We start from the raw sequence: 43729 nt of genomic DNA, 5'->3' as shown, positions 1-43729 counted from the left end.
CGCGCGCCCGCGGGGGGGGCTGGGGGGGGGGGGGGGGGGGGGGGTGTGTTTTTGGGGGGGGGGGGGGGGGGGGGGGGCCGGGGCCCCCCCGCACCCCTCTCGTCTGTTCCGGGACCGCCGAGGGGACGCGAGCCATGACCGACCAGGACTTCCACCCGGGGCTCACCCCCGGCCACCTGGGTGCGCCGGTGCTGGAGCCGCAGGGCCGTCCGCCGGGTGCGCGCCGCCCGCGCTCCGATGCACCGGATCCCCACCGGCGGCGCAACGGACTCGCCTGTGCGCTCACCGCGCTCGCCCTGGTCGCGGTGTTCGGCGGGGCCGGACTGGCCGGCTACAGCTGGCTCCAGGGACAGCGCAAGCCCCCGGCCGCCGCGGACTTCGCGGGGGAGGGTGCCGGCAGCGTCCAGGTCTCGGTGCCCGAGGGCGCCGGGCTCTCCCAGATCGCGTCCGCGCTGGTGCGCAACGGGGTGGTGGCCAGCTCGACCGCCTTCACCCGGGCGGCCAAGGGCAGCGCCGCGGCCGCCGGGCGGATCCAGCCCGGCACGTACACCCTGAAGCAGAAGATGTCGGCCGCGGCCGCGCTCGCCATCCTGATCGACCCGGCCAACGCCAACGGGCTGACCATTCCCGAGGGCTGGCGCGGCTACCAGATCTACGCGGCCATCGACAAGAAGCTCAACCTGCCCGAGGGCACCACCCAGCGCACCGCCAAGGACCAGGGCGCCGAGCTGGGCCTGCCGGACTTCGCCAACGGCAGCCCCGAGGGCTACCTCTTCCCCGCGACGTACAGCGTCACCGACGGCACCACCGCGGTCGACCTGCTGAAGCAGATGGTCGAACGGGCCGGCAAGGAGTTCAGCCGGGACGACGCGGACGTCGTCGCGCAGACCCTCGGACAGAGCCTCTACGGGCTGGTCACCGTGGCCAGCATGGTCCAGGGCGAGGCCGACAACACCGAGGACATGGGCAAGGTGGCCCGGGTGATCTACAACCGGCTGGCCAAGGGCATGCCGCTGCAGCTGGACTCCACGATCAACTACGCGCTCGGCCGCTCCACCCTGAACACCACGGTCACCGACACCCGCCTGGACTCCCCGTACAACACCTACCTGCACCCCGGACTGCCGCCCACCCCCATCTCCAACCCGGGGCGGCAGGCGATCATGGCCGCGCTGGACCCGGCGCAGGGCGACTGGCTCTACTTCGTGACCGTGAAGCCGGGCGACACCCGCTTCACCGACAGCTTCGACGTGCAGCAGCGCAACGTCGCGGAGTTCAACGCCTACCGCGCGACGGCGAAACCGAGCGCCTCGGCCACGTCCCCGGGCGGCCCGTCGGGCGCCGCCTCCGGCCCGGCGGCGGCCACGCCGGGCGGTGCGCCGGGAAGCGCGCCGGCGGGCGAGGTCGGGCACTGACGCCACGTCCGCCCTGCCGGGGGCGCGTCTGCGGTACGGTAACGTCTCCTCCCAGGCGCTGCGCTAGCACGCCGGTTCGAGAATCATCCGGGACGGCGTCCCGGACGGCCGGTCCGATCCTCCGGCCGTCTTCGTCGGTTAAGGGGATCAATGACCGATCTGGGTCGGGGCTACGGCCCCCAGGGCTCCGAGCCGTGGCACCCCGGTGATCCCGGGTACGGCGGTCAGCAGCCGGTCCCCGGCCAGCAGGACGGCCAGTGGCAGCAGTACCCGCAGGGCCAGCAGGCCTACGGGGACGCGCAGCAGGGGTACCAGCAGCAGCCGATGGACCAGCAGCATCCGGGCCAGCAGGGATACCCGCAGGGGTACCAGCAGCAGATGGGGCAGCAGGGGTACCCGCAGCAGCAGATGCCGCAGCAGGGCTACGGCCAGCAGCAGACGGGGCAGCAGGGCTACCCGCAGCAGCAGATGCCGCAGCAGGGCTACGGCCAGCAGCAGTACCCGCAGCAGCAGATGGGGCAGCAGGGGTACCAGCAGCAGCAGATGCCGCCGCAGATGCAGCAGCCGATGGGCCAGCAGCAGATGTCGCAGCAGCAGATGTCGCAGCAGGGGTACGCCCAGCAGCCGGGCATGCCGCAGCAGGCCGACATGCAGCAGCAGGGCGTGCAGCAGCCCGGCATGCCGCAGCAGGGCGCCCAGCCCGGGCAGCCGGGCCAGCCGCAGGGCCGGCGCCGGGCACCCCAGCCGGCCGCCCCCGCCCCGGCCTCCGGGCCCGGTCCGGACGGCATCGACTGGGAGGCCGAGGCCGCCGCGCTGGAGGCGGGCGCCGCCCCGGCCGGGCCCGAACCGGAGACCGACGAGTGGGACGGCCACGAGGACGGCCACCACGAGGACGGCGCGTACGCGGAGGAGGAGGCCGAGGCCGGGCAGTCCGGCTTCCTCGGCGACGAGGACAACTCCCGCGACGCGCAGAAGAAGCGCAAGGAGAAGGGCAAGAAGTCCGGGCGCCGCAACGGCGGGGCCTGCCTGCTGGTCGCGCTGGTGCTGCTCGGCGCCATGGGCGGCGCCGGCTGGTGGGGCTACGGCTTCTACCAGGACCACTTCGGTCCGCCGCCGGACTTCACCGGCGAGGGCACCGGCTCCGTCCAGGTCGAGGTCAAGTCGGGCGCCGTCGGCGGGCAGATCGGCCTGGTGCTGAAGAACGCCGGTGTGGTGAAGAGCGTCGACGCCTTCAGCGCGGCGTGCAACGCCGAACCCAAGTGCGGCACCGTCCAGCCCGGCTTCTACGGGCTGAAGAAGGAGATGCCGGCCGCCGACGCGCTCAAGGAACTGCTCGCGCAGGCGGGCGGCGCGGCGATCGTGATCCCCGAGGGCAAGAACTCCAGCGAGATCTACGCCATGATCGACACCAAGCTGAAGCTCGCCAAGGGCACCACCGCGGGCGTCGCCACGGCCCAGGTCAACGACCTCGGCCTGCCCGCGAACGCCCAGGGCAAGGTCGAGGGCTTCCTCTGGCCGACCCGCTACAACATCGCCGACGGCATGAAGCCCGAGGACCTGCTCAAGGCGATGGTGAAGAACGCCACCGACAAGTACGCGAACCTGGACGCCCAGGCCGCCTCGGTGGGCCTCAAGAACGGCTACGAGGTGCTCATCGAGGCGAGCATCCTGCAGCGCGAGGGCAACAACACCGCCGACTTCGCCAAGATGGCCAAGACCATCCAGAACCGGCTGGCCAACGAGCCCGAGACCCACCACCGCCTCGGCATGGACACCACGCTGCAGTACTCGCTGGGCCGCAAGGAGCTCACCAAGAAGGACATGGACGACGCGTCCAACAAGTACAACACCTACATCAACCAGGGCCTCCCGCCGACGCCGATCTCCAACCCCGGCGACGACGCGATCAACGCGGTGCTGCACCCGGCCGACGGCAAGTGGCTGTACTTCATCGCGATGTCCCCGACCGAGACCCGCTTCGCCGAGACGAGTAAGGAGCACTACGCCAACGTCAAGGAGTACTGCCAGGCGGCCGGGCAGGGCTTCGACGAGGCGCGCGGCCACTGCACCGCGAAGTAGCCCGGGCCGGACGACAGTTCACGGAGACGAAGCGTTGACCAGCAAGCACCGGGCCGCGGTACTCGGTTCCCCGATCGCCCACTCGCTCTCGCCGGACCTGCACCGGGCCGCCTTCGCGGCGCTCGGTCTGGACGGCTGGCGCTACGACCGCTTCGAGGTGGACGAGGCCGGCCTGCCCGGCTTCCTCGCCGGACTGGACGAGGCCGAGTGGGCCGGGCTGTCGCTGACCATGCCGCTGAAGCGGGCGGTCATCCCGCTGCTCGACGAGGTCAGCGCCGCGGCCCGCGCGGTGGACGCGGTGAACACCGTGGTGTTCACCGCGGACGGCCGGCGCACCGGGGACAACACCGACGTCCCCGGCCTCGTCAACGCGCTGCGCGAGCGCGGCATCACCTCGGTGCCGGAGGCGGCCGTGCTGGGCGCCGGGGCCACCGCCTCCTCGGCGCTGGCGGCGCTCGCCCAGGTCTGCACCGGCGAGGTGACCGTCTACGTGCGCAGCCCGGAGCGCGCCCGCGAGATGGCCGAGCTGGGCGAACGGCTCGGCGTGGCCGTGCGCACCGCGGACTGGGAGCGCGGCGCCGAGGCGCTGGCCAGGCCGCTGACCGTCTCCACCACGCCGGCCGGCGCGACCGACGGCTTCGCCGCGGAGCTGCCGGCCGGGCCGGGGGCGCTGTTCGACGTGCTCTACCACCCGTGGCCGACCGCGCTGGCCGCCGCGTGCGCGGCGCGCGGGGCGACCGTCCTCGGCGGGCTGGACCTCCTGGTGCACCAGGCGGTGCTGCAGAGCGAGGCCTTCACCGGGCGCGGCCCGGGTCCGCTGGCCGCGATGCGGGCGGCGGGCGAGCGGGCCCTCGCCGGGCGCTGACGCCGCGGCTGCCCGGTGCCGACGCGGTGCGGGCCGGGTGCCGACGCGGTGCTGCAGGGCGGTGAACCGGTGCGAGCCGGGAGCGGCCGGAGCCCGCTCCTGGCCGGAACCCGTCGTGTACCGTCCCGTCGGTTGGCCGGTTGCCGTCCGGCACGCGGACTGTGCCCACGGGTGCTGCCGGGGCATGAAAGGATTCAGGCACAAGGCACGCCCGGGCGGGCCCCGGCGGTGCCGTGGCCGGTCCGCTGATGAAGGAGCTCCGTTGGGTACGTTGCGCTGGCTGACGGCGGGGGAGTCGCACGGCCCCGCACTCGTCGCGACGCTGGAGGGCCTGCCCGCCGGTGTACCGGTCACCACCGCGGTGGTGGCCGACGCGCTGGCGCGCCGCCGGCTCGGTTACGGTCGCGGCGCACGGATGAAGTTCGAGCAGGACGAGGTGACCTTCCTCGGCGGCGTCCGGCACGGCGAGACCATGGGCAGCCCCGTCGCGATCATGGTCGGCAACACCGAGTGGCCCAAGTGGGACCAGGTCATGTCGGCCGACCCGGTCGACCCGGAGGTGCTGGCCGGACTGGCCCGCAACGAGGCGCTCACCCGCCCCCGGCCCGGCCACGCCGACCTCGCCGGCATGCAGAAGTACTCGATCGACGAGGCCCGCCCGATCCTCGAGCGCGCCAGCGCCCGCGAGACGGCCGCCCGGGTCGCGCTCGGTGCCGTCGCCCGCGCATACCTGAAGGAGACCTGCGGGATCGAGATCGTCAGCCACGTGGTCGAGCTGGCCGCCGCCAAGGCCCCGGCCGGCGTCGTCCCGCAGCCCGCCGACGAGGCCCGGCTGGACGCCGACCCGGTCCGCTGCCTGGACGAGGACGCCTCGAAGGCGATGGTCGCCGAGATCGACCAGGCCCACAAGGACGGCGACACCCTCGGCGGCGTCGTCGAGGTGCTCGCCTACGGCGTGCCGGTGGGCCTCGGCTCGCACGTCCACTGGGACCGCCGGCTGGACGCGCGGCTGGCCGCCGCGCTGATGGGCATCCAGGCGATCAAGGGCGTCGAGGTCGGCGACGGCTTCGAGCTGGCCCGGGTGCCCGGCTCCCAGGCGCACGACGAGATCGTCCCCACCCCCGAGGGCGTCCGGCGCACCTCCGGCCGCTCCGGCGGCACCGAGGGCGGCCTGTCCACCGGCGAGGTCCTGCGGGTGCGCGCCGCGATGAAGCCGATCGCCACCGTGCCGCGCGCCCTGCAGACCCTGGACGTGCGCACCGGCGAGCCGGCCAAGGCGCACCACCAGCGCTCGGACGTCTGCGCCGTGCCGGCCGCCGGCATCGTCGCCGAGGCGATGGTCGCGCTGGTGCTGGCCGACGCGGTCAACGAGAAGTTCGGCGGCGACCACGTCACCGAGACCCGCCGCAACGTGCAGAACTACCTCGACCACCTGATCGTCCGGTAATGGGCACCCCGATCGTGGTGCTGGTCGGCCCGCCCGGCAGTGGCAAGTCCACCGTCGGGCGGGCCCTGGCCGACCGCCTCGGCGTCGCCCTCCGGGACACCGACGCCGACATCGAGGCGCTGGCCGGCAAGCCGATCCCGGAGATCTTCATCGACGAGGGCGAGCCGCACTTCCGCGAGCTGGAGGTCCGGGCCGTGCGCGCCGGCGCCGAGGAGCACGACGGCGTCCTCGCGCTCGGCGGCGGTGCGGTGCTGGCCGAGGCCACCCGCGCCCTGCTGCGCGAACTGCCGGTGGTCTTCCTGGAGGTCCCGCTGGCGGACGCGGTCAAGCGGGTCGGCCTGGACGCGCCGCGCCCGCTGCTGGCCGTCAACCCGCGGGCCCGCTGGCGCGAGCTGATGGAGGCCCGCCGCCCCCTCTACCTGGAGGTGGCCACCGCCGTCGTCGACACCGCCGGCCGCACCCCCGAGCAGGTCGCGGACGCCGTACTGGAAGCACTGGAGCTGAAGACCCCCCATGACTGACCCCATCGTCAGGATTCACGTCGGCGGCAGCGCCGGCCACGACCCGTACGACGTGCTGATCGGGCACCAGCTGCTCGGCGAGCTGGCGCCGCTCATCGGCACCCGCGCCAAGCGGGTCGCGCTCATCCACCCCGAGGCGCTGGCCGCCACCGCCGACGCCATCCGCGAGGACCTGCTCGGCGAGGGCTACGAGGCCATCGCGCTGCAGGTGCCCAACGCGGAGGACGCCAAGAGCGCCGAGGTCGCCGCGTACTGCTGGTCGGTGCTCGGCCAGACCGGCTTCACCCGCAGCGACGTCGTCGTCGGCCTCGGTGGCGGCGCCACCACCGACCTGGCCGGCTTCGTCGCCGCCACCTGGCTGCGCGGCGTCCGCTGGATCTCCATGCCCACCACGCTGCTCGGCATGGTCGACGCGGCCGTCGGCGGCAAGACCGGCATCAACATCGCCGAGGGCAAGAACATGGTCGGCGCCTTCCACCCGCCGGTGGGCGTGCTCGCCGACCTCGACACCCTGGCCACCGTGCCCCGGCACGACTACGTGTCCGGCCTCGCCGAGGTCATCAAGTGCGGCTTCATCGCCGACCCGGCCATCCTCGACCTGATCGAGGCCGACCCGGAGGGCGCCAAGACCCCGGACGGCCCGCACACCGTCGAACTGATCCGCCGCGCCATCCAGGTCAAGGCCGACGTCGTCTCCGGGGACCTCAAGGAGTCCGGCCGCCGCGAGATCCTCAACTACGGCCACACCCTCGGCCACGCCATCGAGCGCAACGAGCGCTACAAGTGGCGGCACGGCGCCGCGATCTCCATCGGCATGGTCTTCGCCGCCGAACTCGGCCGCCTGGCCGGCCGGCTGGACGACGAGACCGCCGACCGGCACCGCACCGTGCTGGCCTCCGTCGGCCTGCCGCTGACCTACCAGGCCGCGGCCTGGCCGAAGCTGCTGGACGCCATGAAGATCGACAAGAAGTCGCGCGGCGACCTGATCCGCTTCATCGTCCTGGACGGCCTCGGCAAGACCTCCGTCCTGGAGGGCCCCGACCCGTCCCTGCTGGTCGCCGCCTACGCGGAGGTCTCGGCGTGACCCGGGTCATGGTGCTCAACGGCCCCAACCTCGGCCGGCTCGGCAGCCGCGAGCCCGACGTCTACGGGGCCACCTCCTACGCCGGGCTGGTCGAGCGCTGCACGGCGCTCGGCGGGGAGCTCGGCTTCGAGGTCGAGGTGCACGAGACCAACTCCGAGCAGCAGATGGTCGAGTGGCTGCACGAGGCGGCCGACGGCAAGGTGCCGGTGGTGATCAACCCGGGCGCGTTCACGCACTACTCGTACGCGATGCGGGACGCCGCCGCCCAGCGCACCGCGCCGCTGATCGAGGTGCACATCTCCAACCCGTACGCCCGGGAGACCTTCCGGCACACCTCGGTGATCGCCGCCGTCGCCTCCGGCACCATCGCCGGATTCGGGCTCGGCTCCTACGAGCTGGCCCTGCGGGCGCTGGCCGAACGGCTCACCACGCGCTGACACCCCGTTGACGGCCGGTCAGCGGCCCGGCGGCGGACTGTGCCCGCCGCCGGGCCGACGTGTATCGTCCCCGCTGAGAGGTGTCGGAGGTGACCGTGACGCAGTACGCCGGGAGTGGGCAGGTCCCGCCGCGACCCGTCGCTCCGCCGGTGCCGCCGGGGCCCGCCGGGCCCGGGGCCGGGCCGTCGCTCCCACCGGGAGCGCAGCCGGCGGGGACGGGCCCGATGAGCCCGACGAACCCCGTGGGTCCGATCGGTCCGACGAGCCCCGCAGGTGCGGCCGGACCGCCGCCGATGCCCCCGGCACCCGTGCCGACGCCCGCGCCGGCCCCGCCGGTGTCCGTACCCGGCGCGCCCCCCGTGGCGAGCGCACCGAGCGCGCCCGTCCCCGCCGGGGCGACCGGCCACTTCGTGCTGCCCTCCGGCATGCCCGTCCAGCTGCCCGCCCACCCGCCGCAGCGGCACGCGCCCACCGGGCCGATCGCCGTCCTGCTGATCGGCCCGGCCGGCGCCGGAAAGACCACCGTCGCCCGGTACTGGGCCGAGCGGCGGCCCACCCCGACCGCGCACATCAGCCTGGACGACGTCCGCGAATGGGTGCAGTCCGGCTTCGCCAACCCGCAGTCCGGCTGGAACAACGCCTCCGAGGCGCAGTACCGGCTCGCCCGCCGCACCTGCGGCTTCGCCTGCCGCAACTACCTCGCCAACGGCATCTCCTGCATCATCGACGACGCCGTCTTCCCGGACCGCCCGGCCATCGGACTCGGCGGCTGGAAGCGCCACATCGGACCGGGCATGATCCCCGTCGTGCTGCTGCCCAGCCTCGACTCCGTGCTGCGCCGCAACGCCCGGCGCAACGGCAACCGGCGGCTCGGCGACGAGGAAGTGGCCCGGATCCACGGCCGGATGGCCGGCTGGTACAACTCCGGGCTGCCGATCATCGACAACTCCTACCTGGACGTGGCCGGCACCGCCGCCGAACTGGACCGGGTGATCCTCGCCCGGCTGATGGGCATGCCGGTCCGCTGACCTCCCCGGCCGGGCCCGGCCGTCGGTGGCGGCTGCGATGATGGACCGGTCCCGTCGGAGTACCGGGCCGCCGGCCCGCCGGAGTCCCGGCCCACCGGGGCCCACCAGCCTGTCGAACCACCCGGGGGAGCTGACGCCCGTGCCCGAAGGCCACATCATCCACCGCCTCGCCGCCGAGAACCTGCGCGCCTTCGGCGGCCGACCGGTCGAGGTCTCCAGCCCGCAGGGCCGGTTCGCCGACGAGGCCAAGAGCATCGACGGGCAGCTGCTCACCGCGGCCGAGGCGACGGGCAAGCACCTCTTCCTCGGCTTCGAGGAGGGCGCCTGGGTGCACGTCCACCTCGGCCTCTACGGCGGCTTCACCTTCGCCACCGGCCCCGCCCCCGAACCCGTCGGCCTGGTGAGGCTCCGGCTGGCCAACGACGAGGGCTACGCCGACCTGCGCGGCCCCAACACCTGCGCCCTGGTCACCGGCGCCGAGAAGGCCGGCGTCGCCGCCCGCCTCGGCCCCGACCCGCTGCGCGCCGACGCCGACCCGGAGGCCGCCTGGCGCCGGGTGTCGGCCAGCCGGACGACCGTCGCCGCCCTGTTGATGGACCAGAAGGTGCTGGCCGGGGTCGGCAACGTCTACCGGGCCGAGGTGCTGTTCCGCCACGGCATCAACCCCCACCGGGCCGGCCGCGACCTCACCCGCGCCGAATGGGACGCCGTCTGGGCCGACCTGGTCGCCCTGATGCGCGAGGGCGTCGGCGCCGGCCGGATCGACACCGTCCGCCCCGAGCACACCCCCGAGGCGATGGGCCGCCCGCCGCGCGTCGACGACCACGGCGGCGAGGTCTACGTGTACCGCCGTGCCGCGATGCCCTGCCTGGTCTGCGGCACCGACGTCCGCACCGAGCAGCACGCCTCCCGCAACCTCTTCTGGTGCCCCACCTGCCAGACGACCTGACCGGCCGATCACGCCCCGGCCGGGAGCCCAGCCCGTAGGCTGGGGCCGACCGGCCGGAGGGAGCAGGCGGATGGAGCGGCGGGAGGTGGCCAACACCGTCTCGGGGACGGTGGGGGGCCACGTGGTGCAGGCCCAGAGCATCGGGGCGGTGCACCTGCACCAGGGCCCGCCGCCGCCCGGTACGCCCCGTCAGGTCCGCAGACCGCGGCCCACCTTCGTCAACCGGGAGGGTGAACTCGCCGCCCTGGTCCGGGCGCTCGGCCGGCTCGACGAGAACGGTCCGGCGGTGGTGGCGTTCACCGGCCTCGGCGGCGTGGGGAAGACGGAACTGATCTCCCAGTTCGTCGCGGCGCACCGCGCGCACCTCCCGGACGGCGACCTCTACGCGGACCTCGCGGCCTACCGCCACCTCGGCGGGGTCGACCTCGGTGAGGTGCTGGCCGGGTTCCTGCGCGCCTTCGGGGCCGCGGTGCCGGCCACCCTGGCCGAGCGGGCCGCGGCGTACCGGACGGTGACGACCGGCAAGCGCGTCCTGGTGTTCCTGGACAACGTCGAGCAGGCGGGGGAGGTCCGCACGCTGCTGCCGTCCGACGGGCTCGTCGTGGTCGCGGGGCGGCGACGCCTGCCCGGTCTGGTCCTCGACGGCGCCGAGGTGCGGCGGCTGGACCCGCTGAGCACCCCGGCCGGTGCGGAGCTGGTGCGCCGCTGGCTCGGGCCCGACCGGGGCACCGACCGGGAGCTGGACGAGCTGGTCGGACTCTGCGGCGGACTGCCGCTGGCACTGAACGCCGTGGGCTTCCAGCTGGTCGACCACGACGAGCTCGACGTCGACCAGGTGGTGGCCGAACTCGCGGACTCGGAGCGGAGGTTGGCGTCGCTGAGCAACGAGGAGGGCGGGGTCGACCGGATGCTCGACCAGGTGTACGGGCGGCTCTCCGGGCCGGCCCGGGCGCTGTACCGGCTGGTCGGTACCGCCCCCGGGCCGTTCGTCTCCGCCGAGCTGGCGGAGGCGGCCGGCGTCGAGCGCGTCCGGGACGGGCTGAGCGAACTGCGCGCGGCCCACCTGCTGGACGAGGTGGTGGACCCGGGGCCGGGGCAGCGGTTCCGCGCACACGACCTGGTGCGCCTGCACGCCCGCCGCACGGCCGGTGAACTCCCCGACCGCACCGGCCTGCTGGCCCGCGCGGTCGCCTACTACCGGGCCCGGGCCGCCGCGGCCGACGCGCTGGTGCTCGGGGAGCGGTTCCGGCTCCAGGAGCCCCCCGACGCCCCGGGGCGCGAGTTCGCCTCCAAGGCGGAGGCGCTGGAGTGGCTCCGGGCCGAACGGGCCGACCTCCGGGAGGCGGTGCGGGCGGCGGCCGAACAGGGCTGGCACGGTGAGGTGTGGCGGCTGTGCGAATCGCTCTGGGCGCTCTACCACAGCGGCAAGAACTACGGGGACTGGATCGAGACGCACCGGCTCGGCGTCGAGTCGGCGCAGTGGGACAACCGCCCGGACGCGGTGATCCGGATGCGCAACCAGCTGGCCCGCGCCCACTACGAGCTCGGGGACTTCCCCCGCGCGGCCGAGCAGCTGGCGCTGGCCTCGGAGCAGCTGCCGCTGGTCGGGGAGCCGCAGCTGAGCGGTGTGCTGCACGAGACGCACGGGCTGCTCTGCCTGGCCGACGGGCGCCCGGAGCAGGCGGTGGAGCTGTTCCGGCTGGCCTTGGAGGACAACCGCACCGATCCGCACGGCGTGGTGGTGCAGAGCTACAACGTCGCCCAGGCGCTGGTCGCGGCCGGGCGCGCGGCGGAGGCGCTGGACGTCCTGGACGAGGCGACGGCGCGGGCGGAGGAGACCGGCGACCCGATGCTGATGCGGCTGCCGCTGGTCCGGGCCCGGGCCCAGCGCGCGCTGGGGCGGCTTGACCTCGCCGCCCGGGCCGCCGAGGACTGCGCGCGGCGGGCTCGCGAACTCGGCCAGCGGGCCAAGGAGGCCGAGGCCTTCACCCTGCTCGCCGCGCTCGCGGAGGAGCTGGGCGACGCGGCACTCGCCGAGCGGGCGCGGGGCCGGCTGGAGGAGCTGAAGGGCTGAAACCGTCACCGTGCCGGGGGAAAAGGCCTCAGGGCGGCGGGGTGAAGGCCACCCGGGTGCGGTGGCGGCCGGTGCGGATGGTGAGGCCGTGGTCGGGCAGGGTGCCGGGGGCGCCGCCCTCGGCGAGCCAGAGCGCGACGGCCGCGCCGAGCAGCAGCGGGTCGAGCCGGGGCTCGGCGCCGGCCCACGGGGCCTCGGCGCGTGCCTCCAGGAGCTCGCCGGTGCGCAGCCGGAGCGCGCAGCGGTCCCGGGCGAGGGCGGCCACCGTCACGGCGAGGCCGGGGATCCCGTCGGCGGCCTCGACGATCCAGCGCCCGGCCGGCTCCTCGGCGTCGACCTCCGTCCTGGCCAGGACCTCGGCCACGGAGCGCAGTTCCACCGTGGTCTCGGCGGCGTCCAGGGCGAAGAAGCCCCGGGGGTGGCCCTGCGGGTCGATCGGGTACCGGCGTACCGAGACCTCGCCGTCCGCGCACTCGCCCTCGACGTCGTAGGCGGTCGGCCGCTCCGCCGGGAGCGGTACCGGGGCCGGGTAGGGCGGCAGGGCGGTGGGGGTGGTGAGGTCGTCGACCTTGTCCGCCAGGAAGCCGAACAGGACGGGGGCCAGGGCCGGGACGGCCCGGTCGCGCTGGCCGAGGGAGCGGTCGGTGACGGGGCGCAGCAGCTCCGGGTCGTACGTCGCGACGGCCGCTTCGAGCTGGGCGTGCAGGTCGCCGTCCGGGTCGAGCGCGGGCGCCGCCTGGCCGAAGGCGTAGGTGGGGGACCCCGGGTCGAGTTCGGCGGCGCCGGTGGCCACCAGCAGGGTGGGGCGGTCCAGTGCCGCGCCGTAGAAGGAGACCGATCCGTGGTCGCCGATCAGCAGGTCGGCGGCGACCAGGGCGGTCTGCCAGCCCTGGTGCGGGGGGATCAGCCTGAGGCCGGAGCCCCGGGCCGTGGCCAGCAGCAGTTCGGGGTCGTGCCGGTCCCAGACGTTGGGGTGCAGGACCACGGCCACGGCGTACTCGTCGGCGGGGAGCGCGGTGACCAGCCGGCGCGGCAGGTCGAGGCAGTGCGCCGCCAGGGAGTGCCTGCTCCAGGTGGAGGTGACGACGACGAGGCGCCGGCCGTCGACGGCCCCGAGGGCGGCGCGGTAGGCGTCCCGCCGGCCGCGGCTGGCCAGCATCCTGGAGAAGGTGAGGTCGCCGACCTCCCGTGCGTGCGGCAGCGCCTCGGGGCAGGTGGCCGCCAGCCGCTCGAACTGCTCCTCGTGGGACAGCCCGATGACCGCGGGGAAGACCCGCCCCCGGTGGGTGAGCTCCTGACGGGACAGGCCGGCGGCACTGACCCCGTCCCCGGTGGACTCGGCGACCAGGCGGTTGTAGCCGGCGCCGTGGGGGAGGACGACGAGCGGGGCGCGCAGCCGGTGCATGGAGGCGTGGACCGCGCAGGACACCGCGAGGTCGAACTCGTACCGGACGGCCTCCTCCCACGGGATGACCGTGACGGCGGGTTGCTGGTCGGCCAGGTAGGGGCCGAGGCCCGCCGTGAACGCCGAGCCCGGGTTGACGGTGAGGTAGCACCGGACGCCGAGCTGCGGGCGGACGAGCAGGGTGAGCACGTCGAGCACCCGGGTGGCCGAGGTGAGCGTGCGGGCGACCGCGAGGACGCGGGCCCGGACGGGCCAGGTCTCCCAGCGGTCTTCGTCGGGCCAGGGCCGGGGCCGGCGCCGCAGGCGGTTCAGCACACGAAGATCGTACTCATCCGGCCCCGCTCCGGCGGGTCCGTCCGGGGCGGGTCAGCCGGTGGCAGCGGTGGGTTCGTGGTGGTCGGCGGCGGCGCAGGGGTCGAGGAGGGGGCGCAGGGCGTCGTCGACGAGCCGGTAGCGCACGACGCGTCCGTCGCGGTCGCCGGTGACCACGCCGGCGGTGCGGAGCAGTCGGAGGGCCTGGGAGACGGCGGGGTCGCGCATACCGGTGGCGACGGCGAGGTCGGTCACGGCGAGCGGGCCGGCGCGGTGCAGGGCGAGCAGGAGGGCGAGCCGGCCCGGGTCGGCGAGCAGGGAGAACCGCTCGGCCCAGGTGCGGACGTGCGCGGTGTCGCCGATGGCGGCGATGGCCTCGCAGACCCGGTGTCCGTCGATGGTGCGGTGGTCCGCGCGGTCGGCCGGTACGAGATGCATGCGGACATTCTCGCAGGCCGGGGCCTGTGATCCTGGACACCTGCGCAGGTGCGCAGCCTTGCATGGGTGGAGCCGGGCCCCCTACGGTGTTGCCCGCCGTGGTGCTCGGGAAGACCGGTGACGGACCCTCAGGGGTCCCAGTCCGGAGCGGCCCTCGCCACTGTGATCGGGGGGAGTCGTCCGTATCCACGACGCCACTGGGCGCTTCGCGCGTCTGGGAAGGCGGGTACGGGTGCCCCGTAAGCCAGGAGACCGGCCACGGCATCTCACGAAGTCTTTCCACGAGGTGCTGGAGCGTGATCCGCGTATGACCCTGCCCGAAACCGCCGCCCCCGGGGCGCCGGCGGCGCCGTCCGCACTGCCGACGTTCCGCTGGAAGCGCGAGGACACCGTCCGCACGGCCGGACTGATGGGCGTGATCCTGGCCATGCACGTGGTCGCGTTCGGGACGCTGTTCTTCCTGGTCGCGCCCCACAACTACGCGGTCGGCACCCAGGTCTTCGGGGTGGGCCTGGGCATCACCGCGTACACCCTCGGCATGCGGCACGCCTTCGACGCCGACCACATCGCGGTGATCGACAACACCACCCGCAAGCTGATGGCGGACGGCAAGCGCCCGGTGTCGGTGGGCTTCTGGTTCGCCCTCGGGCACTCCTCGATGGTGGTCATCATGGCCGCCCTGGTGGCGGGCGGCGCCCAGCTGGCCAACACCCTGATGGACGACGAGTCGACGACCCACCAGTGGCTGGGGATGGTCGGCACGACGGCCTCCGGCGCGTTCCTGTACCTGATCGGCGCGCTCAACCTGGCGGCGCTGGTGGGCATCCTCAAGGTGTTCCGGGCGATGCGGGCCGGGAAGTACGACGAGGCGCAGCTGGAGGAGCACCTGAACTCGCGCGGCTTCCTGGCGAGGGTGCTGAACCGGGCGACGCGGTCGATCACCCGGCCGGGGCAGATGTTCCCGGTGGGCATGGTGCTGGGCCTGGGCTTCGACACCGCGACCGAGGTCACCCTGATGGTGATGGCGGGCTCGGGCGCGGCGGCCGGGCTGCCCTGGTACGCGATCGTCTGCCTGCCGCTGCTCTTCGCGGCCGGGATGAGCCTGTTCGACACGCTGGACGGGACGTTCATGAACTTCGCGTACCAGTGGGCCTTCTCCAACCCGGTGCGCAAGGTGTACTACAACCTGACGATCACGGGGCTGTCGATCGCGGTGGCCTTCGTCATCGGCACGATCGAACTGGTCGGCGTGCTGCACGAGAAGCTCGACCTGACCGACCCGGTGAGCGGCTGGATCGCGGACATCTCGCTGGACAACGTCGGGTACGCGATCGCCGGGCTCTTCGTGGTGGTCTGGGCCGCGGCGATCGGCTACTGGAAGCTGGCCGGGGTCGAGAAGCGCTGGCAGCCGACCGGGCAGTGACAGCCCCGAACCGGTCGGCCCGGGGTGCGAGCCGGGGCGTGCGGGCAGCGGCGACGTGCCCCCTCGGGAGTGCTCGGCGGGCGGAACGGGGTGCGGCTTCGTAGGCTCGACGCATGTCTGATGCGTACGCGGGTCGGCGGGAGCGGGTGAGGGAGCACTGCAGTGCGGCCGGGGCCGATGCGGCGCTGATCACCCGGGCGGCGAACGTGCGGTATCTGACCGGCTGCGCGCCCTGCGGGGCGACGCTGCTGCTCACCAGGGACCGCGCACTGCTGGCGCTGCCGGACGACCTGCCGCCGGACGACACCGGGGAGCACCTGATCGCCCCGGACGTCACCCAGGTGCCGGTGCCGGCCGGGGCGGACACCGCCCTGGCGGCGGCCGAGGCCGCGGCGCGGCTCAGGCTGGCGGCGCTGGCGGTGGAGGAGCACGACCTGACCGTCAGCCGGCACCGGTCGGTGGCCGGCCTGTCCGGCGGTGCCCGGCTGGCCGACCTGGACCGGCTGGTGGAGCGGCTGCGGGTGGTCAAGGACGAGCACGAGATCGCCGACCTGCGGATCGCCGCCGAGATCGCCGACCAGGCGCTCGGCGAGCTCCTGGAGTCGATCCTGGTCGGGCGGACGGAGCGGCACCTGGCGATGGAGCTGGAACGCCGGATGATCGACCACGGTGCGGACCGGGCGGCCTTCCCGGTGTCCGTCGGCACCGGCAGCCACTCCGGGCAGCCCGCCCACCAGCCGACCGACCGCCGGGTGGAGGAGGGTGACTTCCTGACCGTGGTGATGGGCGCCCAGTACCGCGGCTACGGCATCTCGACCGCCCGGACCTTCGTGATCGGCGCCGCCCCCGCGCCCTGGCAGGTCGAGCTGCACCGGCTGGTGTTCCGCGCCCAGCGGGCCGCCCGGGAGGCGCTCGGACCAGGCGTGGAGCAGTACGTGCCCGACCGGGCCGCGCGGCAGATCCTGGAGGCGGCCGGCCACACCGAGGCGTCCCCGCACCCGGTGGGGCACGGCATCGGGCTGGAGATCCGGGAGGCGCCGCGCCTCGGCCCTTCGGACATGGGTAAACTGGACAGCCGCGTACCGGTCACCGTCGGTCCTGGGGTCCACCTCCCGGGCAGGGGCGGTGTCCGGATCGAGGACACGCTCGTGGTGCGCCCCCTCGAGGAGGGCGGGCCCGAGCTGCTCACCATCACCACCAAGGAGCTCCTCGCCCTGTGACCGCGGCCCCCGGGCCGTCGGCGGCAGGACGCACCCCTTGGTTCCTTGACAGCTATATCCAGGAGTAAGTGCGCCCGTGGCTTCCACGAACGATCTCAAGAACGGCATGGTCCTCAAGCTGGAGGGCGGCAAGCTCTGGTCCGTCGTCGAGTTCCAGCACGTCAAGCCCGGCAAGGGCCCGGCCTTCGTGCGTACCAAGCTCAAGGAGGTCCTGACGGGCAAGGTCGTCGACAAGACCTTCAACGCGGGCACCAAGGTCGAGACCGCCAACGTCGACAAGCGCGGCATGCAGTTCTCGTACAAGGACGGCGAGAACTTCGTGTTCATGGACATGGACACCTACGACCAGCTGACCATCGAGCCCGCCGTCGTCGGCGACGCCGCCAAGTACCTGCTGGAGGGCTTCGAGGCCCTGGTCGCGCAGAACGAGGGCGCGGTGCTCTACATCGAGCTCCCGGCCGCCGTCGAGCTGACCATCGCCGAGACCGAGCCGGGCGTCCAGGGCGACCGCTCCACCGGTGGCACCAAGCCGGCGACCCTGGAGACCGGCGCCGAGATCCAGGTGCCGCTCTTCATCACCACCGGTGAGAAGGTCAAGGTCGACACCCGCGACGGCAGCTACCTCGGCCGGGTGAAGTAAGTCCGTGTCGGCCGCACGCAGCAAGGCCCGTACCCGGGCCTTCCAGATCCTCTTCGAGGCCGACCACCGCGGGGTCGACCCGCAGCAGGTCCTCGCCGACTGGGTGGCCCGCGCCCGCGAGCCCAAGCCGGAGGAGGGCACCCCGCAGGTCGGTGAGTACACCATGGAACTCATCGAGGGGTACGTCCAGCACGCCCGTCGGATCGACGACCTGATCTCCCAGTACGCGGTGGGCTGGACGCTCGACCGGATGCCGATAGTGGACCGCAACGTCCTGCGGCTCGGTGCGTACGAGTTGATCTGGGAGGACGGCGTCCCGGACGCGGTCGTCCTGGACGAGGCGGTCGAGATCGCCAAGGAGTTCTCCACGGACGACTCCCCGGCCTTCGTCAACGGCCTGCTCGCGCGCTTCCTGGAGCTGAAGCCGAGCATCCGCCGGTAGGCGGTGGCGCCCCGCAGACGGCCGTCGGACCCGGATCCCGGGTGCGACGGCCGTCGCGCGTTTCACCCGGGCGGCGTAAGGTGGTGATCTACTCGCCAGTAACTTGGCGGGCGCAGCCGCACACGTCCCCGCAGTGAAGGGCAGGCCACCCCCATGACCACCGCGACCCGCAGCGAGTTCGACCGGGGCATCGCCCTGACCAGACACGCCGACGAGCCCGGCCGCTACGAGGCCGAACTCGGCCCCGGCTGGCAGATCGGCGGCGGGGTCAACGGCGGGATGCTGCTCGCCGTCGCCGGACACGCGCTGTCGCTGGAGCACGCCGACCACCCGGACCCGGTGTCGATCAGCGGTTACTACCTGTCCGCCTCCACGCCCGGCCCGGCCACCGTCCGCACCGAGGTGCTGCGCAGCGGCCGCGGCCTCTCCACCGGCACCGCCTCGCTGAGCCAGGACGGCGTCGAACGCCTGCGCGTGGTGGCCAGCCACGGCGACCTCTCCACCGTCGAGGGCGACGTGCGCACCACCGCGCAGCCGCCGCAGCTGCCGCCGCCGGACCAGTGCATCGGCGTCGAGCACGCCCCGCCGCAGCTGATCGAGCAGGCGGCGCTGCTGGAGCGCTTCGACCTGCGGCTCGACCCGTCCACCGTGGGCTGGGCGCTCGGTCAGCCCTCCGGCAACGGGCGGATCCAGGGCTGGTTCCGGCTCGCCGACGGGCGCGAGCCCGACCCGCTGCTGCTCCTGCTGGTCGCCGACGCGCTGCCGCCCGTCACCTTCGACCTGGGCCTGCCCGGCTGGGCCCCGACCGTGGAGCTGACCGTCCACCTGCGGGCCAGGCCGGTCCCGGGCTGGCTCCGGGTCACCCACGCCACCCGCAACGTGGCCGGCGGCTACTTCGAGGAGGACGCCGAGGTCTGGGACGAGTCCGGCCGGCTGGTCGCGCAGTCCAGGCAGCTGGCCCGGGTGCCGCGCGGGGCCTGATTTCCGCGGAGTTCACCGCGACTTACCGTCGGTTACATTCCTGTGACACGCCGTACGTGTGCGGCGCGCGGTGATGGGGAGATAGACGGTCAGCGGCGAGCCCGCCGCTGACCGTCGCCCGGCGGTCGCCGCCGATGCCAGGAGCCACCGATGAGTAGCCGCAAGGGCCGCGCCCGCCGTAACTCCGACTGCACCGCCGCCGGCCCGCGGCCCGTCGCCCGCGCGCCGCACCGCCGGCAGCGGGCCGAGGGCGGCGAGCAGGCGTTCGTCATCGGCGTGCTGACCAGTGCGGCGGACTTCGCCCGGGCCCGTGCCTGGGGGTTGTCGGACGCACCGGACTTCGAGCGCTACCTGGCCGACACGGCCGAACTGCTCGCCGACGCGGTGGAGCGCTTCGAGGTGGTGCGGGCCCGGATGTTCCACCCGCAGGACTTCGAGGAGTTCTGCGTCCTGCACGGGCTGGACCCGGCGGAGCCGGCCGCCCGCGACCGCTACCTGGTCAACCCGCCGCTGCAGACCCAGCTGCTGGCCTATCAGGGGGAGGAGCTGGCCGGGGACTTCGCGCCGCGGCTGGTCCGGGCCCGGGAGAACGGGCTGACGCTCTGCCACGCCGACCTGCTGCTGGACGGCGGTCTGGTCGGGGGCGCGGGGGAGGCCGACGAGGACCACGCCCGCTGGGTGCGCGCCGCCTACCAGCGCGGCGGCGAGGTGTTCCGCCGGATGCTGGTCGGCGCCGGTGCCGGGGTGTACGAGCTGCGGCTGCGGGTGGACGCGCCGGGCGGCCGGCTGACGGCGGCGGCCCGGGTGCTGCAGTGGGAGGACGGCGTGGTCCGGATCAACGACGAGGACCTGGAGCTGGTCTGCGCGGTGCTCTGCGCGGGGCTGGCGCTGGAGCTGCCCGGGGTGGCGGTGCTGCACGGGTCGCAGGGCTCGGCGGCCTCCTGCGGGGAGTACCTGCCGGCCTCCTGGGCCTGGTCGAGCGGCGGGCAGGACTGGGCGCCGTCGGCCCGGCCGGTGCGGCTGGACGGCGTGGCGGCGCAGCCCGGCTACAGCCTGGGGACGGTCTGCTGACCGCCGGGCGGCGGTGGTGCGGCCGGCGCCGGACGCGCGACGGCGCGGCCCCCGGGATCCGGGGAGCCGCGCCGTGACGTTTCTGCTGGTACCTGCGTGCTCGCGCTGGCGGGAGCCGGTGCGGCGAGCGTCAGCTCGCCTCCTCCTCGCGCACCGCGCGGCGCGCGTCGGGGTTGAGCACGCCCCAGGAGATCAGCTGCTCGGTGAGGATCGACGGCGACTGGTCGTAGATGACGGCCAGGGTGCGCAGGTCGTCCTGGCGGATCGAGAGGACCTTGCCGTTGTAGTCGCCGCGCTGGCTCTGGATCGTCGCCGCGTAGCGCTGCAGCGGGCCGGCCTTCTCGGACGGGACCTGGGTCAGTCTCTCCAGGTCGAGGACCAGACGCGGCGGCGGCTCGGCCGCGCCGCCGGGGGTGCCGCCGGGCAGCAGCTCCTGCACGGGCACGCCGTAGAACTCCGCCAGCTCGGCCAGCCGCTGCACGGTGACCGCACGGTCGCCGCGCTCGTACGAGCCGACGACGACTGCCTTCCAGCGCCCCTGGGACTTCTCCTCGACACCGTGCAGGGAGAGCCCCTGCTGAGTGCGGATGGCTCGGAGCTTGCCTCCGAGCTGCTTCGCGTAGTCGCTGGACATTGATCTCCCCGGACGAGATTGCTTCGCGTTCAGTGGTGGGTCACGGGCGATTGCCGACGCCGTTACCGGTGGGTTCGACGTCCGTCTCGTAACTCACTGTGAGGTTACGTAGAGTAAGGTAGCTGCGTCAAGCCGAATGGGGCAGTCGTGCGAATGGCCCGCATCGGGGGTGCGTCCGGGGCGTGAACCGCCGAAGCGGAACGACGGACGTCCGTTTGCCTCCCGGCGCGCTGATACGATGACCGGAAGCCCTCGCCCGGTCGGCGGGGGTCGTCCCAGACATCCTTTAAGGCCCGTCCAGTGAGGCGGGGAAGGAGGTCCGCTTCGGCATGACCACACAGCAGGATTCGACGCCGCGACCGCCGCACCAGGTGCTGGACGGAACGGACATCGCCCGGGTCGTCACCCGGATAGCGCACGAGATCGTCGAGCGCGCCAAGGGCGCGGAGGACGTCGTGCTGCTCGGCATCCACACCAGGGGCGTCCACCTCGCCCGCCGCCTGCACGGCCGGCTGGCCCAGATCACCGGGCGCGAGATCCCGCTGGGCACCCTGGACATCACCATGTACCGGGACGACCTGCGGCTCAAGCCCGCCCGCGCCCTGGAGCACACCGAGATCCCCTCCGGCGGCATCGACGGCAAGCTCGTCATCCTCGTCGACGACGTGCTCTTCTCCGGCCGCACCATCCGGGCCGCGCTCGACGCGCTGAGCGACATCGGCCGCCCGCGCGCCGTGCAGCTCGCCGTCCTGGTCGACCGCGGCCACCGCGAGCTCCCGATCCGGGCCGACTACGTGGGCAAGAACCTCCCCACCTCGCTGCGCGAGGCGGTCCAGGTCCGCCTGGCCGACACCGACGGCGTCGACGCCGTGCTGGTCGGCGACCGCGACCACGCCGCCCGAAGCTCGCAGGCCCTGGCCTCCCAGCCCACCGAACCGCACCTCCCGGAGTAACCCGCGTGAAGCGCCACCTCGTCTCCGCCGCCGATCTCAGCCGCGACGACGCGCTGCTGATCCTGGACACCGCCGAGGAGCTGGCCCAGCTCTCCGGGCGGGCCGTCAAGAAGCTGCCCACGCTGCGCGGCCGCACCGTCGTCAACCTCTTCTTCGAGGACTCGACCCGCACCAAGACCTCCTTCGAGGCCGCCGAGAAGCGGCTCTCCGCCGACGTCATCAACTTCTCCGCCAAGGGCTCCTCGGTCTCCAAGGGCGAGAGCCTCAAGGACACCGCGCTCACCCTGCAGGCGATGGGCGCCGACGCTGTCGTCATCCGCCACCACGCCTCGGGCGCGCCGTCCCGGCTCGCCCAGTCGGACTGGCTGCACGGCAGCGTGATCAACGCCGGTGACGGCACCCACGAGCACCCCACCCAGGCCCTGCTCGACGCGTTCACCATGCGCCGCCACCTCAACCCGGGCCTGGGGCACGACCTGGCCGGGCGCCGGATCACCATCGTCGGCGACGTGCTGCACAGCCGGGTCGCCCGCTCCAACGTCCACCTGCTGACCACCCTCGGCGCCCACGTCACCTTCGTCGCCCCGCCGACGCTGCTGCCGATCGGCATCGAGAACTGGCCGTGCGACATCAGCTACGACCTGGAGAGCGTGCTCCCCAAGACGGACGCGCTGATGATGCTCCGGGTGCAGCGCGAGCGGATGAACGCCGCGTTCTTCCCCACCGAGCGCGAGTACAGCCGCCGCTACGGCCTCAACGGCACCCGGATGGCCCAGCTGCCCGAGCACGCCATCGTGATGCACCCCGGCCCGATGGTCCGCGGCATGGAGATCACCGCCGAGGTCGCCGACTCGCCGCGCTGCACCGTGGTCGAGCAGGTCGCCAACGGCGTCTCCGTCCGGATGGCCGTCCTGTACCTGCTGCTCGGCGGTGCCACCCCCGCCGACGCACCCCGCACCGACACCGTGGAGACCGCCCAGTGACGACCTACCTGATCCGCAACGCCCAGATCCTCGGCGGCGCCCCGCAGGACCTCCACCTGGCCGACGGCGTCATCAAGGCCATCGGCACCGGCCTGGCCGTCGAGGCCGACATCGAGATCGACGCCACCGGGCTGATCGCCCTGCCCGGCCTCGTCGACCTGCACACCCACCTGCGCGAGCCCGGCCGCGAGGACGCCGAGACCGTGCTCACCGGCACCCAGGCCGCGGCGATGGGCGGCTTCACCGCCGTGCACGCGATGGCCAACACCACCCCGGTGGCCGACACCGCGGGCGTCGTCGAGCAGGTCTGGCGGCTCGGCCAGGAGGCCGGCTACTGCGACGTGCAGCCGGTCGGCGCCGTCACCGTCGGCCTGGAGGGCAAGAAGCTCGCCGAGCTCGGTGCGATGCACGAGTCCGCGGCCGGCGTGCGGGTCTTCTCCGACGACGGCAAGTGCGTGGACGACGCGGTGCTGATGCGCCGCGCCCTGGAGTACGTCAAGGCCTTCGACGGCGTCGTCGCCCAGCACGCCCAGGAGCCGCGGCTGACCGAGGGCGCCCAGATGAACGAGGGCCAGGTCTCCGGCGAGCTCGGGCTCGGCGGCTGGCCGGCCGTCGCCGAGGAGTCGATCATCGCCCGCGACGTGCTGCTCGCCGCGCACGTCGGCTCCCGGCTGCACGTCTGCCACGTCTCCACCGCCGGCTCGGTCGAGATCATCCGCTGGGCCAAGGCCAAGGGCTGGGACGTCACCGCCGAGGTCACCCCGCACCACCTGCTGCTCACCGACGAGCTGGTCCGCTCCTACGACCCGGTGTACAAGGTGAACCCGCCGCTGCGCACCGCCGAGGACGTCCAGGCGCTGCGCAAGGCGCTCGCCGACGGCACCATCGACGCCGTCGCCACCGACCACGCGCCGCACCCGGCCGAGGACAAGGACTGCGAGTGGGCCGTCGCCGCGATGGGCATGGTCGGCCTGGAGACCGCCCTGTCGGTCGTGCAGCAGACCATGGTCGAGACCGGCCTGCTGAACTGGGAGGGCGTCGCCGACCGGATGTCGCACCGCCCGGCCCGGATCGGCCGTCTCACCGGCCAGGGCCGGTCCGTCTCGGTCGGTGAGCCGGCGAACCTGGTGCTGTTCGATCCCGCGTACCGTGGTGCCGTGAACCCGGACAGCTTCGCCACCCGCAGCCGCAACACCCCCTACAAGGGCCTTGACCTGCCCGGACGGGTGCACGCCACCTTCCTGCGCGGGCGCGCCACCGTGCTGGCCGGCGAGCTCGCCGAGCAGGGCGGCCTCGCGTGACCGCGCTGCTCCTCGCCCAGGAGCAGGCCAAGGTCACCAACTGGCCCGGGTACATCGGCTGGGCCGTCGGCCTGCTGGTGCTGATCGCCCTCGTGTACTGGCTGATGCGGCAGGGCTGGAACTGGCGGCGCACCCTCCAGTCCGGCATCCCGCCGCTGCCCGCCGTGCCGGACCGGGCCGGCCGGACCATCCTGGAGACCAGCGGCCGGTACCACGGCACCACCACCGCCGGGAACTGGCTCGACCGGGTCGTCGCGCACGGCCTGGGCAACCGCAGCCGGGCCGACCTCACCCTCGGCGAGGACGGCCTGCTGGTACGGCGCCCCGGCGACGTCGACCTCTGGATCCCGGCCGGGCACCTCACCGGTGCCCGCACGGACTCCGGGATCGCCGGGAAGGTCGTCCCGGCCGGTCTGCTCGTCGTCACCTGGACGCACGGGGAGACCGAGCTGGACTCCGGCTTCCGGGCCGACCACCCCGATGAGCACGCCGCCTGGGTCGAGGCGGTCACTCACCTCGCAACACGTACGACGACGAAGACGGAAGAGGCTTCCCGATGACCGCACCTGCCCCCACCACGCAGCGCCAACGGCGGGAACGCGTCCCCGCCGTGCTCGTCCTGGAGGACGGCCGGACCTTCCGCGGCGAGGCCTACGGCGCGACCGGCGAGACCTTCGGCGAGGCGGTCTTCAACACCGGCATGTCCGGTTACCAGGAGACCCTCACCGACCCGTCGTACCACCGCCAGGTGGTCGTGATGACCGCCCCGCAGATCGGCAACACCGGCTGGAACGACGAGGACGACGAGTCCAAGCAGATCTGGGTCGCCGGCTACGTCGTGCGCGACCCCGCCCGGGTGGCCTCCAACTGGCGCTCCACCCGCTCGCTGGACGAGGAGCTGGTCCGCCAGGGCGTCGTCGGCATCAGCGGCATCGACACCCGGGCGCTGACCCGGCACCTGCGCGAGCGCGGCGCGATGCGCTGCGGCATCTTCTCCGGTGAGGCGCTGGCCGACCAGGCCGCCCTGCTCGCCCGGGTGCAGCAGTCGCCCGAGATGAAGGGCGCCGACCTGTGCGCCGAGGTGGCCACCACCGAGGCGTACGTCGTCCCGGCGATCGGCGAGAAGCGCTTCACCGTCGCCGCGCTGGACCTCGGCATCAAGGGGATGACCCCGCACCGGATGGCCGAGCGCGGCATCGAGGTGCACGTGCTGCCGGCCAACTCGACCCTGGAGGACCTCTACGCGGTCCGGCCGGACGGCGTCTTCTTCTCCAACGGCCCGGGTGACCCGGCCACCGCCGACCACCAGGTCGCCGTGGCGCAGGGCGTGCTGGAGCGCAGGACCCCGTTCTTCGGGATCTGCTTCGGCAACCAGATCCTCGGCCGCGCGCTGGGCTTCGGCACCTACAAGCTCAAGTACGGCCACCGCGGCATCAACCAGCCGGTGCAGGACCGCACCACCGGCAAGGTCGAGGTCACCGCGCACAACCACGGCTTCGCCGTGAACGCGCCGCTGGACAAGGTGAGCGAGACCCCCTACGGGCGGGTCGAGGTCTCCCACGTCTGCCTCAACGACGACGTGGTCGAGGGCCTCCAGGCACTGGACGTCCCCGCCTTCAGCGTGCAGTACCACCCCGAAGCAGCTGCCGGCCCGCACGACGCGGCCTACCTCTTCGACCGTTTCGTGAAGCTCATGGAGGGCCAGCGTGCCTAAGCGCACTGACATCAAGTCCGTCCTGGTGATCGGCTCCGGCCCGATCGTGATCGGCCAGGCCGCCGAGTTCGACTACTCGGGCACGCAGGCCTGCCGGGTCCTCAAGGCCGAGGGCCTGCGGGTCGTGCTGGTCAACTCCAACCCGGCCACGATCATGACCGACCCGGAGATCGCCGACGCCACCTACGTCGAGCCGATCACCCCGGAGTTCGTCGAGCGGATCATCGCCAAGGAGCGCCCCGACGCGCTGCTGCCGACCCTCGGCGGGCAGACCGCGCTCAACACCGCGATCGCGCTGGACGCCAACGGCGTGCTCGCCAAGTACAACGTCGAACTCATCGGCGCCAAGGTCGACTCGATCCACAAGGGCGAGGACCGCGAGCTCTTCAAGGGCGTCGTCGAGGCCGTCAACGCCAAGATCGGCCACGGCGAGTCCGCCCGCTCGGTCATCTGCCACACCATGGACGAGGTGCTCGCCGGCGTCGACACGCTCGGCGGGTACCCGGTCGTCGTCCGCCCCTCCTTCACCATGGGCGGCGCCGGCTCCGGCTTCGCCCACGACGAGGAGGACCTGCGCCGCATCGCCGGCCAGGGCCTGGCCCTCTCGCCGACCACCGAGGTGCTCCTGGAGGAGTCCATCCTCGGCTGGAAGGAGTACGAGCTGGAGCTGATGCGCGACAAGAACGACAACGTCGTGGTCGTCTGCTCCATCGAGAACTTCGACCCGATGGGCGTGCACACCGGCGACTCGATCACCGTCGCCCCGGCGATGACGCTCACCGACCGCGAGTACCAGATCCTGCGCGACGTCGGCATCGCCGTGATCCGCGAGGTCGGCGTGGACACCGGCGGCTGCAACATCCAGTTCGCCGTCAACCCCGACGACGGCCGGGTCATCGTCATCGAGATGAACCCGCGCGTCTCCCGCTCCTCGGCGCTCGCCTCCAAGGCCACCGGCTTCCCGATCGCCAAGATCGCCGCCAAGCTGGCCGTCGGGTACACCCTGGACGAGATCCCCAACGACATCACCGAGCAGACCCCGGCCTCCTTCGAGCCGACCCTCGACTACGTCGTGGTGAAGGTCCCGCGCTTCGCGTTCGAGAAGTTCCCGAGCGCCGACGCCACGCTGACCACCACCATGAAGTCGGTCGGCGAGGCCATGGCCATGGGCCGCAACTTCCCCGAGGCGCTGCAGAAGGCGCTGCGCTCGCTGGAGAAGAAGGGCTCCCAGTTCAGCTGGGTCGGCCCGGTGGGCGACAAGGCCGAGCTGCTGACCAAGGCGGTCGTGCCGACCGACGGCCGGATCAACACCGTCATGGAGGCGATCCGGGCCGGCGCCACCCCGGAGGAGGTCTTCGAGGCCACCAGGATCGACCCGTGGTTCGTCGACCAGCTCTTCCTGCTGGACGAGATCGCCGGCGAGCTGGCCGAGGCCGAGAAGCTCAACCCCGAGCTGCTGCGCCACGCCAAGCGGCACGGCTTCTCCGACCTGCAGATCGGCGAGATCCGCGGCCTGAAGGCGGACGTGGTCCGCGAGGTGCGGCACGCGCTCGGCATCCGCCCGGTGTTCAAGACCGTCGACACCTGCGCCGCCGAGTTCGCCGCCAGGACCCCGTACTTCTACTCGTCCTACGACGAGGAGAACGAGGTCGCCCCGCGCACCAAGCCCGCCGTGATCATCCTCGGCTCCGGCCCGAACCGCATCGGCCAGGGCATCGAGTTCGACTACTCCTGCGTGCACGCCTCCTTCGCGCTGGCCGACGCCGGGTACGAGACCGTGATGGTCAACTGCAACCCGGAGACCGTCTCCACCGACTACGACACCTCCGACCGGCTCTACTTCGAGCCGCTCACCCTGGAGGACGTGCTCGAGATCGTCCACGCCGAGCAGCAGGCCGGCCCGCTGGCCGGCGTGATCGTCCAGCTCGGCGGCCAGACCCCGCTCGGCCTGGCCCAGGCGCTCAAGGACAACGGCGTGCCGATCGTCGGCACCCAGCCCGAGGCGATCGACCTCGCCGAGGAGCGCGGTGCCTTCGGCCGCGTCCTGCGCGACGCCGGCCTGCCGGCCCCCAAGCACGGCACCGCCTTCTCCTTCGCGGAGGCCAAGGCGATCGCCGACGAGATCGGCTACCCGGTGCTCGCCCGCCCGTCCTACGTGCTCGGCGGCCGCGGCATGGAGATCGTCTACGACGAGGCCTCGCTCGCCTCCTACCTGGAGCGCCACGCCGGCCTGATCTCCGAGCACCCGGTGCTCATCGACCGCTTCCTCGACGACGCGGTGGAGATCGACGTCGACGCGCTCTTCGACGGCACCGAGCTCTACCTCGGCGGCGTCATGGAGCACATCGAGGAGGCCGGCATCCACTCCGGCGACTCCGCCTGCGCGCTGCCCCCGATCACCCTCGGCGGCTACGACATCAAGCGCCTGCGCACCTCCACCGAGGCCATCGCGCGCGGCGTCGGCGTCCGCGGTCTGATCAACATCCAGTTCGCGATGGCCGGGGACATCCTCTACGTGCTGGAGGCCAACCCGCGCGCCTCCCGGACCGTCCCGTTCACCTCCAAGGCGACGGCGGTGCCGCTGGCCAAGGCCGCCGCCCGGATCTCGCTCGGCGCCACCATCGCCGAGCTGCGCGCCGAGGGCCTGCTCCCGGCCGAGGGCGACGGCGGCACGCTGCCCGCCGACTGCCCGATCTCGGTCAAGGAGGCCGTGCTGCCCTGGAGCCGCTTCCGCGACGTCCACGGCCGCGGCGTGGACACCGTCCTCGGCCCGGAGATGCGCTCGACCGGTGAGGTCATGGGCATCGACAAGGTCTTCGGCACGGCCTACGCCAAGGCCCAGGCCGGCGCCTACGGCGCGCTGCCGACCAAGGGCAAGGTCTTCGTCTCGGTCGCCAACCGCGACAAGCGCAACCTGGTCTTCCCGGCCCGGGCGCTGGTCAGCCTCGGCTTCGAGGTGCTCGCCACGGCCGGCACCGCCGAGGTGCTGCAGCGCGGGGGCATCCCGTCCACGCTGGTGCGCAAGCACAGCGAGGGCGAGGGCCCGAACGGCGAGAAGACGATCGTGCAGCTGATCCACGACGGCGAGGTCGACCTGATCATCAACACGCCGTACGGCACCGGCGGCCGCCTCGACGGCTACGAGATCCGCACCGCCGCGGTCTCCCGCGGCGTGCCCTGCCTGACCACCATCCAGGCGATGGGCGCGGCCGTCCAGGGCATCGACCGGCTGCTGCGCGACGAGGTCGGCGTGATGTCGCTCCAGGAGCACGCCGAGCTGATCAACGCGGGCCGCAAGTAGCACCACCGCTGTGGGGGGCACCGACGCCAGACGGGTGCCCCCCACTTCCATGCCCTGATCCGGGTGCTCACGGCCGGATCCGGGCCCTGATCCGGGAGTTGGGTTTTGTACAAGCTGCTGTTCGACCTCGTCTTCAAGAAGATGGACCCCGAGAAGGCCCACCACCTCGCCTTCTTCTGGATCCGGCTCGCCTCCTCGGTGCCCGGCCTGCGCACGCTCGTCCGGCTGGTGCTCGCCCCGCGCGACCGCGCCCTGCACACCACCGCCCTCGGCCTCGACCTGCCGGGCCCGTTCGGCCTGGCGGCCGGCTTCGACAAGAACGGCGTCGGCATCGACGGCCTTGCCATGCTCGGTTTCGACTACGTCGAGATCGGCACCATCACCGGCGAGCCCCAGCCGGGCAACCCGACGCCCCGGCTGTTCCGCCTGGTCGAGGACCGCGCGCTGATCAACCGGATGGGCTTCAACAACCAGGGCTCGGCCCGGGTCGCCGCGCGCCTGGCCGCCCGCCCGCACACCAGCTCCACCCCGGTGATCGGCGTCAACATCGGCAAGACCAAGGTCGTCGAGGAGGCCGACGCCGTCGCCGACTACGTCAAGTCCACCGAGCGGCTCGCCAGGTACGCGGACTACCTGGTGGTCAACGTCAGCTCGCCGAACACCCCCGGCCTGCGCAACCTGCAGGCCGTGGACCACCTGCGCCCGCTGCTCGCCGCCGTCCGCGAGGCGGCCGACCGCACCACCGCGCACCACGTCCCGCTGCTGGTCAAGATCGCCCCCGACCTGGCCGACGAGGACGTCGACGCCGTCGCCGACCTCGCCCTCGAACTGGGCCTGGACGGCATCATCGCCACCAACACCACGATCGGGCGCGAGGGCCTGCGGGCCGACGCCGCCCGGGTCGAGGAGATCGGCATGGGCGGCCTCTCCGGCGCCCCGCTCAAGGCCCGCGCCCTGGAGGTCCTCCAGCGGCTGCGCGCCCGCACCGGGGGCCGGCTGACGCTGGTCTCGGTCGGCGGCGTGGAGACCGCCGAGGACGCCTGGCAGCGGATCATCCACGGCGCCGACCTCGTCCAGGGCTACAGCGCCTTCATCTACGAGGGCCCGTTCTGGTGCCGCCGGATCCACCGGGGCCTCTCCGCCCGGATCCGCGCCGCGGGCTTCCGCGACCTGGCCGCGGCCGTCGGCAGCGCCGTCGACGGCGCGAAGACCGCCTCCTGAACCCCCGTACCACCTTCGGAAAGGACGACATGACCCTCGCCCCGTTCGGCGCCCGGCTGCGCCAGGCGCTCGACACCCGCGGCCAGCTCTGCGTCGGCATCGACCCGCACGCCTCCCTGCTCGCCGCCTGGGGGCTCGGCGACGACCTCGCCGGCCTGGAGACCTTCAGCCGCACCGTCGTCGAGGCGCTCGCCGACCGGGTCGCCGTGCTCAAGCCGCAGGCGGCGTTCTTCGAGCGCTTCGGCAGCAAGGGCGTCGCGGTGCTGGAGAAGTCCGTCGAGGAGGCCCGGGCGGCCGGCGCGCTGGTCCTGATGGACGCCAAGCGCGGCGACATCGGCTCCACCATGGCCGCCTACGCGGAGGCCTTCCTGTCGCCCGCCAGCCCGCTGTTCTCGGACGCCGTCACGGTCAGCCCGTACCTGGGCTTCGGCTCGCTGCGCCCGGCGCTCGACCTGGCCCGCGCGCAGGGCTGCGGCGTGTTCGCGCTGGCGCTCACCTCCAACCCGGAGGGCGCCGAGGTGCAGCGCGCCGTCGGTGCGGACGGCGAGCCGGTCGCGGCCGCGGTGCTGCGCCAGCTGGCGGCCGAGAACGCGGGTGCCGCGCCGCTCGGCTCCTTCGGCGCCGTGGTCGGCGCCACGCTCGCCGACGCGGGCGTGGAGCTGGCCATCAACGGCCCGCTGCTGGCTCCCGGCATCGGCGCCCAGGGGGCCACCATGGCGGACCTGCCGCGGGTGTTCGGCGCCTCGGTGATCAACGTGGTGCCGAGCGTCAGCCGGGACGTGCTCAGGCACGGCCCCTCGGTGGCGGCCCTGCGGTCGGCGGCCGAGCGGTTCGTGGGCGAGTACGCGGACGCGGTGAAGTAGGCCCGGCCGGGCCCGCGGACGCGCCCCGGTAGCCGCCCGGTGACCCTGCGCAGTGTCCGCAGGACGGCGGGGCGGCGGGGCGGTTGACGTGAGCGCCGTCACATTGGCGGTGTCAAAGTTTCGCAATCGCGGTCATTTTGCCCTGGAAAGTCCTGGTCGGCCTTGGCTGACCAGGACTTTTCGTGTTCTTTTCCTGACGTGGCGCCGCAATACGGGTAGTGTCCGGCGATAGGTCATCGGAGAGCCGCGAACTCGTAGCTCCCGCAGGTCAAGGGCCCTGTGATTCCACTTGGGTTCGATCTGCGGACGGTGTCCTGGGAACCAAACCAGTCATAGCTCAATCCCTTCCTTCCACACCCTGAGGTGAACGGCGTGGCTCTTCCGCCCCTTACCCCTGAACAGCGCACCGCCGCGCTCGCCAAGGCCGCCGAGGCTCGCCGGGAGCGCGCCGAGGTCAAGAACCGGCTCAAGCACTCCGGCGCCTCCCTGCACGAGGTGATCAAGGCCGGCAAGGCCGACAACGACGTGATCGGCAAGATGAAGGTCTCGGCCCTGCTGGAGTCGCTTCCGGGCGTCGGCAAGGTCCGTGCCAAGCAGATCATGGAGCGCCTCGGCATCAGCGAGAGCCGTCGTGTCCGCGGCCTCGGCACGAACCAGATCGCCTCCCTGGAGCGGGAGTTCGGCGGCGGTGCCGCCTGACCGTGCCCCCGTGGTCCCGGGATCGTCCGCGATCCGGGATAATCGGTGCATGAGTGAGCGTCCGCGGCTGACCGTGCTCTCCGGCCCTTCGGGGGTCGGCAAGAGCACGGTCGTCGCTCATATGAGGAAGCAGCACCCCGAGGTCTGGCTCTCGGTGTCGGCGACGACCCGCCACCCGAGGCCGGGCGAGCAGAACGGGGTCCAGTACCACTTCGTCGACAACGACGAGTTCGACAAGCTGATCGCCAACGGCGAACTGCTGGAGTGGGCCGTCTTCGCCGGCAACCGCTACGGCACCCCGCGCTCGGCGGTGCTGGAGAAGCTGGAGCGCGGCGAGCCCGTCCTGCTGGAGATCGACCTGCAGGGCGCCCGCCAGGTCCGCGAGTCGATGCCCGAGGCGCAGCTGGTCTTCCTGGCCCCGCCGAGCTGGGACGAGCTGGTCCGCCGGCTGACCGGCCGGGGCACCGAGCCGCAGGACGTGATCGAGAAGCGGCTGGAGGCGGCGAAGGTCGAGCTCGCGGCCGAGCCCGAGTTCGACACGACCCTTGTCAACACCTCGGTCGAGCAGGTAGCGGCCGAACTGCTAGCCTTGCTCGGTGTAGCCTGACCTGTCTGTCTTTTCCACCCTTTCGGAAGGTTTTAGCGTGTCCTCTTCCATGACCGCGCCCGAGGGCATCATCAACCCGCCGATCGACGAGCTGCTCGAGGCCACCGACTCCAAGTACAGCCTCGTGATCTACGCCGCCAAGCGCGCGCGCCAGATCAACGCGTACTACTCCCAGCTCGGTGAGGGCCTGCTGGAGTACGTCGGCCCGCTGGTCGACACCCACGTCCACGAGAAGCCGCTGTCGATCGCGCTGCGCGAGATCAACGCGGGCATGCTGACCGCCGAGGCGATCGAGGCCGCCTGAGGCGGGTTCCGGAGCTCTCTGCTCGAAGGGTCCGGCGGAATCGTTTCCGCCGGGCCCTTCGGCGTGTCCGGGGGGCCGTCGGTGCCGTGCCCGCGGGGGCCGGGGCCCGGTGCCGCCGGGGGTGCGGCGGGGTGCCGTGGAGTGTCGTGGGGGTGCCGGCGGGCTGTGCCGGGCACCACAGTGCGCGTCGCAGCTGAGGGGTCGTAGGGTGTGCACGTCCCAGGAGTGGAGGAGAGCGGGAGCATGAGCGCGACTTCGGATCCGGCCGGGGTGGAGGCGCCGCGCGTCGTCCTCGGCGTAAGCGGCGGCATCGCCGCCTACAAGGCGTGCGAGCTGCTCCGCAGGTTCACCGAGTCCGGCCACCAGGTCACCGTGGTGCCCACCGCGGCCGCGCTGCACTTCGTCGGCGAGGCCACCTGGGCCGCACTGTCCGGCCGCCCGGCCGCCACCGAGACCTGGGAGCGCGTGCACGAGGTGCCGCACGTGCGGATCGGCCAGCAGGCCGACCTGGTCGTCGTCGCCCCCGCCACCGCGGACCTGATCGCCAAGGCCGCCCACGGCCTGGCCGACGACCTCCTCACCAACACCCTGCTCACCGCCCGCTGCCCGGTCGTGGTCGCGCCCGCCATGCACACCGAGATGTGGGAGCACCCGGCCACCCGGGAGAACGTCGCCACGCTGCGGCGCCGCGGCGTGATCGTGCTGGAGCCGGCCGTCGGGCGGCTCACCGGCAAGGACACCGGCAAGGGGCGGCTGCCCGAGCCGTCCGCGATCTTCGACGCCTGCCGGTCGGTGCTGCGCCGCGGCGGCGCGGTGCCGACCGACCTGGCCGGCCGGCACGTGGTGGTCTCGGCCGGTGGCACCCGCGAGCCGCTGGACCCGGTGCGCTTCCTCGGCAACCGCTCCTCCGGCAAGCAGGGCTACGCGCTCGCCGTGACGGCAGCGGCGCGCGGGGCGCGCGTGACGTTGGTCTCGGCCAACGCGGAGCTGCCCGACCCGGCCGGGGTCGACGTGGTGCACGTGTCGACCGCGCTGGAGCTGCGGGAGGCGGCGCTGAAGGCGGCCGGGGACGCGGACGCCGTGGTCATGGCCGCGGCCGTGGCGGACTTCCGGCCCGCCGAGTACGCCACCGGCAAGATCAAGAAGGTCGAGGGGGTCGAGCCGGCGCCCGTCGCCCTCGTCCGCAACCCCGACGTCCTGGCCGAGCTGTCGGCGCACCGCCCCCGTTCGGGCCAACTGGTCGTGGGTTTCGCGGCGGAGACCGACGACGTGCTCGCGAACGGCCGCGCCAAGCTCGCCCGCAAGGGCTGCGACCTCCTCGTCGTCAACGAGGTGGGCAACGGCAAGGCCTTCGGCACGGACGTCAACGAGGCCGTGGTTCTGGGCTCGGACGGCAGTGAGACCCCCGTTCCGGTCGGTCCGAAGGAGGCCCTCGCGGACGTCGTCTGGGACCTCGTCGCGCGGCGGCTGGAAACCGGCGGGAGCCGATTGAGCCCTGCTTGAGAACGGTCTTGATTTGTGGAAGCGGGTGACGTTCCGCAGAACCGGCCCGTTACACTCCAGGAATCAAGTCTTTCCGGAAGTCCCCGGTCACCGGGGGCCTTCAGTCAGCAGCCGCTGCAACCCCAGGGAGCGCTGTGTCTCGCCGCCTGTTCACCTCGGAGTCCGTCACCGAGGGCCACCCCGACAAGATCGCTGACCAGATCAGCGACACCATCCTTGACGCTCTCCTGCGGGAGGACCCGACCTCCCGGGTCGCCGTGGAGACGCTGATCACCACCGGCCAGGTGCACGTGGCCGGCGAGGTGACCACCAAGGCGTACGCGCCGATCGCCCAGCTCGTCCGGGACAAGATCCTGGAGATCGGCTACGACAGCTCCAAGAAGGGCTTCGACGGCGCCTCCTGCGGCGTCTCGGTGTCCATCGGGGCCCAGTCGCCCGACATCGCCCAGGGCGTCGACACGGCGTACGAGGCTCGGGTCGAGGGCGACGAGGACGACCTGGACAAGCAGGGTGCCGGCGACCAGGGCCTGATGTTCGGCTACGCGTCCGACGAGACGCCCGAGCTCATGCCGCTGCCGATCACCCTGGCGCACCGCCTCTCCCGCCGGCTGACCGAGGTCCGCAAGAACGGGACCATCCCGTACCTGCGCCCCGACGGCAAGACCCAGGTCACCATCGAGTACGACGGCGACAAGGCCGTCCGCCTCGACACCGTGGTGGTCTCCACCCAGCACGCCAGTGACATCGACCTGGAGTCGCTGCTCACCCCGGACATCCGCGAGTTCGTGGTCGAGCCGGAGCTGAAGGCGCTGGCCGAGCAGGGCATCAAGCTCGTCACCGAGGGCTACCGCCTGCTGGTCAACCCGACCGGCCGCTTCGAGATCGGCGGCCCGATGGGCGACGCCGGCCTCACCGGCCGCAAGATCATCATCGACACCTACGGCGGCATGGCCCGCCACGGTGGCGGCGCCTTCTCCGGCAAGGACCCGTCCAAGGTCGACCGCTCGGCCGCGTACGCGATGCGCTGGGTGGCGAAGAACATCGTCGCCGCCGGCCTCGCCCGCCGCGCCGAGGTGCAGGTCGCGTACGCGATCGGCAAGGCCGAGCCGGTCGGTCTCTTCGTCGAGACCTTCGGCACCGAGTCCGTGCCCGTGCTGTCCATCCAGAAGGCCGTCAGCGAGGTCTTCGACCTGCGTCCCGCCGCGATCATCCGCGACCTGGACCTGCTGCGCCCGATCTACTCCCAGACCGCCGCGTACGGCCACTTCGGCCGTGAGCTGCCGGACTTCACCTGGGAGCGCACCGACCGGGTCGAGCAGCTGAAGGCCGCCGTCAAGGACTGACCCCGCGCTCCGCGAAAGGCGGCGCCCGCCCCGACCGGGGCGGGCGCCGCCTTTCGTGCGCACTGTCGGTGTGACCTGGTAGTACTTGGGAGCGATGAGCAGCACAGGGGAGAACGGGGCCGCCGAGCCGGAGCAGCTGGCGTTCATCCGGGAGACGGTCAAGCGGGCCAAGCCCCGGACGTGGCGCGGCGCCAAGCGCGCCGAGCACCTGCCGGTGGCCCGGGTCGTGGTGGACAAGGGCGTGCTCACCATCGACAAGTTCTTCGACTACGAGGTGCCGGCCGCGATGGCCGAGGAGGCCCGGCCCGGCGTCCGGGTCCGGGTGCGCTTCGGCGCGCGCGTGGTCAAGGGCCAGCGCGAGGGCGGCGAACTGCACGACGGCTTCATCGTCGCCCGGCTGGAGAAGAGCGACTTCCCCGGCCCGCTCGCGCCGCTCGCCCAGGTCCTCTCGCCCGAGCCCGTGCTCACCCCACACCTCCTCCGGCTCTGCCGGACCGTCGCCGACCGCTACGCCGGCACCCTCGCCGACGTCCTCCAGCTGGCCGTCCCGCCCCGGCACGCCAAGGCCGAGGCCGAACCCTCGCCGCCCGCGCTGCCGCGCCCGCCCGCCCCCGCCCCCGGCGGCTGGCAGCGCTACCCGGCCGGGCCCGACTTCCTCGCCTCGCTCGCCGCCGGCGGCTCGCCGCGCGCCGTCTGGGCGGCGCTGCCCGGCCCCGGCTGGCCGTACGAGATCGCCCGGGCCGTGGCGGCGACGCTCTCCGGCGGGCGCGGCGCGCTCGTCGTGCTGCCCGAGGGGCGGTCCGTCGCCCGGGTCGACCGGGCGCTGACCGAGCTGCTCGGGCCGGGCCGACACGTCGCGCTGGAGGCCGACCTCGGCCCGCGCGAACGCTACCGGCGCTGGCTCGCGGTGAGCCGCGGCTCGGTGCACGCCGTGATCGGCACCCGCGCCACCATGTTCGCGCCGGTGCGCGACCTCGGCCTGGTCGTCGTCTGGTCCGACGGCGACAACAGCCACAGCGACCCGCGCGCCCCGCACCCGCACGTGCGCGAGGTCGCCCTGCTGCGCGCCGCGGAGGAGGGCGCGGCCGTGCTGCTCGGTGGTCACGCCGTCACGGTGGAGGGCGCGCAGCTGGTCAGCACCGGCTGGGCCCGCCCGCTCGCCGCCGACCGGGAGACCGTGCGGCGGGTCGCACCGAGGGTGCGGACCGTCACGGACCAGGACCAGCACCGCGACGCCGCCGCCCAGGCCGCCCGACTGCCCTCGGTGGCCTGGGAGGCCGCCCGGGAGGCCCTGGCCGCCGGGCACCCGGTGCTCATCCAGGTGCCCCGGCGCGGCTACGTGCCCCGGCTGGCCTGCGGCCGGTGCCGGACCCCGGCCCGCTGCCGGCGCTGCGAGGGCCCGCTGGAGGCGCCCTCCGCCGACGAGGCGCTGAGCTGCGGCTGGTGCGGGCAGGCGGAGACGGACTGGCACTGCCCCGAGTGCGGCTCGTTCCGGCTGCGGGCCCAGGTGATCGGCGCCCGGCGCACCGCGGAGGAGCTCGGCAAGGCCTTCCCACGGGTCCCGGTGCGCACCTCCGGGCGGGACGCGGTCCTGGCCACCGTCCCCGACGAGCCCTCGCTGGTGATCTCCACCCCCGGCGCGGAGCCGGTCGTCGAGGGCGGCACCGGGTACGGCGCCGCGCTGCTGCTGGACGGCTGGGCCCTGCTGAGCCGGCCCGACCTGCGCGCGGGGGAGGAGACGCTGCGGCTCTGGCTGGCGGCCGCCGCACTGGTCCGGCCGGCCGAGGAGGGCGGGACGGTCGTCGTGGTCGCCGAGCCCTCGGCCCGGCCGGTGCAGGCGCTGGTCCGCTGGGACCCGCTCGGGCACGCCGGGCTGGAGCGCGACGAACGGGCACAGCTGCACTTCCCGCCGGTGTCGCGGATGGCCTCGGTGAGCGGGAGCCCGGCGGCGGTGGCCGACCTGCTGGGGCTGATCCGGCTGCCGTCGGAGGCGGACGTCCTCGGGCCGGTGCCGGCGCCGGCGCTGCGGGGGGAGGAACAGGAACGCGCGCTGCTGCGGGTGCCGCCCGGGCAGGGGGCGGCGCTGGCGGCGGCGCTCAAGGCGGCGCAGATCGCGCGGATCGCGCTGCGGACGCCGGAGGCGGTGCGGGTGCGGGTGGACCCGACCGACATCGGGTAGCCGTGGCGGGGCCGGGGTGCCGGCCGGGGGTACGGGGGCCGGGGTGCCGGCCGGGGGTACGGGGGCCGGGGTGCCGGCCGGGGGTACGGGGGCCGGGGTGCCGGCCGGGGACGCGGTGGGGTGCGGGCCGTGGCGGGGCGGGCGCGAGGCGGGGGCGGGCGCGAGGCGCGGGAGCGAGGGGCGGGGTGAGTGGGCCACCCCGCCCCGGGTGGCCCGGGCCGGAAGGGTCAGCCGCGCAGCGGGATGCCGGTGCGGTCGACCGGGGCGCGGTCCGGCGCGGTGCGGTCCCCGGTGGTGCGCTCCAGCGCGCTGCGCTCGAGAGCGGTGCGCTCCAGGGCGTTGCGTTCGAGGGCGGTGCGGTCCAGCCCGCCCTGGCGGGCCGCCGGGACGGTGACGGCCAGGCCGCCGGACGGCGCCGCCGGCAGCTCCTCGGAACGGTCCGGGCGGCCCGGGCCCGGGACGGCGCCGCTGGCGGCGAGGAGTTCGCTGGTGGGGCGGCGCATCCCGTACCGGCGGTGCACCGCCTGCTTGGTGACCCCGAGGGCCGAGCCCACCGAGTCCCAGGAGAAGCCCAGCGCCCGGTCGAACTCGACCGCCGCCGCCACCAGGGTCTCCACGCTCTCCCGCAGCTCCTGCGCCAGCCGCACCGTCGGCGCGGGCGCCCGCCCGTACACCACGAAGCCGGCCGAGGTGCTCGGGCGGCGCGGCCGGTAGACGTTGCCCAGTTGGGCGGTGAGCGTCCGCAGCGCGTCGACCTGCCGCCTCACCCGCTCGATGTCCCGCACCAGCAGGTGAAGGCTCGCCCGCGCCCGGGCGTCGTGGTTGATCTGCTCGGCCATGGCCTACGTGCCACCTTCCGTACGGTTCGGCTCGGCCGGGGCGCGGTGTCCCGTGCGCCCCGACCCCGGTCAATCTCACTTGACCAACGCCGGAGCGGGGGCCGGGGTAACGCCGCGCGACAGACTCGGGATATGCCAGTAGCCGGTGCCGGGGGTGCGGGAGGGGTGCGTGGCGGGTGCGTCCGCGGGGTCGGGGGCGCGGGCGGAGGCCCCCGCGCGTTGCATAGACTTGGCGGGACCCCAATGCTGCGGATTTCTACGGACAGGAGCCCGTTCCTCGTGGCGATCCAGCCGATCCGTCTCTTCGGAGACCCCGTCCTGCGGGCCACCGCTCAGCCGGTGACCACCTTCGACAAGGAACTGCGCACCCTCGTCCGGGACCTCACCGACACCATGCTCGACGCCCCCGGCGCCGGCCTCGCCGCGCCCCAACTCGGCGTCTCCCTGAGGGTGTTCACCTACCACGTGGACGGCGTCACCGGGCACCTGATCAACCCGGACCTGTCGCTCACCGAGGAGGAGCAGGACGGCCCCGAGGGCTGCCTGTCCCTGCCCGGCCTGCGCTACGACACCAAGCGCGCGTACGGCGTCGTCGCCAAGGGCTTCACCATGTACGGCGACCCGGTCACCCTGGAGGGCACCCGGCTGCTCGCCCGCTGCATCCAGCACGAGACCGACCACCTCGACGGCATCGTCTTCATCGACCGGCTCGACCGCGAGCAGCGCAAGGCCGCCCTGAAGGCGATCCGGGACACCGACTGGGGCGGCGGCCCCGCCCCCGTCGTCAAGGTCTCCCCGCACAGCACCTTCGGCTCCGCGCGCTGACTCCGGCGTCGTCCGCTCCCCCTCTGCAGAAAGGCACTTGATGCGCCTCGTGTTCGCCGGCACCCCCGAGGTCGCCGTTCCCGCCCTGGACGCCCTGCTCGCCTCCGACCGGCACGAGGTCGTCGCGGTGGTCACCCGCCCCGACGCCCCCGCCGGCCGCGGCCGCAAGCTCGTCGCCAGCCCCGTCGCCCAGCGCGCCGAGGAGGCCGGGATCGAGGTCCTCAAGCCGGCGAAGCCGAGCGACCCGGACTTCGTCGCCCGGCTCACCGAACTCGCCCCCGACTGCTGCCCGGTGGTCGCCTACGGCGCACTGCTGCGCCCCGGCACGCTGGAGATCCCCGAGCACGGCTGGGTCAACCTGCACTTCTCGCTGCTGCCCGCCTGGCGTGGCGCGGCGCCCGTCCAGCACTCGGTGCTGGCCGGCGACGAGGTCACCGGCGCGTCCACCTTCCTGATCGAGCAGGGCCTGGACTCCGGCCCGGTCTACGGCGTGATCACCGAGGAGGTCCGCCCCACCGACACCAGCGGCGAACTCCTCACCAGGCTTTCGCTGTCCGGCGCACGGCTGCTCGCGGCCACCATGGACGGCATCGCGGACGGCTCGCTGCACGCCGTCCCGCAGCCGGCCGAGGGGGTCACCCTCGCGCCGAAGATCACCGTCGAGGACGCGCGGATCGAGTGGGCCCACCCCGCGCTGCGGATCGACCGGGTGGTGCGCGGCTGCGCCCCCGCGCCGGGCGCCTGGACGGAGTTCCGCGGCGAGCGGCTGAAGGTCACCGGTCCGGTCCGGCTGCTGCCGGAGTCGGCCGACCTGGCGCCCGGCGAGCTGGCCGTGGTGGGCAAGAACAGCGTGCGGGTCGGCACCGGCAGCCACGACGTCGAGCTCGGCGAGGTCTGCCCGCAGGGCAAGAAGGCGATGCGGGCGGCGGACTGGGCGCGCGGCGCGCGGCTGGAGTCCGGCGAGCGCTTCGCAGCCGGGGCCTGATCCGGCCGGGCCGGCGCTTTGGCGTTACTGTTCGTGGACCGGACCGTTCGGTCCACGAGCACCAGGACGGCGGCAGCCCGACAGCAGCACCCCTGAACGACCAGTACCCGATAGCCACCGCAGCACCTTGAGGCACCGATGACCACTCCCAGCGCCAACCGCGCCCCCCGCCCGCACCGCCGCCCGAAGAAGGACCCGGCCCGGATCGTCGCGTTCCGCGCGCTGCGTGCCGTCGACGAGCGCGACGCCTACGCCAACCTGATCCTGCCGTCGCTGCTGCGCGAGGCCGAGCAGAAGGGCATGGACCGGCGCGACGCCGCCCTCGCCACCGAGCTCGTCTACGGCACCCTGCGCCTGCAGGGCACCTACGACGCGGTCATCGCCGCCTGCATCGACCGGCCGCTCAGCAAGGTCGACCCGCCGGTGCTGGACGTCCTCTCGCTCGGCGCCCACCAGCTGCTCACCACCCGCATCCCCAGCCACGCGGCCGTCTCGGCCACCGTCGAGCTGGCCCGGGTGGTGCTCGGTGACGGCAAGGCCAAGTTCGTCAACGCCGTCCTGCGCCGGATCAGCGCCCACGACCTGGACACCTGGATCGAGCAGGTCGCCCCGCCGTACGACCGGGACGCCGAGGACCACCTCGCCGTCGTCCACTCGCACCCGCGCTGGGTCGTCTCGGCCCTCTGGGACTCGCTCGGGCGCTGGCAGCCCGACGCGTCCGGGCGCACCGCGATCGAGGAGCTGCTGCGGGCCGACAACGAGCGGCCCGAGGTGACGCTCGTCGCCCGGCCAGGCCGGGCCACCGTCGGCGAACTGGCCGACGCGCTGCCCGAGGCGCTGCCCGGCCGGTGGTCCCCGGTCGCGCTGCGGCTCGCCGAGGGCGGTGACCCGGGCGCGCTGACCGCCGTGCAGGAGAACCGGGCCGGCGTCCAGGACGAGGGCAGCCAGCTCGTCGCCCTCGCCCTCGCGAACGCGCCGCTGGACGGCCCCGACCGGCTCTGGCTCGACGGCTGCGCCGGCCCCGGCGGCAAGGCCGCGCTGCTCGGCGCCCTCGCCGCCGAGCGCGGCGCCGGGCTGGTCGCCAGCGAGAAGCAGCCGCACCGGGCGCGCCTGGTGGCGCGGGCCCTCGACGGCAACCCCGGGCCCTACACCGTGATCGCCGCGGACGGCACCCGCCCGGCCTGGCGCTCCGGCGGCTTCGACCGGGTGCTGGTCGACGTGCCCTGCTCCGGCCTGGGCGCGCTGCGCCGCCGGCCGGAGGCGCGCTGGCGGCGCCGGCCGGCCGACGTCGCGGCCTTCGGCCCGCTCCAGCGGGACCTGCTGCGCTCGGCGGTCGAGGCCACCCGGATCGGTGGCGTGGTCGGCTACGCGACCTGCTCGCCGCACCTCGCCGAGACCCGGGCCGTCGTCGACGACGTGCTGCGCGCCGAGGGCGGCCGTGTCGAGTGGATCGACGCCCGCCCGCTGCTGCCCGGTGTCCCGGCGCTCGGGGAGGGGCCGGACGTGCAGCTCTGGCCGCACCTGCACGGGACGGACGCGATGTACCTGGCGCTGCTGCGGCGGACCGCCTGACCCGGTAGCGGCGGCCGACCCCTCCCGGCGGGGAGGGGCGGCGTGCCGTTGCGGTGCGCGTCGGCGGCGGCGGAGCTTCCGGCGCCGCCGTCGGCGGTCGGCGGGTGGCCGACAGGTGCTCAACGGGTTGGCGGCGCCGGGGAGTTCGGCAGTCGCACCGGAGCGGTCGGCGCGGGCCGACGCGCCCGGGGCCGGCCCGGCCGCCGGTGCGTGCCGGTGGCCCTCACGGCCGGCGCGGCGGGTCGTCCCGCAGACCGGCGAGGAAGGCCCGGGCCTGGGCGCGCAGCTGGTCGACCGGCGGGTCCTCGCAGATCACCTCCAGGCCGAGCGCGGCACCGTGACCCCGGTGGTAGTAGGACTGGTAGGCGAGGTACGGGCGGTGGTCGTCGGTCGGGTCGAGCCCGACGGCGAAGGTCGCGTAGTGGGTGTGCTCGCCCTCGGAGCCGTCGGACTCCGAACGGGAGAGGTGCCATTCGCACTCGTACGGCTCGGGGTCGGCGGGCAGGTCCAGCAGGGCCTGGGCGAGCCGGCGGACCTCGTCCCGGTCCGTGAAGGGGAGCGACTCGGACCAGTGCGGTGCGGCGGCGACCAGCTCCCAGCCGTCGTCGTGATGGCTGACGGTCAGTGCCCACTCGCCGTCCTGGTCCTGCCAGAGGCAACTGAGGATCGGATCCACGGCGGTCAACCTCCCTGTGGTGCGCGGCTGTTCGGCTCCCTTCATCGTGGCACACCGGGTCGGCGGAGGGTCCGGGGCCCGGCTGCGGGCGGGCCTGCTGTGCTTGCCCCGGCGCCTGCCGGGAGCCGGCGCGGCGTCAGTCGGCGGCCGGGGCGGTGTGCCAGGGGCGGTCGGCACGGGTGGGGCGGGCGGCGGCCGTGAGGCGCAGGGCGTAGACCTCCCGGTCGGTGGCCGGGTGGGGGACCGGGCCGAGGTAGTCGTGGCCGGTCAGGTGGCACCAGGCGGGCAGGTCGAGCGGGGCGGCGGGGTCCGTGGTGTGGATGTGGACCACCGCGCCGGCCGGCAGGTCCGCGATCCGGGCGCGCAGGCGCAGCAGCAGTTGGACGCAGAGCAGGCCGGTGCCGTCGACGGTCAGGTCGGGGGTGGTGGTGTCGGGCGCCTGGGGCATGGTCCCGTCCTTCCTGGTGGTGGGGCTGCTGGGGCTGCTGGGGGTGGTGCTCGTGGTGCGGGTTCAGCCTAGGTCGGGGGGCGGCCGGGGCGTTGGTCGGGGGCGGTGCCGCCGAGGCGGGTGAGCAGGGTGGAGAGCCGGCCCAGGTCGTCGGCGCCCCACTGGTCGGCCGTGAACAGGTCGTCGGCGGTCCGGCGGGCGGTGTGCAGCATCTCGGCGAGCCGTTCGCGTCCGGTGGGCGTCAGTGCGGCGTAGGCGACCCGGGCGTCGCGCGCCGCCGCCTCCCGGGAGACCAGGCCGATCCGTTCCAGGGGTGCCAGCCCGCGGGTGACGCCGGAGGCGGTGAGGCCGAGGGCCTCGGCGAGGTCGACGCGGCGCATCCGGCCGCCGGGGGCGGCGCCGAGGTGCAGCAGCAGGGTGAAGTCGGAGAGGCTCACGCCGTGCAGGCCGCTGAGGGTGGCGTCGAAGCGCCTGATCACGGCGGCCTGGGCTCGGACGAGGCGCAGGGCGGTGTCGAGCGGGTCCGGCCGGGTGGGCTCGGACGGTACGGGGCCCGGGTCGGGCTGAGCCGGGTCGGGCCGGTCGGCCTGCGGGGTCATCATTGCTACCTCCTTGACTGCTCAAGCATATCGCCGTGCTCGGCCGTCAAGGAGGTAGCGGAGGGGGGAGGGGGTCAGTCGGCCCGGGCGGCGCGGCGCTGCCGCTTGCCGAGCGGAGCCTGGGAGAGGTCCTCCGCCAGCGAGCGCAGGTTCTTGTAGCCGTAGCCGCGCGTGGTCAGCCACTCCTGCGCCGCCAGCTCGGCGCGCTCGGTGGCCGCCAGGACGTCCTCCTCCGCCTCGCCCGAGTCCAGGAAGCGGAAGGTGAAGGCGGTGCGGGCGGCGAGGTCGTAACTGAGGTGGCCCTCGGGGGTGAAGGCGGCGCGCAGCACGTCGTGCTCGGGCGCCCGGG

At 73.8% G+C, this 43729-nt stretch carries 41 protein-coding genes and 1 riboswitch (1 of these 42 only partly in view); of the genes, 33 read left to right on the top strand and 8 right to left on the bottom strand.

The window, feature by feature from the left end:
• Positions 1 to 134: 134 nt before the first annotated feature.
• The 10 genes from mltG (ACIA8Q_RS15265) (at position 135) to ACIA8Q_RS15220 (ending at position 11899) form a co-directional block, all read left to right on the top strand.
• Positions 135 to 1415 carry an endolytic transglycosylase MltG gene (gene mltG / locus ACIA8Q_RS15265; protein WP_360214384.1) on the top strand — a complete coding sequence of 427 codons (1281 nt, stop codon included), beginning with the start codon at positions 135 to 137 and terminating at the stop codon, positions 1413 to 1415.
• Positions 1416 to 1565: 150 nt separating this feature from the next.
• Complete coding sequence (gene mltG / locus ACIA8Q_RS15260) at positions 1566 to 3494, top strand: endolytic transglycosylase MltG (RefSeq protein ID WP_396317270.1); 1929 nt, start codon at positions 1566 to 1568, stop codon at positions 3492 to 3494.
• 34 nt (positions 3495 to 3528) lie between these two features.
• Complete coding sequence (locus ACIA8Q_RS15255; RefSeq protein ID WP_360214380.1) at positions 3529 to 4359, top strand: shikimate dehydrogenase; 831 nt, start codon at positions 3529 to 3531, stop codon at positions 4357 to 4359.
• A gap of 262 nt (positions 4360 to 4621) precedes the next feature.
• Entirely contained in the window at positions 4622 to 5806 is a 1185-nt protein-coding gene (gene aroC / locus ACIA8Q_RS15250; RefSeq protein ID WP_360214378.1) for a chorismate synthase, read from the top strand.
• The gene (locus tag ACIA8Q_RS15245; RefSeq protein WP_360214376.1) at positions 5806 to 6327 is read left to right on the top strand and encodes a shikimate kinase; all 522 of its coding nucleotides are present in this window, start codon (positions 5806 to 5808) and stop codon (positions 6325 to 6327) included. The genes aroC and ACIA8Q_RS15245 overlap by 1 nt, the downstream gene beginning before the upstream one ends.
• A complete protein-coding gene (gene aroB / locus ACIA8Q_RS15240) occupies positions 6320 to 7411 on the top strand; it encodes a 3-dehydroquinate synthase (protein WP_360214374.1) in 1092 nt (363 codons plus the stop codon). The genes ACIA8Q_RS15245 and aroB overlap by 8 nt, the downstream gene beginning before the upstream one ends.
• A gap of 8 nt (positions 7412 to 7419) precedes the next feature.
• Positions 7420 to 7848: a type II 3-dehydroquinate dehydratase gene (aroQ, locus tag ACIA8Q_RS15235; RefSeq protein ID WP_360214388.1), complete on the top strand. Its 429-nt coding sequence runs from the start codon at positions 7420 to 7422 to the stop codon at positions 7846 to 7848.
• 80 nt (positions 7849 to 7928) lie between these two features.
• Complete coding sequence (locus ACIA8Q_RS15230) at positions 7929 to 8876, top strand: AAA family ATPase (RefSeq protein ID WP_396317269.1); 948 nt, start codon at positions 7929 to 7931, stop codon at positions 8874 to 8876.
• Between the two features lie 139 nt (positions 8877 to 9015).
• Positions 9016 to 9825 carry a DNA-formamidopyrimidine glycosylase family protein gene (locus tag ACIA8Q_RS15225; protein ID WP_360214370.1) on the top strand — a complete coding sequence of 270 codons (810 nt, stop codon included), beginning with the start codon at positions 9016 to 9018 and terminating at the stop codon, positions 9823 to 9825.
• Between the two features lie 70 nt (positions 9826 to 9895).
• Positions 9896 to 11899: a hypothetical protein gene (locus tag ACIA8Q_RS15220; RefSeq protein ID WP_396317268.1), complete on the top strand. Its 2004-nt coding sequence runs from the start codon at positions 9896 to 9898 to the stop codon at positions 11897 to 11899.
• 28 nt (positions 11900 to 11927) lie between these two features.
• Here the strand turns inward: ACIA8Q_RS15220 and ACIA8Q_RS15215 are convergent, their stop codons facing one another.
• Entirely contained in the window at positions 11928 to 13619 is a 1692-nt protein-coding gene (locus ACIA8Q_RS15215) for a hypothetical protein (RefSeq protein ID WP_360214366.1), read from the bottom strand.
• 51 nt (positions 13620 to 13670) lie between these two features.
• Positions 13671 to 14054, bottom strand: coding sequence for a metalloregulator ArsR/SmtB family transcription factor (locus ACIA8Q_RS15210; RefSeq protein WP_360214364.1), 384 nt, complete (start codon positions 14052 to 14054; stop codon positions 13671 to 13673).
• Between the two features lie 82 nt (positions 14055 to 14136).
• A riboswitch (cobalamin riboswitch) is annotated at positions 14137 to 14330 on the top strand.
• A gap of 31 nt (positions 14331 to 14361) precedes the next feature.
• Here ACIA8Q_RS15210 and ACIA8Q_RS15205 point away from each other — a divergent pair.
• The 6 genes from ACIA8Q_RS15205 to ACIA8Q_RS15180 all read left to right on the top strand — a co-directional run bounded on the left by ACIA8Q_RS15205 (position 14362) and on the right by ACIA8Q_RS15180 (position 19831).
• Positions 14362 to 15477, top strand: coding sequence for a HoxN/HupN/NixA family nickel/cobalt transporter (locus tag ACIA8Q_RS15205; RefSeq protein WP_360214362.1), 1116 nt, complete (start codon positions 14362 to 14364; stop codon positions 15475 to 15477).
• A 113-nt stretch (positions 15478 to 15590) separates the two neighbouring features.
• A complete protein-coding gene (locus ACIA8Q_RS15200) occupies positions 15591 to 16697 on the top strand; it encodes an aminopeptidase P family protein (RefSeq protein WP_360214360.1) in 1107 nt (368 codons plus the stop codon).
• Between the two features lie 76 nt (positions 16698 to 16773).
• Positions 16774 to 17337, top strand: coding sequence for an elongation factor P (gene efp / locus ACIA8Q_RS15195; protein WP_350629439.1), 564 nt, complete (start codon positions 16774 to 16776; stop codon positions 17335 to 17337).
• Between the two features lie 4 nt (positions 17338 to 17341).
• Positions 17342 to 17779, top strand: a complete 438-nt coding sequence (gene nusB, locus ACIA8Q_RS15190) for a transcription antitermination factor NusB (protein ID WP_360214358.1) — start codon at positions 17342 to 17344, stop codon at positions 17777 to 17779.
• 153 nt (positions 17780 to 17932) lie between these two features.
• Entirely contained in the window at positions 17933 to 18760 is an 828-nt protein-coding gene (locus ACIA8Q_RS15185) for a thioesterase family protein (protein ID WP_360214356.1), read from the top strand.
• 150 nt (positions 18761 to 18910) lie between these two features.
• On the top strand, positions 18911 to 19831 hold the full coding sequence (locus tag ACIA8Q_RS15180; RefSeq protein ID WP_360214354.1) for a hypothetical protein: 921 nt from the start codon (positions 18911 to 18913) through the stop codon (positions 19829 to 19831).
• Between the two features lie 130 nt (positions 19832 to 19961).
• Here ACIA8Q_RS15180 and ACIA8Q_RS15175 read toward each other — a convergent pair whose 3' ends face one another.
• Positions 19962 to 20465 carry a transcriptional regulator gene (locus ACIA8Q_RS15175; RefSeq protein WP_031072501.1) on the bottom strand — a complete coding sequence of 168 codons (504 nt, stop codon included), beginning with the start codon at positions 20463 to 20465 and terminating at the stop codon, positions 19962 to 19964.
• A 329-nt stretch (positions 20466 to 20794) separates the two neighbouring features.
• Between ACIA8Q_RS15175 and pyrR the strand changes: the two genes are divergently transcribed.
• From pyrR to ACIA8Q_RS15105, 14 genes are all read left to right on the top strand, one after another.
• Entirely contained in the window at positions 20795 to 21418 is a 624-nt protein-coding gene (gene pyrR, locus ACIA8Q_RS15170; protein WP_360214352.1) for a bifunctional pyr operon transcriptional regulator/uracil phosphoribosyltransferase PyrR, read from the top strand.
• Positions 21419 to 21423: 5 nt separating this feature from the next.
• Positions 21424 to 22401: an aspartate carbamoyltransferase catalytic subunit gene (locus ACIA8Q_RS15165; RefSeq protein ID WP_360214350.1), complete on the top strand. Its 978-nt coding sequence runs from the start codon at positions 21424 to 21426 to the stop codon at positions 22399 to 22401.
• Positions 22398 to 23702 carry a dihydroorotase gene (locus ACIA8Q_RS15160; RefSeq protein ID WP_360214348.1) on the top strand — a complete coding sequence of 435 codons (1305 nt, stop codon included), beginning with the start codon at positions 22398 to 22400 and terminating at the stop codon, positions 23700 to 23702. Before ACIA8Q_RS15165 ends, ACIA8Q_RS15160 begins: the two co-directional genes overlap by 4 nt.
• Positions 23699 to 24262, top strand: coding sequence for a hypothetical protein (locus tag ACIA8Q_RS15155; RefSeq protein WP_360214346.1), 564 nt, complete (start codon positions 23699 to 23701; stop codon positions 24260 to 24262). The genes ACIA8Q_RS15160 and ACIA8Q_RS15155 overlap by 4 nt, the downstream gene beginning before the upstream one ends.
• Entirely contained in the window at positions 24259 to 25416 is a 1158-nt protein-coding gene (gene carA, locus ACIA8Q_RS15150) for a glutamine-hydrolyzing carbamoyl-phosphate synthase small subunit (protein ID WP_360214344.1), read from the top strand. Before ACIA8Q_RS15155 ends, carA begins: the two co-directional genes overlap by 4 nt.
• The gene (gene carB / locus ACIA8Q_RS15145) at positions 25409 to 28717 is read left to right on the top strand and encodes a carbamoyl-phosphate synthase large subunit (RefSeq protein ID WP_360214342.1); all 3309 of its coding nucleotides are present in this window, start codon (positions 25409 to 25411) and stop codon (positions 28715 to 28717) included. The genes carA and carB overlap by 8 nt, the downstream gene beginning before the upstream one ends.
• A gap of 105 nt (positions 28718 to 28822) precedes the next feature.
• Positions 28823 to 29938, top strand: a complete 1116-nt coding sequence (locus tag ACIA8Q_RS15140) for a quinone-dependent dihydroorotate dehydrogenase (RefSeq protein ID WP_387899993.1) — start codon at positions 28823 to 28825, stop codon at positions 29936 to 29938.
• 29 nt (positions 29939 to 29967) lie between these two features.
• Positions 29968 to 30801, top strand: a complete 834-nt coding sequence (gene pyrF / locus ACIA8Q_RS15135; RefSeq protein ID WP_360214338.1) for an orotidine-5'-phosphate decarboxylase — start codon at positions 29968 to 29970, stop codon at positions 30799 to 30801.
• A 372-nt stretch (positions 30802 to 31173) separates the two neighbouring features.
• A complete protein-coding gene (gene mihF, locus ACIA8Q_RS15130) occupies positions 31174 to 31500 on the top strand; it encodes an integration host factor, actinobacterial type (RefSeq protein WP_030056187.1) in 327 nt (108 codons plus the stop codon).
• A 49-nt stretch (positions 31501 to 31549) separates the two neighbouring features.
• Positions 31550 to 32107: a guanylate kinase gene (gmk, locus tag ACIA8Q_RS15125; protein ID WP_350601852.1), complete on the top strand. Its 558-nt coding sequence runs from the start codon at positions 31550 to 31552 to the stop codon at positions 32105 to 32107.
• A 37-nt stretch (positions 32108 to 32144) separates the two neighbouring features.
• The gene (gene rpoZ, locus ACIA8Q_RS15120; RefSeq protein ID WP_030240625.1) at positions 32145 to 32411 is read left to right on the top strand and encodes a DNA-directed RNA polymerase subunit omega; all 267 of its coding nucleotides are present in this window, start codon (positions 32145 to 32147) and stop codon (positions 32409 to 32411) included.
• A 243-nt stretch (positions 32412 to 32654) separates the two neighbouring features.
• Complete coding sequence (gene coaBC / locus ACIA8Q_RS15115) at positions 32655 to 33914, top strand: bifunctional phosphopantothenoylcysteine decarboxylase/phosphopantothenate--cysteine ligase CoaBC (RefSeq protein ID WP_360214336.1); 1260 nt, start codon at positions 32655 to 32657, stop codon at positions 33912 to 33914.
• A 134-nt stretch (positions 33915 to 34048) separates the two neighbouring features.
• Complete coding sequence (gene metK / locus ACIA8Q_RS15110; RefSeq protein ID WP_360214334.1) at positions 34049 to 35257, top strand: methionine adenosyltransferase; 1209 nt, start codon at positions 34049 to 34051, stop codon at positions 35255 to 35257.
• A 94-nt stretch (positions 35258 to 35351) separates the two neighbouring features.
• Complete coding sequence (locus ACIA8Q_RS15105; protein ID WP_396317267.1) at positions 35352 to 37436, top strand: primosomal protein N'; 2085 nt, start codon at positions 35352 to 35354, stop codon at positions 37434 to 37436.
• 227 nt (positions 37437 to 37663) lie between these two features.
• Here ACIA8Q_RS15105 and ACIA8Q_RS15100 read toward each other — a convergent pair whose 3' ends face one another.
• On the bottom strand, positions 37664 to 38275 hold the full coding sequence (locus ACIA8Q_RS15100; protein WP_396317266.1) for a hypothetical protein: 612 nt from the start codon (positions 38273 to 38275) through the stop codon (positions 37664 to 37666).
• Positions 38276 to 38554: 279 nt separating this feature from the next.
• Here ACIA8Q_RS15100 and def point away from each other — a divergent pair, with 279 nt between their 5' ends.
• The 3 genes from def (at position 38555) to ACIA8Q_RS15085 (ending at position 41657) form a co-directional block, all read left to right on the top strand.
• The gene (gene def, locus ACIA8Q_RS15095) at positions 38555 to 39100 is read left to right on the top strand and encodes a peptide deformylase (RefSeq protein WP_360214328.1); all 546 of its coding nucleotides are present in this window, start codon (positions 38555 to 38557) and stop codon (positions 39098 to 39100) included.
• A gap of 40 nt (positions 39101 to 39140) precedes the next feature.
• Positions 39141 to 40085, top strand: a complete 945-nt coding sequence (gene fmt / locus ACIA8Q_RS15090; protein WP_396317265.1) for a methionyl-tRNA formyltransferase — start codon at positions 39141 to 39143, stop codon at positions 40083 to 40085.
• Positions 40086 to 40223: 138 nt separating this feature from the next.
• Positions 40224 to 41657, top strand: coding sequence for an RsmB/NOP family class I SAM-dependent RNA methyltransferase (locus ACIA8Q_RS15085; protein WP_396317264.1), 1434 nt, complete (start codon positions 40224 to 40226; stop codon positions 41655 to 41657).
• Between the two features lie 223 nt (positions 41658 to 41880).
• On the opposite strand, the gene ACIA8Q_RS15080 is transcribed toward ACIA8Q_RS15085, so the two are convergent.
• From ACIA8Q_RS15080 to ACIA8Q_RS15065, 4 genes are all read right to left on the bottom strand, one after another.
• Entirely contained in the window at positions 41881 to 42333 is a 453-nt protein-coding gene (locus ACIA8Q_RS15080) for a hypothetical protein (RefSeq protein ID WP_360214322.1), read from the bottom strand.
• 136 nt (positions 42334 to 42469) lie between these two features.
• Positions 42470 to 42781, bottom strand: a complete 312-nt coding sequence (locus tag ACIA8Q_RS15075) for a sulfurtransferase TusA family protein (protein ID WP_360214320.1) — start codon at positions 42779 to 42781, stop codon at positions 42470 to 42472.
• 68 nt (positions 42782 to 42849) lie between these two features.
• Positions 42850 to 43383, bottom strand: a complete 534-nt coding sequence (locus ACIA8Q_RS15070; RefSeq protein ID WP_360214318.1) for a MarR family winged helix-turn-helix transcriptional regulator — start codon at positions 43381 to 43383, stop codon at positions 42850 to 42852.
• A 71-nt stretch (positions 43384 to 43454) separates the two neighbouring features.
• A protein-coding gene (locus ACIA8Q_RS15065) for a DUF6204 family protein (protein ID WP_360214316.1) crosses the window boundary here: on the bottom strand, positions 43455 to 43729 show its 3' portion. 79 nt of this gene lie beyond the right edge of the window; 275 of the gene's 354 nt are visible here — the last part of the coding sequence; the start codon falls outside the window, past its right edge; the stop codon is at positions 43455 to 43457.

Origin of the sequence: Kitasatospora sp. NPDC051705, assembly GCF_044453265.1 — a bacterium.
Classification (GTDB): domain Bacteria; phylum Actinomycetota; class Actinomycetes; order Streptomycetales; family Streptomycetaceae; genus Kitasatospora.
This window is presented reverse-complemented; position numbering and strand designations above follow the sequence as displayed.

What these genes read in the sequence shown, in the direction of transcription:
- ACIA8Q_RS15185 (WP_360214356.1), top strand. Translation starts at nt 17,933, where the DNA reads ATGACCACCGCGACCCGCAGCGAGTTCGACCGGGGCATCGCCCTGACC.
- ACIA8Q_RS15210 (WP_360214364.1), bottom strand. Translation starts at nt 14,054, where the DNA reads ATGCATCTCGTACCGGCCGACCGCGCGGACCACCGCACCATCGACGGA.
- aroQ (WP_360214388.1), top strand. Translation starts at nt 7,420, where the DNA reads ATGGTGCTCAACGGCCCCAACCTCGGCCGGCTCGGCAGCCGCGAGCCC.
- ACIA8Q_RS15075 (WP_360214320.1), bottom strand. Translation starts at nt 42,781, where the DNA reads ATGCCCCAGGCGCCCGACACCACCACCCCCGACCTGACCGTCGACGGC.
- ACIA8Q_RS15085 (WP_396317264.1), top strand. Translation starts at nt 40,224, where the DNA reads ATGACCACTCCCAGCGCCAACCGCGCCCCCCGCCCGCACCGCCGCCCG.
- ACIA8Q_RS15070 (WP_360214318.1), bottom strand. Translation starts at nt 43,383, where the DNA reads ATGATGACCCCGCAGGCCGACCGGCCCGACCCGGCTCAGCCCGACCCG.
- ACIA8Q_RS15200 (WP_360214360.1), top strand. Translation starts at nt 15,591, where the DNA reads ATGTCTGATGCGTACGCGGGTCGGCGGGAGCGGGTGAGGGAGCACTGC.
- ACIA8Q_RS15205 (WP_360214362.1), top strand. Translation starts at nt 14,362, where the DNA reads ATGACCCTGCCCGAAACCGCCGCCCCCGGGGCGCCGGCGGCGCCGTCC.
- ACIA8Q_RS15245 (WP_360214376.1), top strand. Translation starts at nt 5,806, where the DNA reads ATGGGCACCCCGATCGTGGTGCTGGTCGGCCCGCCCGGCAGTGGCAAG.
- fmt (WP_396317265.1), top strand. Translation starts at nt 39,141, where the DNA reads ATGCGCCTCGTGTTCGCCGGCACCCCCGAGGTCGCCGTTCCCGCCCTG.
- carA (WP_360214344.1), top strand. Translation starts at nt 24,259, where the DNA reads ATGACCGCACCTGCCCCCACCACGCAGCGCCAACGGCGGGAACGCGTC.
- ACIA8Q_RS15100 (WP_396317266.1), bottom strand. Translation starts at nt 38,275, where the DNA reads ATGGCCGAGCAGATCAACCACGACGCCCGGGCGCGGGCGAGCCTTCAC.
- pyrF (WP_360214338.1), top strand. Translation starts at nt 29,968, where the DNA reads ATGACCCTCGCCCCGTTCGGCGCCCGGCTGCGCCAGGCGCTCGACACC.
- gmk (WP_350601852.1), top strand. Translation starts at nt 31,550, where the DNA reads ATGAGTGAGCGTCCGCGGCTGACCGTGCTCTCCGGCCCTTCGGGGGTC.
- ACIA8Q_RS15220 (WP_396317268.1), top strand. Translation starts at nt 9,896, where the DNA reads ATGGAGCGGCGGGAGGTGGCCAACACCGTCTCGGGGACGGTGGGGGGC.
- coaBC (WP_360214336.1), top strand. Translation starts at nt 32,655, where the DNA reads ATGAGCGCGACTTCGGATCCGGCCGGGGTGGAGGCGCCGCGCGTCGTC.
- mltG (WP_396317270.1), top strand. Translation starts at nt 1,566, where the DNA reads ATGACCGATCTGGGTCGGGGCTACGGCCCCCAGGGCTCCGAGCCGTGG.
- aroB (WP_360214374.1), top strand. Translation starts at nt 6,320, where the DNA reads ATGACTGACCCCATCGTCAGGATTCACGTCGGCGGCAGCGCCGGCCAC.
- ACIA8Q_RS15105 (WP_396317267.1), top strand. Translation starts at nt 35,352, where the DNA reads ATGAGCAGCACAGGGGAGAACGGGGCCGCCGAGCCGGAGCAGCTGGCG.
- ACIA8Q_RS15180 (WP_360214354.1), top strand. Translation starts at nt 18,911, where the DNA reads ATGAGTAGCCGCAAGGGCCGCGCCCGCCGTAACTCCGACTGCACCGCC.
- pyrR (WP_360214352.1), top strand. Translation starts at nt 20,795, where the DNA reads ATGACCACACAGCAGGATTCGACGCCGCGACCGCCGCACCAGGTGCTG.
- ACIA8Q_RS15175 (WP_031072501.1), bottom strand. Translation starts at nt 20,465, where the DNA reads ATGTCCAGCGACTACGCGAAGCAGCTCGGAGGCAAGCTCCGAGCCATC.
- mltG (WP_360214384.1), top strand. Translation starts at nt 135, where the DNA reads ATGACCGACCAGGACTTCCACCCGGGGCTCACCCCCGGCCACCTGGGT.